The organism is Pseudomonas sp. NDM (assembly GCF_003105095.1).
Lineage (GTDB): Bacteria > Pseudomonadota > Gammaproteobacteria > Pseudomonadales > Pseudomonadaceae > Aquipseudomonas > Aquipseudomonas moraviensis_A.
Genome location: NZ_QETJ01000015.1, coordinates 1 through 57,671, shown reverse-complemented (window position 1 = coordinate 57,671; position 57,671 = coordinate 1). Strand labels below are relative to the sequence as shown.

Annotated in this window: 47 protein-coding genes, 2 tRNA genes, 1 other RNA gene and 1 pseudogene; 33 read left to right on the top strand and 18 right to left on the bottom strand. The window is 58.0% G+C overall.

What is annotated here, in order from left to right; translation table 11 throughout:
- Positions 1 to 333: 333 nt before the first annotated feature.
- Genes DCO47_RS06165 through DCO47_RS06145 form a run of 5 tightly spaced genes read left to right on the top strand, consistent with a single transcriptional unit; the run spans position 334 to position 8,505 of the window.
- Positions 334 to 2,067: a class I SAM-dependent DNA methyltransferase gene (locus tag DCO47_RS06165; protein ID WP_116657729.1), complete on the top strand. Its 1,734-nt coding sequence runs from the start codon at positions 334 to 336 to the stop codon at positions 2,065 to 2,067.
- On the top strand, positions 2,057 to 3,397 hold the full coding sequence (locus tag DCO47_RS06160; protein WP_116657728.1) for a restriction endonuclease subunit S: 1,341 nt from the start codon (positions 2,057 to 2,059) through the stop codon (positions 3,395 to 3,397). The genes DCO47_RS06165 and DCO47_RS06160 overlap by 11 nt, the downstream gene beginning before the upstream one ends.
- Before the next feature lies 1 nt (position 3,398).
- Positions 3,399 to 4,337, top strand: coding sequence for a COG2958 family protein (locus DCO47_RS06155; protein ID WP_116657727.1), 939 nt, complete (start codon positions 3,399 to 3,401; stop codon positions 4,335 to 4,337).
- A complete protein-coding gene (locus DCO47_RS06150) occupies positions 4,334 to 5,386 on the top strand; it encodes a YhcG family protein (protein ID WP_116657726.1) in 1,053 nt (350 codons plus the stop codon). Before DCO47_RS06155 ends, DCO47_RS06150 begins: the two co-directional genes overlap by 4 nt.
- A complete protein-coding gene (locus tag DCO47_RS06145; protein WP_116657725.1) occupies positions 5,383 to 8,505 on the top strand; it encodes a type I restriction endonuclease subunit R in 3,123 nt (1,040 codons plus the stop codon). The genes DCO47_RS06150 and DCO47_RS06145 overlap by 4 nt, the downstream gene beginning before the upstream one ends.
- 61 nt (positions 8,506 to 8,566) lie before the next feature.
- On the opposite strand, the gene DCO47_RS06140 is transcribed toward DCO47_RS06145, so the two are convergent.
- From DCO47_RS06140 to DCO47_RS06080, 14 genes and pseudogenes are all read right to left on the bottom strand, one after another.
- Positions 8,567 to 9,847 carry an adenylate/guanylate cyclase domain-containing protein gene (locus DCO47_RS06140; RefSeq protein ID WP_163011502.1) on the bottom strand — a complete coding sequence of 427 codons (1,281 nt, stop codon included), beginning with the start codon at positions 9,845 to 9,847 and terminating at the stop codon, positions 8,567 to 8,569.
- Complete coding sequence (locus tag DCO47_RS06135) at positions 9,835 to 10,434, bottom strand: Pycsar system effector family protein (protein WP_116657724.1); 600 nt, start codon at positions 10,432 to 10,434, stop codon at positions 9,835 to 9,837. The genes DCO47_RS06140 and DCO47_RS06135 overlap by 13 nt, the downstream gene beginning before the upstream one ends.
- A 66-nt stretch (positions 10,435 to 10,500) precedes the next feature.
- Complete coding sequence (locus DCO47_RS06130) at positions 10,501 to 10,788, bottom strand: hypothetical protein (protein ID WP_116657723.1); 288 nt, start codon at positions 10,786 to 10,788, stop codon at positions 10,501 to 10,503.
- Entirely contained in the window at positions 10,785 to 11,765 is a 981-nt protein-coding gene (locus tag DCO47_RS06125; RefSeq protein ID WP_116657722.1) for an integrase domain-containing protein, read from the bottom strand. Before DCO47_RS06125 ends, DCO47_RS06130 begins: the two co-directional genes overlap by 4 nt.
- Positions 11,743 to 11,889, bottom strand: a complete 147-nt coding sequence (locus DCO47_RS27100; RefSeq protein ID WP_175472324.1) for a hypothetical protein — start codon at positions 11,887 to 11,889, stop codon at positions 11,743 to 11,745. Before DCO47_RS27100 ends, DCO47_RS06125 begins: the two co-directional genes overlap by 23 nt.
- A 196-nt stretch (positions 11,890 to 12,085) precedes the next feature.
- Positions 12,086 to 13,453: a YfjI family protein gene (locus DCO47_RS06120; RefSeq protein WP_116657721.1), complete on the bottom strand. Its 1,368-nt coding sequence runs from the start codon at positions 13,451 to 13,453 to the stop codon at positions 12,086 to 12,088.
- Between the two features lie 905 nt (positions 13,454 to 14,358).
- Positions 14,359 to 15,616: pseudogene (locus DCO47_RS06115) on the bottom strand (integrase domain-containing protein).
- A gap of 186 nt (positions 15,617 to 15,802) precedes the next feature.
- Positions 15,803 to 16,191: a transfer-messenger RNA gene (ssrA, locus tag DCO47_RS06110) on the bottom strand.
- A gap of 98 nt (positions 16,192 to 16,289) precedes the next feature.
- Positions 16,290 to 16,568: a hypothetical protein gene (locus DCO47_RS06105; protein ID WP_064364510.1), complete on the bottom strand. Its 279-nt coding sequence runs from the start codon at positions 16,566 to 16,568 to the stop codon at positions 16,290 to 16,292.
- Between the two features lie 129 nt (positions 16,569 to 16,697).
- Positions 16,698 to 19,508 carry an FAD-binding and (Fe-S)-binding domain-containing protein gene (locus DCO47_RS06100; protein ID WP_116657720.1) on the bottom strand — a complete coding sequence of 937 codons (2,811 nt, stop codon included), beginning with the start codon at positions 19,506 to 19,508 and terminating at the stop codon, positions 16,698 to 16,700.
- On the bottom strand, positions 19,505 to 20,176 hold the full coding sequence (locus DCO47_RS06095) for a lactate utilization protein (protein ID WP_116657719.1): 672 nt from the start codon (positions 20,174 to 20,176) through the stop codon (positions 19,505 to 19,507). The genes DCO47_RS06100 and DCO47_RS06095 overlap by 4 nt, the downstream gene beginning before the upstream one ends.
- Positions 20,173 to 21,630 (bottom strand): LutB/LldF family L-lactate oxidation iron-sulfur protein, encoded by a 1,458-nt coding sequence (locus DCO47_RS06090; protein WP_042608850.1) that lies wholly within the window; start codon positions 21,628 to 21,630, stop codon positions 20,173 to 20,175. Before DCO47_RS06090 ends, DCO47_RS06095 begins: the two co-directional genes overlap by 4 nt.
- On the bottom strand, positions 21,627 to 22,451 hold the full coding sequence (locus tag DCO47_RS06085; RefSeq protein WP_116657718.1) for a (Fe-S)-binding protein: 825 nt from the start codon (positions 22,449 to 22,451) through the stop codon (positions 21,627 to 21,629). The genes DCO47_RS06090 and DCO47_RS06085 overlap by 4 nt, the downstream gene beginning before the upstream one ends.
- A gap of 149 nt (positions 22,452 to 22,600) precedes the next feature.
- Entirely contained in the window at positions 22,601 to 24,295 is a 1,695-nt protein-coding gene (locus DCO47_RS06080; RefSeq protein WP_064364505.1) for a lactate permease LctP family transporter, read from the bottom strand.
- 263 nt (positions 24,296 to 24,558) lie between these two features.
- Between DCO47_RS06080 and DCO47_RS06075 the strand changes: the two genes are divergently transcribed.
- Entirely contained in the window at positions 24,559 to 25,326 is a 768-nt protein-coding gene (locus DCO47_RS06075; protein ID WP_042608853.1) for a GntR family transcriptional regulator, read from the top strand.
- A 149-nt stretch (positions 25,327 to 25,475) separates the two neighbouring features.
- Here DCO47_RS06075 and smpB read toward each other — a convergent pair whose 3' ends face one another.
- Complete coding sequence (gene smpB / locus DCO47_RS06070) at positions 25,476 to 25,958, bottom strand: SsrA-binding protein SmpB (RefSeq protein ID WP_007953781.1); 483 nt, start codon at positions 25,956 to 25,958, stop codon at positions 25,476 to 25,478.
- A 119-nt stretch (positions 25,959 to 26,077) separates the two neighbouring features.
- Here smpB and DCO47_RS06065 point away from each other — a divergent pair, with 119 nt between their 5' ends.
- Genes DCO47_RS06065 through DCO47_RS06055 form a run of 3 tightly spaced genes read left to right on the top strand, consistent with a single transcriptional unit; the run spans position 26,078 to position 28,230 of the window.
- Entirely contained in the window at positions 26,078 to 27,481 is a 1,404-nt protein-coding gene (locus tag DCO47_RS06065; protein WP_042608854.1) for a sodium-dependent transporter, read from the top strand.
- Between the two features lie 7 nt (positions 27,482 to 27,488).
- On the top strand, positions 27,489 to 27,923 hold the full coding sequence (locus tag DCO47_RS06060; protein ID WP_016771773.1) for a type II toxin-antitoxin system RatA family toxin: 435 nt from the start codon (positions 27,489 to 27,491) through the stop codon (positions 27,921 to 27,923).
- Entirely contained in the window at positions 27,886 to 28,230 is a 345-nt protein-coding gene (locus DCO47_RS06055) for an RnfH family protein (protein WP_116657717.1), read from the top strand. Before DCO47_RS06060 ends, DCO47_RS06055 begins: the two co-directional genes overlap by 38 nt.
- A 61-nt stretch (positions 28,231 to 28,291) precedes the next feature.
- Here DCO47_RS06055 and DCO47_RS06050 read toward each other — a convergent pair whose 3' ends face one another.
- Entirely contained in the window at positions 28,292 to 28,819 is a 528-nt protein-coding gene (locus DCO47_RS06050) for an outer membrane protein assembly factor BamE (RefSeq protein WP_042608857.1), read from the bottom strand.
- 97 nt (positions 28,820 to 28,916) lie between these two features.
- On the opposite strand from DCO47_RS06050, the gene fur reads away from it, so the two are divergent.
- A complete protein-coding gene (gene fur / locus DCO47_RS06045; protein WP_016771770.1) occupies positions 28,917 to 29,321 on the top strand; it encodes a ferric iron uptake transcriptional regulator in 405 nt (134 codons plus the stop codon).
- 76 nt (positions 29,322 to 29,397) lie between these two features.
- On the opposite strand, the gene recN is transcribed toward fur, so the two are convergent.
- Positions 29,398 to 31,071 (bottom strand): DNA repair protein RecN, encoded by a 1,674-nt coding sequence (gene recN / locus DCO47_RS06040; protein WP_116657716.1) that lies wholly within the window; start codon positions 31,069 to 31,071, stop codon positions 29,398 to 29,400.
- Between the two features lie 239 nt (positions 31,072 to 31,310).
- Between recN and grpE the strand changes: the two genes are divergently transcribed.
- The 8 genes from grpE (at position 31,311) to DCO47_RS06000 (ending at position 41,784) form a co-directional block, all read left to right on the top strand.
- On the top strand, positions 31,311 to 31,877 hold the full coding sequence (gene grpE, locus DCO47_RS06035; RefSeq protein ID WP_039759570.1) for a nucleotide exchange factor GrpE: 567 nt from the start codon (positions 31,311 to 31,313) through the stop codon (positions 31,875 to 31,877).
- A 102-nt stretch (positions 31,878 to 31,979) separates the two neighbouring features.
- Entirely contained in the window at positions 31,980 to 33,896 is a 1,917-nt protein-coding gene (dnaK, locus tag DCO47_RS06030) for a molecular chaperone DnaK (RefSeq protein WP_042608859.1), read from the top strand.
- 297 nt (positions 33,897 to 34,193) lie between these two features.
- Entirely contained in the window at positions 34,194 to 35,318 is a 1,125-nt protein-coding gene (dnaJ, locus tag DCO47_RS06025) for a molecular chaperone DnaJ (protein WP_039759565.1), read from the top strand.
- 9 nt (positions 35,319 to 35,327) lie between these two features.
- Positions 35,328 to 36,131: a 4-hydroxy-tetrahydrodipicolinate reductase gene (gene dapB, locus DCO47_RS06020; protein ID WP_016771766.1), complete on the top strand. Its 804-nt coding sequence runs from the start codon at positions 35,328 to 35,330 to the stop codon at positions 36,129 to 36,131.
- Positions 36,132 to 36,389: 258 nt separating this feature from the next.
- The gene (carA, locus tag DCO47_RS06015) at positions 36,390 to 37,526 is read left to right on the top strand and encodes a glutamine-hydrolyzing carbamoyl-phosphate synthase small subunit (protein ID WP_016771765.1); all 1,137 of its coding nucleotides are present in this window, start codon (positions 36,390 to 36,392) and stop codon (positions 37,524 to 37,526) included.
- 124 nt (positions 37,527 to 37,650) lie between these two features.
- Positions 37,651 to 40,872 carry a carbamoyl-phosphate synthase large subunit gene (gene carB, locus DCO47_RS06010; protein ID WP_039759558.1) on the top strand — a complete coding sequence of 1,074 codons (3,222 nt, stop codon included), beginning with the start codon at positions 37,651 to 37,653 and terminating at the stop codon, positions 40,870 to 40,872.
- A gap of 2 nt (positions 40,873 to 40,874) precedes the next feature.
- Positions 40,875 to 41,351: a transcription elongation factor GreA gene (gene greA, locus DCO47_RS06005; protein WP_039759729.1), complete on the top strand. Its 477-nt coding sequence runs from the start codon at positions 40,875 to 40,877 to the stop codon at positions 41,349 to 41,351.
- A gap of 28 nt (positions 41,352 to 41,379) precedes the next feature.
- Positions 41,380 to 41,784: an MFS transporter gene (locus DCO47_RS06000; protein WP_116657715.1), complete on the top strand. Its 405-nt coding sequence runs from the start codon at positions 41,380 to 41,382 to the stop codon at positions 41,782 to 41,784.
- A 9-nt stretch (positions 41,785 to 41,793) separates the two neighbouring features.
- Here DCO47_RS06000 and DCO47_RS05995 read toward each other — a convergent pair whose 3' ends face one another.
- Positions 41,794 to 42,102, bottom strand: a complete 309-nt coding sequence (locus tag DCO47_RS05995) for a YhbY family RNA-binding protein (RefSeq protein ID WP_016771761.1) — start codon at positions 42,100 to 42,102, stop codon at positions 41,794 to 41,796.
- Between the two features lie 101 nt (positions 42,103 to 42,203).
- Between DCO47_RS05995 and rlmE the strand changes: the two genes are divergently transcribed.
- The 15 genes from rlmE (at position 42,204) to pnp (ending at position 57,534) form a co-directional block, all read left to right on the top strand.
- On the top strand, positions 42,204 to 42,833 hold the full coding sequence (gene rlmE, locus DCO47_RS05990) for a 23S rRNA (uridine(2552)-2'-O)-methyltransferase RlmE (RefSeq protein ID WP_039759551.1): 630 nt from the start codon (positions 42,204 to 42,206) through the stop codon (positions 42,831 to 42,833).
- Between the two features lie 202 nt (positions 42,834 to 43,035).
- Positions 43,036 to 44,943: an ATP-dependent zinc metalloprotease FtsH gene (ftsH, locus tag DCO47_RS05985; RefSeq protein ID WP_116657714.1), complete on the top strand. Its 1,908-nt coding sequence runs from the start codon at positions 43,036 to 43,038 to the stop codon at positions 44,941 to 44,943.
- Positions 44,944 to 44,951: 8 nt separating this feature from the next.
- Positions 44,952 to 45,803, top strand: coding sequence for a dihydropteroate synthase (gene folP, locus DCO47_RS05980; RefSeq protein ID WP_116657713.1), 852 nt, complete (start codon positions 44,952 to 44,954; stop codon positions 45,801 to 45,803).
- Positions 45,804 to 45,819: 16 nt separating this feature from the next.
- The gene (gene glmM, locus DCO47_RS05975; RefSeq protein WP_042608861.1) at positions 45,820 to 47,157 is read left to right on the top strand and encodes a phosphoglucosamine mutase; all 1,338 of its coding nucleotides are present in this window, start codon (positions 45,820 to 45,822) and stop codon (positions 47,155 to 47,157) included.
- Between the two features lie 65 nt (positions 47,158 to 47,222).
- Positions 47,223 to 47,978 (top strand): triose-phosphate isomerase, encoded by a 756-nt coding sequence (tpiA, locus tag DCO47_RS05970; RefSeq protein WP_042608862.1) that lies wholly within the window; start codon positions 47,223 to 47,225, stop codon positions 47,976 to 47,978.
- 4 nt (positions 47,979 to 47,982) lie between these two features.
- Complete coding sequence (secG, locus tag DCO47_RS05965) at positions 47,983 to 48,366, top strand: preprotein translocase subunit SecG (RefSeq protein WP_016771756.1); 384 nt, start codon at positions 47,983 to 47,985, stop codon at positions 48,364 to 48,366.
- Positions 48,367 to 48,388: 22 nt separating this feature from the next.
- A tRNA-Leu gene (locus DCO47_RS05960) sits at positions 48,389 to 48,474 on the top strand.
- 97 nt (positions 48,475 to 48,571) lie between these two features.
- Positions 48,572 to 48,648 (top strand) — tRNA-Met (locus DCO47_RS05955).
- 139 nt (positions 48,649 to 48,787) lie between these two features.
- Positions 48,788 to 49,246: a ribosome maturation factor RimP gene (rimP, locus tag DCO47_RS05950; protein ID WP_007973115.1), complete on the top strand. Its 459-nt coding sequence runs from the start codon at positions 48,788 to 48,790 to the stop codon at positions 49,244 to 49,246.
- 47 nt (positions 49,247 to 49,293) lie between these two features.
- Positions 49,294 to 50,775, top strand: a complete 1,482-nt coding sequence (nusA, locus tag DCO47_RS05945; protein WP_116657712.1) for a transcription termination factor NusA — start codon at positions 49,294 to 49,296, stop codon at positions 50,773 to 50,775.
- A 27-nt stretch (positions 50,776 to 50,802) separates the two neighbouring features.
- Positions 50,803 to 53,328, top strand: coding sequence for a translation initiation factor IF-2 (gene infB / locus DCO47_RS05940; protein ID WP_041477933.1), 2,526 nt, complete (start codon positions 50,803 to 50,805; stop codon positions 53,326 to 53,328).
- Positions 53,329 to 53,487: 159 nt separating this feature from the next.
- Positions 53,488 to 53,889, top strand: a complete 402-nt coding sequence (gene rbfA / locus DCO47_RS05935) for a 30S ribosome-binding factor RbfA (protein WP_016771753.1) — start codon at positions 53,488 to 53,490, stop codon at positions 53,887 to 53,889.
- Between the two features lie 4 nt (positions 53,890 to 53,893).
- Entirely contained in the window at positions 53,894 to 54,811 is a 918-nt protein-coding gene (gene truB / locus DCO47_RS05930; RefSeq protein ID WP_024011571.1) for a tRNA pseudouridine(55) synthase TruB, read from the top strand.
- A 143-nt stretch (positions 54,812 to 54,954) separates the two neighbouring features.
- Positions 54,955 to 55,224: a 30S ribosomal protein S15 gene (gene rpsO, locus DCO47_RS05925; RefSeq protein WP_016771751.1), complete on the top strand. Its 270-nt coding sequence runs from the start codon at positions 54,955 to 54,957 to the stop codon at positions 55,222 to 55,224.
- A gap of 204 nt (positions 55,225 to 55,428) precedes the next feature.
- On the top strand, positions 55,429 to 57,534 hold the full coding sequence (gene pnp / locus DCO47_RS05915) for a polyribonucleotide nucleotidyltransferase (protein ID WP_116657710.1): 2,106 nt from the start codon (positions 55,429 to 55,431) through the stop codon (positions 57,532 to 57,534).
- Positions 57,535 to 57,671 lie beyond the last annotated feature (137 nt).

The window sequence follows — 57,671 nt, the reverse complement described above, 5'->3', positions numbered from 1 at the left end:
CGTCTTTAGATGTTGAGCCGGGGGAAGCTGAATTGGCTCCGTAGGCTGTTGATTAGCAGGCTAAATTTAGGTTGTTTTTTTTGGTTGGAATACCAGTTGGAATACCGGTCAAATCGCTGTGGTTTTTTTGAGGCCTTGCAAGCTCGCTGGGCTGACACACCTATTCGGGCTAGTCCCTGCCTTGCGAGGTAGATCGCGTTCTCTTCGTCGTTACAACTCAGACGAAACAGGTGGTGACCCGTTATCATGCCGGAAATCTTCGCCTGGACCTCTGTAGTCGGGTTTTCAATTTTTACCACGCAATTTATCTGCGTCGAATGTAGGAAGTAGTCCATGACGGATCAAAAGGGTGCCCAACAGACCGCCAGCAGTCTTGCTGAAGACGCGCTCAATCAGGCACGTGCTCGTTTTTCGTCGAGCGAAAGTCTTGTCACCCCAGAGCCTGAGCCGGTAAAGACGAAGCCTGGGCGTAAGGCCGCGGTCTCTCAAACCAGTAATAACCTGCAGGACCTGCAAAAAACGTTGTGGGCTACCGCTGATAAGATGCGCGCCAACATGGATGCGGCTGAGTACAAGCACATCGTCCTAGGCCTTATTTTCCTTAAATATATCTCTGACAGCTTTGCTGGCCGTCGCGCGGAGCTGGTGCGGCGCTTTGCTGATGGCAGCGACGACTACTACCTGGGCAGTGAGGACTCCGAACTGCTGGCCAGCGAGCTGGAAGAGCGCGACTACTACAAAGAAGTGAATGTGTTCTGGGTACCGGAAGTGGCCCGCTGGGATTCGCTGCGCGCCGCCGCCAAACAGGTAGACATCGGCAAGCGCATCGACGAGGCCCTGGCCGGGATCGAAGCAGAAAACCCGCCCCTGAAAAACATCCTCGACAAGCGTTACGCCCGCGCCCAGCTACCCGACGGTAAGCTCGGTGAACTGGTCGATCTGATCTCGACCATCGGCTTCGGTGGCGACGCCCACCAGGCCCGCGACCTGCTCGGTCAGGTCTACGAATACTTCCTCGGCCAATTCGCCAGTGCCGAAGGCAAGAAAGGCGGTCAGTTCTACACCCCAGCCAGTATCGTCAAAACCCTGGTCGCCGTGCTCAATCCACACCACGGCAAGGTCTACGACCCTTGCTGCGGCTCCGGCGGCATGTTCGTCCAGTCGGAAAAATTCATCGAGGCCCATGGCGGCAAACTCGGTGACGTCTCCATCTACGGCCAGGAGTCAAACCCGACCACCTGGCGCTTGGCCGCGATGAACTTGGCCATTCGCGGCATCGACTTCAACCTTGGCCGTGAGCCGGCTGACACCTTTATCCGCAACCAGCACAGCGATCTGCGCGCCGACTTCGTCCTGGCCAACCCCCCGTTTAATATCAGTGACTGGTGGCACGGTAGCCTCGAAGGCGATCCGCGCTGGGTTTATGGCAGCCCGCCGCAAGGCAATGCCAACTATGCCTGGCTGCAGCACATGCTGTTTCACCTCAAGTCCAGCGGCCGCGCCGGCATCGTCTTGGCCAACGGTTCGATGAGTTCCAGCCAAAACACTGAAGGCGATATTCGCCGCGCCATGGTCGAGGCCGATGTGGTCGAAGTGATGGTCGCGTTGCCCGGCCAACTGTTCTTCAACACCCAGATCCCGGCCTGCCTGTGGTTTTTGGCCAAGCAGAAAGTTGCACGCCCCGGCGAAGTGCTGTTCATCGACGCGCGCAAGCTGGGTAACAACGTTAGCCGGGCGCAAATCGAGCTGCTCGACAGCGACATCGAACGCATTGCCCAGACCGTCGCCAATTGGCGCGGGGTGCCGCTGGATGTCGGCGGCGAGATCGCTGAGTACGCCGATATTCCTGGCTTCTGCCGCAGCGTCAGACTTGCCGAAATCGCCGAGCACGGCCATGTGCTGACGCCGGGGCGCTATGTCGGTGCCGAAGCGATGGAGGATGACGACGAAGCTTTTGCCGACAAGATGCAGAATCTCACCGCCCTGTTGGGCGAACAGCTGGCCAAAGGTACGGAGCTAGACCAGTTGATTCGCCAGAAGTTGGGAGGGATGGGGTATGAGCTTTGACCTTCCCACTCTTCCACAGGGCTGGAGCTACGTTCCTCTTGAACAATTGGCTCAAAAAAATTCCGTAACCTACGGTGTCGTACAACCAGGTACGCACGTTGAGCATGGTGTTCCTATCGTTCGAGTGAACAACTTCAAAGAGGGCCGTGTCGAGCTATCAGATCTCATGCGAATTGATCCTGAGATTGAAAAAAAGTACGGTCGAACTCGATTGCAAGGTGGTGAGGTTCTGCTCACTGTTGTTGGTAGCGTTGGCCAAGTAGCTGTAGTTTCGGAGGCACACAAAGGCTTCAACGTAGCTAGAGCTGTGGCAGTAATCCACCCACAACAACAGGTCGACCCAAATTGGCTTGCCCTTTGTCTTAGATCACCGTTGTCCCAGCATTTGCTTGGTAGCCGAGCGAATACAACCGTTCAGACAACCATCAATCTGAAAGACCTACGGGCGCTTCCGGTTCCCATGGCTCCTGAGTATGAGCGTGGAAAGATAATTGAACTGATTGGCTCCCTCGACGACCGTATCACGCTACTACGCGAAACCAACGCTACCCTGGAAGCCATCGCCCAAGCGCTATTCAAATCCTGGTTCGTCGATTTCGACCCCGTGCGGGCCAAGGCGGAAGGGCTTGAGCCGGAAGGTATGGACGCCGCCACCGCAGCGCTATTCCCGGATAGCTTTGAAGAGTCCGAGCTAGGGTTGGTGCCGATGGGATGGAAAGCTGGCTGTGTGGCTGACATTGCAGTTCAGAAAAAGGGTTCGGTGAACCCTCTGGCATCACCGAATGAATGGTTCGAGCACTACAGCTTGCCTGCCTTTGATAGTGGTCAGTCCCCAGTGCTTGAGCACGGCGAGTCAATCAAGAGCAACAAAACGCCTCTGCCAGAGGAAGTTGTACTGCTATCGAAGTTAAACCCACATATCCTGAGGGTCTGGCTGCCGGTTAAGCATGGGAAAAATGCGGTTTGCTCAACTGAGTTCCTGGCCTATTCACCCAAGGCTGGTGGCAGTAAGGAGCTGATTTACTGCTTGTTCAGCTCGGCTGAATTTCAGCAGCAGTTGTGTCAACTGGTTACGGGAACGTCCAATAGCCACCAGCGAGTCAAGCCCGGTCAAGTATTAAAGCTTCGATTGGCGATTGCAGATGATTCGTTGTTTATTGCCTTTGCTGATATTGCATCTCCCATTTTTGAGCGGGTCTATGCAAACCGTCTGAAAGCCAAAACCCTCACCCAGCTCCGTGACGCCCTGCTCCCGCGCCTGATCTCCGGCCAACTGCGCCTGCCAGAAACGGAAGCCTCCGTCGAAAATATGTTGTCGGTGGCTGTCTGATATGGCTCTGAACCTCCGTCAACATGTCATCGAACGCCTGCAAAGCCTGCCAGATACCCAGCAGACCGCCCGCGAACTGGCGCAATGGATATTCGAGCAGTTTCCTGCAGAATGCGCAGTCAAGAAAGCAGCCAGCGCCAGTTACATTCAGACCAACAACGATCTGATACAGCAACTGGTCGCGGAGATTTCTGGTTCACGCCCACGCTGGCAGCGGATGCATGTTCAGTTGAAAACAACCGAAGGCCGCCCCCGTCATTATTACTGGTCGAATATGGATGCCAATGCTGAGGTGGCGGCGGCGGAAGGGATAGCCCTCGCCACGACGGACCTACCAAGGCCCTCGCCATTGCGTGAGCACGCCCTTTACTCATTGCTGACTGAATACCTGCTGACGGACGATCAGCGTGTATTCACCATGCGAATCAATGAAAAGCGTTCGTCTAACCGCGTTGGCAGCGGCGGCAACGAATGGTTGCATCCCGATTTGGTAGGTCTGGAAAATCTGACAGCCGACTGGACGCTAGACCTACGTGATTGCATTCGTGTATTAGGCGAACGTCGTGCGCGTGTATGGTCCTTCGAAGTCAAACTGCTGCTCAATCGTTCGAATGCCCGCAAGAGCTTTTTCCAGGCAGTATCCAACTCATCCTGGGCACATTTCGGCTACTTGGTCGCGGGTGCCGTAGAGGGGGACGGTACCCTCAAAGAGTTACGCATGCTCGCCGCTGCCCACGGCATTGGCGTTATCCAGCTCGACGTACAGAACCCTGTAGAAAGCCAAATCCTGATCCCCGCTCGCGAACGTAGCGAAATCGACTGGGATATGTGCAATCGACTGACTGAAGAGAATGCTGACTTCGCTGAGTTTATCGGGCGCATACGTCGTTTTCACCAGACTGGTGAAGTGTCGGCGAAGGAGTGGGAGGCCAGTGAGTGACTAACGAAACGATTTCCGCGTTGCCCGAGGGCTACGCCGACTGGCTGACTCAGCTTAAAGTCGATATTGCTCAATCCCGGCAACGTGCTGCACTGGCCGTCAACGCAGAGTTGGTGCAGTTGTATCACCGGATCGGAGCGGAAATCAGGCAGCGCCAGCAGGTTAACGCTTGGGGCGCGAAAGTCATTGAGCGACTGGCGCGCGATCTTTCCGATGCCTTTCCCGATATCCGTGGTTTTTCCAGCCGTAACCTCAAGTACATGGCGTTTTTTGCTCAGCATTGCCCTAATGGTCTATTTGGGCAGCAGCCTGCTGCCCAATTGCCCTGGTTCCATGTGGTGACCCTGCTGACCAAGCTGGCCAGCCCTGCCGAGCGTGAGTGGTACGCGCAGCAAACTGTCTTGCTCGGTTGGTCACGCAGCACGCTCGAGCAGAATATCAAGAACCGCTTGCAGCAACGCCAGGGCGCGGCAGTCACTAACTTTGTTGCACGTTTACCGGCTGCTGAGTCGGCGTTGGCTCACGAAACCCTGAAAGATCCCTACCTGTTCGACTTTCTCGGCTTGGGCGACGATGCTCACGAGCGTGATATTGAAGATGGACTGATCCGTCATATCACTCGTTTTTTGTTGGAACTAGGCGCAGGCTTTGCTTTCGTCGGCCGCCAGTTTCGCCTGGATGTGGGCGGTGATGAATTCTTCATTGATTTGCTGTTCTACCACACCCGCCTCAAGTGTTATGTGGTGGTAGAGCTCAAAGCAACGGCTTTCAAACCCGAACACGCTGGCCAGTTGAATTTCTATCTGGCGGCCGTGGATGCGCAGATTAAAGCTGAGGATGACAAACCCACCATCGGCCTGCTGCTGTGCAAACAGCAAAACCGCTTGGTGGCCGAGTACGCTTTGTCGGGCATCGAAAAACCCATCGGCGTTGCCGAATACCAATTGCTGCGCGACTTGCCCGAAACTCTGGGCCGAAATCTGCCGAGCATTGCCGAGATTGAGGCCGAATTGGCCGGTGATCTGAACACAGGAAGTGAGTTGGAATGACCGAAGACCAATTGGAGCAGGAGACCCTCGGCTGGCTGGCAGAGGTGGGGTACGCCCATTTGTATGGGCCGAATATCGCTCATGATGGTGAGCAACCCGAGCGTGAAAGCTATCGCCAGGTGGTGCTGGCTGAGCGCCTGCGCAATGTCATGGCGAGGCTTAATCCAAAGGTTCCAGTAGCTGCACGTGAAGATGCGTTAAAGCAGGTGCTAGAGTTGGGACCGCCGGTGCAGTTGTCGGCTAACCGCTTGTTCCATCGCCTGCTGGTCGGCGGTGTACCCGTGCAGTATCAAAAAGACGGTGAAACCCGAGGCGACTTCGTTCGCCTGATCGATTGGGCTGATGTGAAAGCCAATGACTGGGTGGCGGTCAATCAGTTCAGTATCCAGGGGCCGAAACACACTCGGCGTCCGGACATCATCTTGTTTGTTAACGGGCTGCCGTTGGTATTGCTCGAACTGAAAAATCCTGCAGATGTGAAGGCTGATCTGGGTAAAGCCTTTGATCAAATCCAGACCTATAAAGAGCAGATTCCGGACCTGTTCCAATACAACGAAGTCCTGGTGATTTCCGACGGTAGTGAGGCCCGTATGGGGTCGTTGTCGGCTGATCTTGAGCGCTTCATGAACTGGCGGACCATCGACGGCCAGGATCTCGACCCATTGGGGCAATTCAACGAGCTGGAGACATTGGTACACGGTGCTCTGGTACCAGAGATGTTGCTCGACTATTTGCGTTACTTCGTGTTGTTCGAAGACGACGGCCGTCTGGTAAAGAAAATTGCCGGTTATCACCAATTTCACGCCGTTCGCGCTGCCATTCAGCAGGTAGTGACGGCATCGCGTCCCGGCGGTAGTCATAAGGGCGGGGTGGTCTGGCATACGCAAGGTTCGGGCAAAAGCATCACCATGACGTGTTTTGCGGCTCGGGTGATGCAGGAAGCGGCGATGGAAAACCCCACCATTGTTGTGATCACTGACCGTAACGATCTGGATGGTCAGTTATTCGGGGTGTTCTCGTTGTCCCAGGATTTGCTGCGTGAGCAACCCGTCCAGGTGGAGTCACGTGGGGACTTGCGTGCGAAACTGGCCAACCGTCCTAGTGGCGGTATTGTGTTCGCGACCATCCAGAAATTTATGCCTGGAGTCGATGAAGACAGCTTCCCGGTATTGTCCTTGCGGCCAAACATTGTTGTTATCGCCGATGAAGCTCATCGCACGCAATATGGTTTTAACGCTGAGCTGAAAGTGCCTACTGGGCTTCAAGTTGCCGAGAGCAAAGCCCGTTATCAGGTTGGTTTTGCTCATCATTTGCGTAACGCGCTGCCGAACGCCACTTTTGTCGCTTTTACTGGTACTCCAGTATCCGGTGAGGACCGCGACACGCGCTCGGTTTTTGGTGAGTACATTCACGTCTATGACATGCAGCAGGCCACTGAAGATGGGGCGACCGTCGCCATCTATTATGAATCGCGCTTGGCCAAACTGTCGCTGAAAGAGAGCGAGCTACCTACGATCGACGATCAGGTCGACGAGTTGGCAGAAGATGAAGAAGACGACCAGCAGTCGCGACTGAAAAGCCGTTGGGCCGCGTTGGAAAAGGTCGTCGGGGCAGAACCACGGATTCGGAGCATTGCGTCGGATCTGATCACGCACTTTGAGGCGCGTAATCTGGGTTTGGTCAGTATGGAGCAGATGCCCGGCAAAGCCATGGTGGTCGCCATGAGTCGCGAGATCTGTGTGCACCTGTACAACGAGATCATCGCTCGACGTCCTGAGTGGCACGACGAAGATCCCGAGAAAGGTGCAATCAAGATCGTGATGACGGGCAGCGCATCGGATAAGGCTTTGCTGCGACCGCATATCTACTCTGGACAGGTCAAAAAACGACTGGAGAAGCGTTTCAAAGATCCATTGGATCCCCTCAAGCTCGTGATCGTCCGCGATATGTGGCTGACCGGGTTTGACGCACCGTGCGTCCATACCTTGTACGTAGACAAACCCATGAAGGGCCACAACCTGATGCAAGCCATTGCCAGGGTTAACCGTGTCTTTAAGGACAAGCAGGGCGGCCTGGTGGTGGACTACATCGGCATTGCCAACGAACTGAAGGCCGCGCTGAAGGAGTACACCGGCAGCAAAGGTAAAGGCCGGCCGACGGTGGATGCCTACGAGGCCTATTCAGTATTAGAGGAGAAACTCGACGTTCTGCGCAGTCTGCTACATGGCTTCGATTACGGTGACTTCCTCACTGGAGGACACAAACTACTGGCCGGCGCAGCTAACCATATCCTGGGAATGGAAGATGGCAAAAAGCGGTTTGCTGATAACGCGTTGGCCATGGGTAAGGCATTTACTTTGTGCTGCACGCTGGATGAGGCCAAAGCTGTTCGCGAAGAGGTGGCGTTCTTTCAGGCTATTAAGGTCATTCTGATCAAGCGTGAAGTCAGTCAGCAGAAAAAAACCGACGAAGAGCGTGAGTTAGCTATTCGACAGATCATCGGCAATGCAGTGGTCTCTGGTGATGTTGTAGATATTTTCGAGGCGGTGGGCTTGGAAAAACCCAACATCGGCTTGCTCGATGACGCGTTTCTCGCAGAGGTGCGCAACCTTCCAGAAAGAAATCTGGCAGTGGAGCTTCTGGAGCGATTGCTCGAAGGCGAAATCAAAAGCCGTTACAGCTCTAATCTGACCCAAGAGAAGAAGTTTTCTGAGTTGCTGGGCAACGTCATCAAGCGCTACCAGAACCGCTCCATCGAAACGGCGCAGGTCATTGAAGAGCTGATTGAAATGGCCAAGAAGTTCGCCCAGGCCAGCAAGCGCGGTGACGTGCTTGGGCTGAACGATGATGAGTTGGCGTTTTACGATGCTTTGGCGACTAACGAAGCTTCTGTGCGGGAGTTGGGCGATGAAATCCTGGCGAAAATTGCCCATGAGCTCACTGCTAGTCTGCGGGCCAATGTCAGTGTCGACTGGAGTAGTCGTGAAAGCGTTAGGGCTAAGCTGCGGATCCTGGTGCGGCGTATTTTGCGTAAATACAAGTATCCACCGGATAAGGCTGAGGATGCAGCGCAGATGATTCTCGACCAGGCAGCAATGCTATGTGAAGGTTGGTTGTAGAAACAGTCCTTTCCTTATCACAGATCAAAGAGCGATAAGGAAAGGGCCGCAGATTGTCAATCTATCCAATGAATACGCTGTATTTTTGCTCAGGATACGTTAAGACCCCGTCCTCAAGCACGGATACAAACATATGATGTAGCCCTAGATAGGAGGCTCCTTCCCAGCGTTTAGCAAAATAGAGGCCGTTATCGCGCTGTATTGCTTTGACGAGCGTTTCATGATTCCCTTTGTCGTTAGCAATCCCGGCCTGTTTTCCATTGTTCTCTACACGAAAATTTACTTCTATATTGTTAGATGAAGTAATTGGCCTGAAGAGCGCTTTGAATTCTATGCCTTGATGCAATGGCACAGACCGCGAGCATTTGTAGTAGTGTTCATCTGATTGTATGCCTTCCTCTCGCTTTATTGTACTGGATATTTTTATCGGGTAATTATCGTCCTCGGGATACGGAAGTAATGCGCTGTATTTGTCCTGAGAAAGAACATACTGGCGGTAGTTCATCGGCCGACCGTCAGCGTCTCTGTAATTCGGGGAGACATAAGGTAATGTTATTTTCTCACCTGCACTTATGGCGCGCCTCACTTCCACGACTTCATCGTGTAGGTCTAGAAGATCAACAACTGATTGGCCAAGCATGACTCGATTTCGAGGAGCACTCTGCTGCAGTTTTGCTGCAACGTCGACATGGAAAGAGGTTGCTGTTACCTCCGATACACCAGCGTAACCATACATTCCCCATAGAACTTGTTCGTGAGTTCCGTAGTCTATGCCGACTCGAATCCCGACATCCTCAGCTAAGCCGCGTTCGCGTAGCTTTGGAACCACTTCCTCGCGGATGTATTGAACAAGGACGGCGCCACAGTTGATAGCATCAATTGCGCTGTTATTCGTATTCCCTTCGCCTCTAAAAAATGCGAGGACGGCATCTCCCATTATGCGATGGACGTGGCCGTCGAATGCAAGCACGCATTCAATAGCACATTTTATAATTTGATTTTTAAAGTAAAAAACCATTTCCGGTGAATAGTATACCCCTAGTCGGGTTGAACCTTGTATGTCAACGAATAGTGATGTTACAAAGCCCTTCTGCCATTCGCCTGATTCGACCAAATGGTCGAAGTCTGGATGTCCGCCAATTACAGCGTTTTTTATACCAGGTTTTCCATAAAGTTTGCGTATATTGTTTTGAATGCCGTAATCATGTATTTGCTCTACTGACTCAAGTGATACTGATTCTGTCACCATTTTCGGTGATTGTGTAGAGTCGAAAGTGCGAGCTGATTTTGTGAGTGTGGGATCCATTTCAAAGGAGCCAAATATTTTATTCATCCGTGACATATATAATATCCTGCGACTTCAAGTGTTTGAATTAAACCAAAGGCAAGCAGAGCCACAAGGTTCCATTTGGTTAGGTTTGCTGCCTTGGAAATTATTTTGAATTTTAAATCAGTTATAACGGCAACTTCATGGACCTGAATTGACAAGTCGCGCTCAAGCTCGTCGGCGCTTTTTATCTTGACGGAGTTCGCAAATTCAGAAGCGGTGAAGTTTTTGGCAATAGAGCCAAAGAAAAATATTGAATGAGGCTCAGTCTCCCCGGGGCCAGTGCTGGCACTTGTTAAATTGGGCCAGATGCTTTTGATTACGTAGTAGATACTTAATAGCGAAAGAAGCGTTATTATTGTTAGGATGAAAATTAATAAGTATAGATAATGGCTTTCCTTTTGAATGAAGCTGTCTGCCTTGAGAACAACGCCGCCGAATATTGCTGCGTTTAGAGTCGTTAATAACCCACTTTTGAAATTCACTGTCCCAATGTATGCGTCAAATCTTTTTAGGCTGTCCCAAAGGCTAGACATCCGAAGCTTTTGCTCATCGCTGACCTTTCCTCGCTCCTCGGAGGCCTTCAACTCAGGGGTATCCATTTCAAAGCATCTCCAATAACGATAGGTGACATCATCCTAGCATCACATCGTGCAAACGATCGCTTCCTAACCGTGTTGCGCGTTAATAACATCCCGCTCAGCACCTAATCGTTTCTCGATTAACAGAGCGGTGAGTCGATAGTGATATCGAGTGGCGTCCGAGCGGTTCTTCAGATGCTGAGTGAAAAACCATCGCATGTGCTTGAGTTGCCAGCGCCAAGGATTGTCTCGCTGCCATCGTTGTTGAATGGCGGCTTGCATGATTCGGGCTTGCCGTAGATGTCGTTGTTGCGTGGCTGTCGAGCCGGTCAATGCGCCGCTCAGGAACAGCGCCATATCGAAGGGCTTGGTCATGTCCGACCTCCTATATAGGTCGAAACCACATCGACCCGGTTATGCCCGAGCTCAGCACTGATCCGTTGTCGTGCCCATCGATCAAGGTCGTGATCCATACGATAACAGTGACCACCATTGACCGGGGCGTCGTGGCCGGTGAGTTGCTCGTAACGTTTACAGGCATAGGCAGCTCGCAACTCATGAAACCCCTTCACCCCCTGCCTCTGTAGTAATTCGCGAGCGGGCCGCACCGTCTGCTGCAGGAAAGTCGCATAGCTTTCGCCTTTGGCCAGCAAGTTGCGGCTGCTGGCCGGTGAGGCGTGACAAGCCATTTGCAATGCCGCCTTCACCTCTTCATCGGCCGCTATCCATCGCTGCGCAGAGGCCCCTGACCGGCCGCCTTTGGTCCCATCCTGAATATTGATGCGGCCTAAGTGTTTAGCCTCCCGTTGCAAACGTGGCAGGTCAGCCAGGATTGCTTCGCGCAAGCGCATGCCGGTTGCGCGGGCCAAGCAGACAATCGCAGCGACGCGGTGGTGTTGCTGTTCGCGAAGCGTTTCAATCACTCGACTCTGTTGTTGGCTGTCTTGGCCATTCGGTGCGCGGGTGCGTACGCTTGATCGCTGCATGCCGAGTGCCTTGCTCGGGCTGGCGATTTTCACGTACTGATCACCGCGTATCGCTGCGAGGGTGCGGTTGACGCTACTCAGGCGGTTCTGCGCGGTGGCGATGCAGATTTCACCTTGTTGGATCTGCTTGCGCAGGTGCGCGGCGTAGCTGTGCAAGGTACTGCGATCTATCTGGCGGGCATCGTTGTAACCGGGGCCGTCCGCTGACCGACACCACTTCACAAAAGCCTGCCAGCGATCACTGTGTGCTTTGACCGTAGCGAAGTGGCCGCCGGCGAACATATCTTTCAGCGCTTGTGGGCCGGCATAGCTGAGCTGACGGCCATAGCCAAAGTTGCGGCCATCACGCCGGCCGACCAGTGCCATCGGCTTCACCGTTTTCCGTGTCTTGCAGAAAGCGCAGCACCGCTTTCCAGTGGGCGCTGATCTTGTCCATCTGGTGCCAATGTGTGGGACGAATAATCAGGGCGTTTTGCTGATGCCGGAGCATTGCGCCCTCTTCGCGCAGTTGGTGGATTAGTTGGCCGATGTCGACAGGCCCTAAGACGGGGGTGGCGACAACGGCGACAGTGGCGACAACCCTTGTAGTCGCTGCTCTGAAGCTTGGCGACAAGGCGGCGACGGAAGTGGGGACACTCCGCAATGCAGGTCGTGTCTGATGCTGTGCCTGGTAACGGCGCACCGCGTCATTGAGGCGGAACATGGCGCACCTCGAAGGTCTTTCCGTCAGGAGAGTCCAGCCAGCTATGTGAGATCAATTCGACCAGCAGCGTAATGGTGTGATGACTGCTCTTGCGGGCAAAGCGGGGGCCATTGCGATTGAGGTCGCGGACGGTAAATTGGGTCCAGCCTTTTTGCGTCAGCCAGCGCAGCAGTCGATCCGCCTCCTCGCGTAACGTGTTGATGGGCTCTTGCTCCGTCAGGCGCTGGATTTCGGCCAGGTAGTAATCCATCAGCGTCGAGGCGCGCTGGATATGGGGTTCGTCCACTACGGGCGCGTCTTCAATCACCGCCAATACCCCGGCGATACGCAGTACATTGGCGGCTGCTTTCCCGGCGACAGATTGAATGCCGGCCAGCTCGCCAAACTCACCAGATTGGCATTCGATGGTGTCGTGAATATCGATCCAGGCACCGCGAGCGCTGGGTGTCAGTTCCAGCCTGTCAGGGTTAAGTGAGCCGTCGTTGTGTAGCGACAGCGGCTTATCCAGCAGAGCAGTAATGCGCGCTTGGTAGCGCTGGATCCTGGCATCTCGCGTAAGGTCGACCGCCTTGTACAAGCGTCGCCCCACTAGACGTTCGGGCCAACTGATCAGGCAACGGCCAAGGATGCCTTGGCCGTTGATCATCCGGTCTGTGAGTAGCTGGGTGGCCAGGTAAGGTTGCAGCATCAGATGTAGACTGAGGCGACGATCATAAGCTCGCAGGCTTTCGCCAGGCATGGAGCGCGCCCGGTCGATGGGGCTGCCGTCCCAGAGTGCTGACAGGGTGGTGATGGCCTTGAGTTGGTTCTCTTTGCTCATGGTGCTGCTGCCCAAAAACTGGCCGCCCTCATCGTTGAATAGCCCCATGCTGGGCAAGCCCTGGCATAGGTTTTTGATCAGCGCCTCAATGGTGGGCTCGGCGATGATCAGCCTGGGCGGTATGGGGTCGGATAACTCACGAGCGTCGTGCTTTCCTCGAATGGCGGCACGATTGGCTTTCAGTTGCTCCAAGTACAGCATCCACTGCCGCCGCTCCCACTCACGCGCAGCCGCCAGCGCCAGATGATCCACTGCGCTTTTCCGATCACCCGACGATGCCACCGTCAGCATGTACAGGGACAACGGATAAACACGGCCATCGAGCTGCACATTGGCATGCGACTGGGTCACCAGGGCGGCAGTGGCCAACATCGATTGCGCAGCCATGGCGCAGGGCACGCCGATCACCTCGGCCATGCGTTCGACGGCTGGTCCTAATATCTGTCCCAACGCTTCGACCGGATACGCCAGCGGCTCGGGCCGGTATTCCAGCAGCGGCTGTGGCAGGTCAAACGCTTCGCACAATTGCATCGTCATTCTCCTGGTGCTTCGAATTTCCCCTCACTCTCCCCGCCACGGTTGTTGAGTGTTATCAGGGATCAAGGCCCCTGCAGCCTGTGAGGGTTGTCCACTTACGCGGGACGGGCGGCTCTTTACGACCGGGAGCTTGGGCATCTCATGATCTGGCCTCCTGAGCACCGATAGCGGTGGGCGGGTGGAGGCTGCGTTGGCTGACGAGACCAGCGCCGCGAGATCCTGAGTCTGTTGCAGGCAGTGATGCGATGACCGGGGCGTGCCTGACTGTCAGTCAGGTGCAGTCCATTCCGCGAGCTGCGGCACCATCATCTGCATTGCTGCTGCGGGTGACATCGGGGTTTGTCACGCCGATTGTCACAGGGATAAATGCTGCAATGTGTTGCCCGGCAAGGGCTGCGGCAGTGATTTCGGCGCCCGTCTCTTTCCTGGAGAAAGAGACGGGCGTGGGCTGCCGCATTTGCACTGTGGATAAGTTGGCTTCGATCACGTTGGGCGTGACTGCGCGCCTAATTGGAAGCGAGCGCGCATGGGCTGGGACCACCACTGTAGGGCGTAGCCTTAAAGGTCCCTGGCTACCTGGGCATTGCTGTCGATGACAGCGCTGTACAGCTCTGGTGTAACGCGTGCTCGGAGGGTGGTCAACCTGGTGTGCGGTGGGGTTTTTAGGCGATGAATGTGTATGGAGGACGGTGGCTTTGAATGGACAATTGGCCGTTCGTCGGTTTTTAAAGTGAGCCCCTGAGGGCGGGAAGGCAAAGCCTTCCTGCCCTCAGGGGCTGGGCCTTAAAAGCTTGTGGGCGATACAGATGGTGGCGACGGTCGCCGCTTTGTCGCCATGCGCAGGACCGCTAAATGCGTGAGTTGTCGCCAGTGTCGCCGCTGTCGCCAGCAGGAACTGATTAACGAAACGGGATGACGTTCCCGTTTGTGTTTTCATGAATGGCCGTCACCGACAAATTGCCGGTGGCGGCTTTTTGAATGTACTCGCTCCACCAAACCATCATCGGACGCCGGCGCTCGATGTAGTCCGCTCGGTTGTACGCGCTTCGGACTTCGTCTTTGTCGACATGGGCGAGTGCGACTTCAATCAACTCCGGGTCCCATCCATGTTCGTTGAGGATGGTACTCGCCATTGATCGCAGGCCGTGGCTGACCAGCCGATCCTGAAAACCCATACGTTTTAACGCCATGTTCGCGGTTTGGCTGTTGGCGTGAGTACGCGGATTTCGGTCTGCCGGAAACACATGTTCCCGGTGGCCACTATAGGGTTTGAGTGTCTCCAGCAGCGCGAGCGTCTGGTCGCTCAGAGGGATGGGGTGCGCACGGCGTTTTTTCATGCGCTCCTTTGGGATGGTCCAGATGCGTTTCTCGAAATCTATTTCTGCCCAGGTCGTCCCGGCAGCCTCGGCAGGGCGGGTCATGGTGTGCAGTTGCCATTCGATGAGGCAGCGGGGTGATGCGTTTAATGCTGGCGTTGGCAATCGCCACCATGAGGTCGGGTAGTTCTTCGGGGGAAAGTGCCGCCATGTTTTGTTTTTGCGGTTTCTTGAAGGCTGCGCGAATGCCACTGAGCGGGTTCGCAAAGATCAGCCCGCAATTGACGCCGTAGGCCATGATTTCGTTGAGACGTTGGGAAAGTCGCTTGACCGTCTCCAGGCTGCCTTTGGCCTCGATCGGGCGTAGGAGCTTGATGATCATGGGGGCGGTAATGTCTGCGAGGGGTGTGGCTTTGAGGCTGGGGAAAACATGCAGCGTGAGTGAGCGCCAGATGTCTTCGGCGTAGGCCGTTGTGACGGAGTGTTTTTTCAGTTCGAACCAGGCGGTGGCCACCTTCTCGAATGTGTGTTCGGTCTTCGCCAGCTTGGCTTGCCTGAGCTCATCGCGGTGAGCCTTGGGATCAATGCCTTGCGCCAGTAGTTCACGTGCTTCTTGAGCTTTCTTTCTGGCGTTCGCCAACGAGAGAGCCGGGTAAGGGCCCAGAGCCATATTGAGGCGGTTTTTGGTTACCGGCTCGCGATAGTTGAAATTCCATATCATCGAGCCACTAGCTCTGACCCTGAGTTGAAGGCCGTCGCCGTCAGTGAGAACGAAGTCTTTCCCTGTTGCCTTGACTGCCTTGAGTTGGCGGTCTGAGAGGCGGGTTGCATTAGTAGGCATGAGAGCTACCTCCGACACCGTTTTGGTATCCCAAAAATAGCACCGGCGGGTCCGGGATACCAAATGGGATACCAAGACGCCTGGAACTCTAAATTCTTCTACGGAAGCCAATGGCCCTGAAGCCCTTGATTTCACTGAATTTCAGGCACAAAAAAAGACGTCCATGGACGTCTTTAGATGTTGAAGTGGTGGAGCCGGGGGGATTTGAACCCCCGTCCGCCAGTACTCCGCTGTCGGTACTACATGCGTAGCCGTGTCTATTAAGTTAACCCTCAGCGACCCGACGGGCAGGGTGCTTTGGGCGAGTTGTGTAAGTTTTAGCCGCTTCGTCCACAACGTACTGCACGGCGATTCTGTTCTATATGACAATCATTTCGGGTTTACAGACATCCCCTGATGATTGCTGGACCCGAAGGTACCAGGAGCATTGTCAGCTGCAATTAAGCAGCGAGAGCAACACCGTATTGGTCGTCATTGGCAACTATAAGTAGTTGCAACAGTGGATTTACGACTTCTGTTACCAAGTCGGCATGCACCTAGAGTTTCGCAACCGGCGTCGAATCCTAAACGGCCCCGAACTCATTGCCCGGTGAATCTGATCGGGCAACAAGCGTGCACAGTGTACGTCAATCTGCCGACGAGGCCAAGCCGCAGGTTGGCCCGTCAGCATGGATCAGTTGTTGGTGCCGGTGGCTTTGCGCAGTTCCACGATGGTTTGCGAGGTTTCCGCGACGCAGTCGTCGATTTTGCCTTCGGCTTTGAGTGCGTGGGCCCTGCTTACGCTTTTTTCGGCCTGCTGGCTCAATTCCGGATTCGCCGACAACTGCCCTTTGGCGTTGTTGATCGTCTGGATATTGGCATCGCACAGATCGGCAGGCTTGTCTGCGGCGAACGAAGTGGACGCCATCATCGAGGCAGTAACGAACAGACCTAACAGTACAGAACGCTTCATGTGTATCTCCTTGAACTGAGGGATCCAGGCTTCGCTGACCGCTGCGCGAGCCACCGAATGGAGGAAAAGCCCCGATTTGTCGGGGCCTGTTCTGTGGATTGCCGTCTCGCTCAAGAGTTCTATTTTTCTTCAGACGACTTTTGCCCGCGTCACCCGATCCACCAGATAAACCAGCCCGTGGTAGTCGATTCCACCGTGCTGGGTCAGGCCGATTTCGCACGTGCGGCTGGTGGAAATCCCCTCGCTGCAGTGCTGCACGGCGTCCTTGAGCGTACGCAGTGAATGGCGGTTCAACTCCGGTGTGGTGAAGCCTTTGTCGCCGGCGAATCCGCAGCAATGTATGCCTTCGGGAATCACCACGGTGTTGCTGCATTTGCGCGCCAGATCGATCAGCGCCTGGCTTTCGCCCAAGTGCTGAGTGCTGCAGGTCACGTGCACGGCAATCGGTGCTTCCTGGGGTGTGAAGTCCAGACGATCCAGCAGATGCGTACGGATGAAGCGCACCGGATCGTACAGATCCAGTCGCGTTTCGCCGATGTCCTGAACGAGCCGCAGCGTACACGGGCTGGTGTCGCAGTAGATTGGATCGAGGCCGCCGCGACTGGCGTGGAGCAGGGCGCTGATCATTTCCTGGCGTTTGTGCTCGGCCTGTTCGGCGTAGCCTTTGGAGGCGAACGGCTGACCGCAGCAGAGGTTGTCCTGGTTGTCGGGGAAGACTACCTGGTAACCGGCTTTTTCCAGCAGGCCACGGGTTTTGTCGTACAGCGACATCTGTTCCTTGTCGCCCGCCGCCGGGCCCATGACCCGCGAGACGCAAGCCGCCAGATAGACCACGCGCGGGCGCTCGTCGGCCACGCTTGGGCTAAAGCGAATGGCTTTTTCCGGTTGTGGCATGGCGTTGGTCCATAGCGGGACCTGGCCTTTGGACAAGCGCGTCAGCGTCGCCGACAACTTCGCCAGACGCGGCGCACCGAGCATCATTCGCGCGCCGTTGGCGACGTGCAGGGTGAAGCGTGCGCCTTGCAGGGTCTTGGCGAAATTTCCTTCAATCCAGTCGGCGGTTTTCTGATGCGTGGCGTGTCGGCCACGGAGCTTTTTCACCAATTCGCCGGTGTTGATGCCTACAGGGCAGCGTTGCGCGCACAGACCTGTGGCGGCGCAGGTGTCGATGCCTTGGTAGTCGAAGGCTTTTTCCAGTTCTGTGGTGTCGACGCCGGCGCGTTTTTTCGCCTGGATATCGCGCCAGATGACGATGCGCTGGCGCGGGCTCAGGGTCAGGCCTTTGGATGGGCAGACCGGTTCGCAAAAGCCGCACTCGATGCACTTATCCACAATCTCGTCCGCCGCCGGCAGTGGTTTCAGGTGCTTGAGGTGGATCTGCGGATCTTCGCTGAGCACCACGTCCGGATTGAGAATACCGTTAGGGTCGAGCAGGCGTTTGAGCTGCCACATCAGTTGATAAGCGTCGCTGCCCCATTCCAGTTCCACGAACGGCGCCATGTTGCGTCCGGTGCCGTGTTCGGCCTTCAGCGAGCCGCCGAATTCCACTGCCACCAGTTGCGCGACGTCGTCCATGAACGCTTGGTAGCGTGCGATTTCTTCCGGGCTGTTGAAGCCTTGGGTGAAGACGAAGTGCAGATTGCCTTCCAGTGCGTGTCCGAAAAGGATCGCTTCGTCGTAGGCATGTTTGTCGAACAGCTCAATCAGGCGATTGACGCCGATCGCCAGTTGTTCGACCGGGAAGGTCACGTCTTCGATGATCACGGTGGTGCCGGTTTTACGCACGGCGCCGACAGCGGGGAAGGTGTCCTTGCGAATGGCCCAGAGTCGGGCGTTTTCCACTGGGTCTTCGGTGAAATCGACCTGCTTCTCTACGGGAAAATCGCGCAGCGACGCCATGATTTGCGCCAGTTGTTCCTGCAGCAATGTCGACGAGGCGGCGCGGGATTCGATGAGCAGCGCGCAGGCATTTTCCGACAGCAGCTGTACGAAAGCCGGCATGCCCTTTTTGTCCTGCACCGAGCGCAGACTGCGTCGGTCGAGCAGTTCCACTGCGGATACCGGTTGGCTTTTCAGCACGGTGACGGCGTTGCAGCAAGTTTCGACATCGGGGAACACGATCAGCGCCGAGGCCTTGTTCGGGTGATCGATGACGGTGTCGTAGGTCACCGCGCTGATAAAGCCGAGGGTGCCCTCGGAGCCGACCAGCAGGTGGCTCAAGATATCCACAGGCTCGTCGAAATCCACCAGGGCATTGAGCGACAGGCCGGTGGTATTTTTCAGACGGTATTTGTGGCGAATTCTCGCGGCCAGTTCGGGATTGGCGCGGGTCTCGCGTCCCAATGTCGCCAGTCGTTCGAGCAGTTCGCCGTGGCTTGAACGAAATGCCGCGACGCTGACGGGGTCTTCGGTGTCGAGGCGCGTGCCGTCGGCGAGCACCAGACGAATCCCGGCCAGGGTGTGATAGGTATTTTGCGCGGTGCCGCAGCACATGCCGCTGGCGTTGTTGGCGACAATGCCGCCGATCTTGCAGGCATTGATCGACGCCGGGTCCGGGCCAATCTTGCGCCCGAACGGCGCCAGCCAGGCGTTGGCCTGTGCGCCGATCACTCCTGGTTGCAGGCGGATCTGCGTGCCTTGCCCACGAATCTCGCGGGCGTTCCAGTTATCCCCAAGCACGATCAGCACGGAATCGCTGATCGCCTGCCCGGACAGGCTGGTGCCGGCGGCGCGGAAGGTCACCGGCACATTGTCGCGTTGGGCCAGTTGCAGCAGCGCCACCACTTCGTCTTCGGATTCGACGCGGATTACCAGTTTCGGGATCAGTCGATAGAAACTGGCGTCGGTGCCAAAGGCCAGGGTCGACAGCGGATCATCGAAGCGCCGCTCTGGCGGTATCAGTTGCTCGGCATCACGCAGGAAAGCGGCAGGAAGACTCATTGATCCTCCAGAATCAGCACGACCAGATCTTTCGGGCCATGGGCGCCATAGGCGAGGACCTGTTCAATATCGGCGGTTTTCGACGGGCCGGAGACCAGCAGCGCGTTGGTCGGCATGCCTTGCGCCCATTCGAACTCCTGTTGCACCTGATAGAAGTTGTCGCGGATTTCGCTGGCCTTGAGCAGGGCGAAATGCACCGGCGGCACCAGGCTCATCAAGCGTGGCTCTTCACGGGTTGGCCAGATGATCAGGCTGCCGGTCGCGGCGATCGCACCGAGGGTGCCGGTGAGGCTGGCCGGGGTGTCGTTGAATAGCTCGGCTTTCCATTCTTCCATCGGCCGGTCGTAGGATTTCAGTGCAGGCAGATCGGGATTATTCGCCCAGTGATGTGTGATGCGTTGCCCGTGGGTTGTTGTCGGAGCGATCAGCAGGCTCGGCAATTGGCGGTCGCGCAGCAGTTGCGCCAGTAATGCCGGCCACTCGGCGCCCGAGGTCAGGTGGATTTCGGTGTGCACCGCTTCCATCAGTTTGCGCAGTTGCGGGATGCGTTGCTCGGCGCTGTAGGTGTAGGGCTGGGTGACCAGATCGACGTCGAAGGTGTCGGCGATTGGCGTGGTGCCGGTCAGACTTTTCCGCAGCTTGCCGAGGATATTTTGCTTGGCGCTCATCGACGCTCTCCCTGTTTGCCCAGATGCTCGCGGGCCATGTCATGCAACGAACGCGTGGCGGGTTTTGGTGCGCTGTGGTTTTGCGTCCACGGGCCGACGTTGCTGGGTGTCAGCCCGCGGAGACGCGTGGCGAAAAAAGCAAAGATTCGGTACAGAGTTGGCGAGCTGTTGAGCCTGGCCCAGGCGTTCCAGATAAAACGCTCCTTGCGTGAATACTTGCTGCCTTGGCCGCGCATCACCTGATTAGGTGCGTCCGGGGCTTTTACGTTTTCCTCGCGCAGACGACGCAGGATGGCGGGGATCGGAATTTTCACCGGGCAGACTTCACCGCAGGCGCCGCACAATGAGGACGCGCTCGGGTGGTCCGGAACCTTGGCCAAGCCGACCATGTGTGGGGTGATGATTTTGCCGATCGGCCCGGGGTAGACCTCGCCATAGGTGTGGCCGCCGACGCGGGTGTACACCGGGCAATGATTCATGCAGGCGCCGCAGCGGATGCAGTTCAGGGTCTGGCGCAATTCACTGTCGGCGAAAGCCTGGCTGCGACCGTTGTCGAGCAACACCAGATGCACTTCCTGCGGGCCGTCGAGTTCATGTTCCTTGCGCGGGCCGGAGATCATGTTGACGTAGGTGGTGATCGGAATGCCCAGCGCCGAGCGCGTCAGCAGTGACAGCAGCGGCACCACGTCGCGCAGGTTTTCCACGACTTTTTCGATGCCGGTCACGGCGATATGCACCGGCGGCACGGTGGTGGTCATGCGGCCGTTGCCTTCGTTTTCCACCAGCAGCAGGGTGCCGGTTTCGGCCACGGCGAAGTTCACGCCGGAGACGCCGATGTCGGCTTCGAAGAATTTCTGCCGCAGGACCCTGCGACCGATCTGAATGAGTTGGTCAACGTCCTTGGTGTATTCCACGCCAAGTTTGTCGTGGAACAAGGACGCGACCTGACCGGCATTCTTGTGGATCGCCGGCATAATGATGTGTGAAGGCTTCTCGTGGTCGAGCTGGACGATGTACTCCCCCATATCGGACTCCAGACATTCAATGTCCCGAGCCTCGAGGAAATGGTTCATCTCCATCTCTTCGCTGACCATCGATTTGCCCTTGATCACTTGCCGCGCCTCGTGAGCGCGGATGATCGACAGGACGATGCCATTGGCCTCGTCCACCGTTTCCGCCCAGTGCACTGTCACACCGTTGCGGGTCAGGTTCTGTTCCAGTTGCTCGAGCAGGTCGGGCAACTTGGACAGCGCGCGGGCCTTGATCGAATTGCCCAGTGCGCGCAAGTGTTCTCTTTCGTGGGCATCGCTGAAAGCCGCTGCCCGCTTGGTCATAAGTGAATCCATGGCAGTGCGGAAGTTGTTCCGCAGCTGCTGATCGCCCAAAGCGTTGTGCGCCCGGGTGCGAAAATCTTCTTCTACGGCGACCGTAGGAATAATCGTCGAGGTGCTCATTGCGCACCTCCGGTTCGCTGCCAGAGGAAGCTCGCCAGATGTTGCCCGCGCAACGCTTCCTGCTGTTTCTCCAGCGCGCCGTTGATGTTCATCAAACAGCCGCAGTCGGCACTCAGTACCTTGTGTGCGCCGGAGTCCTTCAGCGCGCGGGTCTTGTCAGCCACCATCGCGCCGGAAATGTCTGGCATACGGACGCTGAATGTCCCACCAAAGCCACAGCATTCGCTTTCGTGGTCGTGATTGACCCGTTCCACATTGCTCAACTGCGCCAACAACTCGCGGCCGTGCAGGTGGGTGTTCATTTCGCGGCGTGCCGAACACGACGTGTGCAGCGCGACTTTCACCGGTTCGCCGCTGTCCTTGAGCTGCACCTTGCAGACAAACAGCAGAAACTCGGCCAGTTCATAGGTGCGAGCCGCAAGGGCCTGCACCTGTTTCAACGTTTCCGGCTCATCCTTGAACAAGTCCGCGTAATGCTCGCGCAGCATGCCGGCGCAGGAACCCGAGGGCACCACCACCGGATAATTCCCGGCAAACAGCGCCAGTTGCGAGCGCGCTACGGTCCGCGCCTGCTCGGTGTAACCCGAGGTGTAGGCCGGTTGGCCGCAGCAACTCTGCCCTTGCGGATACTCGACCTGGATGCCTTCGCGCTCCAGCAGATGGATCGCGTCCATCCCGGCTTCGGGGTAGAACAGGTCGACTACACACGTGCCGAACAGGTAGACCCGCGACGGTTTTTCGCTGGGGTATTGCCGAGGTTCGGGCAGTGGCGGTGCCACGCGGGTCGCGTTCGGCACAGCGTTGTAGAAAAGCTCGCTCATCAGGCGTGTCTCCGGGTGGGCCCGGTTATCCGTCTGCTGCGGCTGCCGAATATAAAGCGCGTTGCTTTCAGCAGCCTTACAGACCCGGTGGTGAATTGCTGACGCCGGATCACGGGCCGGCGTCGGTTATTTCCATGCTTCTCGTAGTCTTAGTGCACCAACATGCCGGTGAACCAGTAGGCCTGAGCCAGGGTGATCAAACCAACAATCGTTGCAAAGAATAGGCTGTGCTTGAGGGTGAAGCGGAACAGATCCGATTCCTTGCCGACCAGACCGGTCGCGGCGCAAGCCACGGCGATCGATTGCGGCGAGATCATCTTGCCGGTCACGCCGCCGCTGGTATTGGCCGCCACCAGCAGGGTGTCGTTGACGCCGATCTGGTGCGCCGTGGTCGCTTGCAACGAACTGAACAGCGCGTTCGACGACGTATCCGAACCGGTGAGGAACACGCCCAGCCAACCGAGGAACGGCGAGAAGAACGGGAACGCCGCGCCGGTACCGGCCAATACCAGAGCCATGGTCGAGGACATGCCGGAATAGTTGGTCACGAAGGCAAATGCCAGCACCATGCCGATCGACAGGATCGGCCAGCGCAGTTCGTAGAAGGTCTCTTTCAAAGTGGTCAGACCAGTTTTGAAATCGATCTTCAGCACCAGCATCGAAATCAGCGCGGAGAAGAAAATCGCCGTGCCGGTGGCGGAAATCGGGTCGAGTTTGAACACCGCTGGAATGGCAGTCGGATTGGCCACGATCGGCGCAGTCTTGATCACCAGTTGATCAAGGTGCGGAATCGCGAAGTTGAATACCCAGCTGTACATCGAACCACCGGCGGCGAACATCGCTTTGAAAGGCTTCAGTGTCCAGATCGTCACCAGTACGGTGAGGATCAGGAACGGCGACCAAGCCTTGAAAATTTCCCCGAGGCTGTAGGGCGAAGCCACGGTGGTGCGCTTCTGGCCGAAACCGCCGACGCTGGCGCTGACCACCGAAGCCGACACGGCGCCGACGATGTGCTGGCCGGCGGCGCGGCGTGGTTGCCAGACCTTGAGGAACAGGGTCAGGGAAATCAGGCTGGCCAGCGCCGAGGTGATGTCCGGCAGTTCCGGGCCGATGAAGTTCGAAGTGAAGTACTGGGTGATGGCGAAGCTCAAACCTGCCACCAGCGCGGCTGGCCAGGTTTCCCGCACACCGCGCAGGCCGTCCATCATGAACACCAGCCAGAACGGCACGAACAGCGACAGCAGCGGCAGTTGGCGACCAGTCATGGCGCCGATCTTGAAGGCGTCAATGCCAGTGACCTGACCCGCAACGATGATCGGAATCCCCAGCGCGCCGAACGCCACCGGCGCGGTGTTGGCGATCAGGCACAGGCCGGCGGCGTACAGCGGATTGAAGCCCAGTCCTACAAGGAGTGCGGCAGTAATCGCGACCGGCGCGCCGAAACCGGCGGCACCTTCCAGAAATGCGCCGAAGCAGAAACCGATCAGCAGCACCTGCAGGCGCTGGTCATCGGTGATCGACAGGACCGAACTGCGGATCACCTCGAACTGGCCGCTCTTCACTGTCAGTTTGTAAAGGAATACCGCCGCGACAATGATCCAGGCAATCGGCCACAGACCATAAGCGAAACCATAACCGGCGGCGGCGAACGCCATGTCCACCGGCATCTGGAAAGCGAAAATCGCCACGGCAATCGAAAGCGCGAGGGTGATGCTGCCGGCCACATGGCCTTTGAGGCGGAACACCGCCAGGGCGAGGAAGAAGAACACGATGGGAATGACGGCCGCGAGTGCGGAGACGCCAAGACTGCCGAGCGGGCTGTAGAGCTGTTGCCAGGTTTGCATAGTGGGGTGGCCCCTAATTGTTGTTGGTCAGGCACTGTCAGCGTATTTGGATAATTGGTAAGACCAATTTACAAGCGCTGTTGGCTAGGGTAAAAGCCTTAGCGTAGGTGTGTCAATTTGCCGCCCTGAAACTTTCGTCGAAGATACGGTGCAGGGGGCAACTGATCCGGTTTGGCGAAGTGGTGTCTGGCAGGTGTCGGCGGCGCGCGGATAGGCCAGAATAGACAGCCCGGCGAGCGGTCGGGATCGTGGAGAAATGAGTTATGGGCTTTGATCAGATACGTCAGCGCCGTTTGTCTGACGATATTGTCGAGCGCCTCGAAGGGATGATCCTTGAGGGCACGCTGAAGTCAGGCGAGCGGCTGCCGGCCGAGCGCACGCTGGCCGAACAATTCGGCGTATCACGCCCGTCATTGCGCGAGGCGATTCAGAAACTCGCGGCCAAAGGCTTGCTGGTCAGCCGCCAGGGCGGCGGCAATTATGTGGTGGAAGGGCTTGGTTCGACGTTCAGCGATCCGCTGTTGCAATTGCTTGAAAGCAATCCCGAAGCGCAGCGCGATTTGCTCGAGTTTCGGCACACCCTGGAGGCGTCGTGCGCTTATTACGCCGCGTTGCGCGCCACCGATGTCGATCGTGAACGACTGACTACTGCGTTCGAAGAGCTGCAGGATTGCTACTCGCGCCATGAAGAGGTCAGCCGCGCGGAAGAGGGCGCGGCGGATGCGAAATTTCATCTGGCGATTGCCGAGGCCAGCCACAACGCGGTGTTGCTGCATACCATTCGTGGTTTGTTCGATCTGCTCAAGCGCAACGTCGTGACCAACATTGGCGGCATGTACAAACAGCGCACGGAAACCCGCGACATGCTGATCTCGCAGCATCGGGAATTGTATCTGGCGATTATCGAAGGGCGCGCGGAGCAGGCCAGGGAAGTGTCCAGCCGACATATTCTGTATGTGCAGGAAGTGCTGGAAGAGGTGCGTCAGGAGGTGCAGCGCATGGCTCGGGCGGAGCGGCGCAAGGGGATGTGAAGTAGCGCATCAATTGTGGCGAGGGAGCTTGCTCCCGCTCGACTGCGCAGCAGGCGCATTCGACTCCCGCGACCCCAAAAAAAGCGAGAGCCGCTGCGCGCCTCAGCGGGAGCAAGCTCCCTCGCCACAGTTGTGCTTCAGGGCGAGGACTAGTCTTCCTTGCCCTTGTTGCGCACCGCTCGCTGCAATTCACGACCGGCGTCGCGCTCGCGCTCGGTGTCACGCTTGTCGTATTCCTTCTTGCCCTTGCCCAGAGCGATCTCGCACTTGACCATGTGCTTGCTCCAGTACCAGGACAGGCAGACGCAGGCGTAACCCTTTTGCTGCACGGCGGCGGCGAGCTTGTCCAGCTCGCGGCGGTTGAGCAGCAGTTTGCGTGTGCGCACCGGGTCGGCGATGACGTGGGTGCTCGCGGTCATCAGCGGCGTGATGTGGCTGCCGAGCAACCACGCTTCGCCATCCTTGAGCAGGACATAGCTGTCGACCAGCTGCAACTTGCTCGCCCGCAGACTTTTTACTTCCCAGCCGGCCAGGACCAGACCAGCCTCGAACTTGTGCTCGATGAAGTAATCGTGTCGCGCCTTTTTGTTCTGCGCGATGGTCCCTGTTGGGTGTTTCTTCTGTTTAGCCATAGGGGCGGCATTATATGGAGTTGTTCGGCTGTCGGCTACGGTGTTGCTGCGTGCTTGAGCAGGTTGAGTGAATCCCGGACAATGCGGCCTCTTTTTCTAACGCTTGGGCGTGATAAACGATGTCGACAGACAAGGTTTCTGTCCACGGCAGTTGGGCTAGCCGCTGGGTATTCATACTCGCCGCGACCGGTTCGGCCGTGGGACTGGGTAGTATCTGGAAGTTCCCCTACATGGTCGGGGTCTACGGTGGCGGCGCCTTCGTGCTGATGTTCCTGGCGTGCATCGCGCTCATCGGTGTCCCGGTCATGCTCGCGGAAACCCTGATCGGCCGGCGCGCCCGACAGAGTCCGGCGAACGCCTTGAAGGTGCTGGCGCTGGAGGCGGGGCACTCGGCCAAATGGTCGTGGGGCGCGTTTGCCGGGATGATCACGGCTCTGCTGATCCTGTCTTTCTATAGTGTGGTCGGCGGCTGGTCGCTGGACTACATTGTCGACATGGGCCGGGGCGATTTCCAGGGCGCGACGGCCGATCAGGTCGGCGCCTATTTCGGCAATGTCATCTCCAATCCATGGCGCCTGACACTTTGGCACACGATTTTTATGCTGCTGTCGGCCTATGTGATCGCCAAAGGTGTGGTCGCCGGGCTTGAGCGCAGCTTGCGGATCATGATGCCGCTGCTGTTCGTGATGGTGTTGGTGTTGCTGGGGTACAGCATGACCACCGGGCATTTCATGGAAGGCGTGCATTTCATGTTCGACTTCCACCCGGAAAAAGTCCTCGACGGCCTGTTGCCAGCGATGGGCCACGCGTTCTTTTCGCTGAGCGTTGGCGTCGGCTCGATCATGATCTACGGCGCCTACATGCCAAAGAACACCTCGCTGTCGGGCACGGTGGTTGGTGTTGCGCTGCTGGATACTTTCGTATCGCTGGTAGCCGGTCTGGCGTTGTTTCCGATTGTGTTCGCCGCGGGCCTGAACCCGAGCGAAGGCCCGGGCCTGATGTTCGTCAGCCTGCCATTTGCTTTTGGTAACGTATTTCTCGGCCAGTTGATGGGCGTGGTGTTCTTTGTGCTGGTCGCGGTGGCCGCGTGGAGTTCGGCGATTTCCCTGCTCGAACCGATGGTGGCTTACCTCGTTGAGCGCACGAAAATCAGCCGCGCCTGGGTGACTTTCTGGCTGGCGTTCACCTGCTGGTTTGTCGGTCTGGGCACGGTGTTTTCCTTCAATATCTGGAAGGAAGCCAAGTTTTTCGTGAACGAAGGCGGGGTGTTCAGCCTCTACCAATGGGGTGCGCAGAGCGGTCTCGACTTCTTCGGCGTGATCGATTTCTTCACCTCGCGGATCATGTTGCCCCTCGGTGGCTTGTGTTTCGTGCTGTTCGCGGGATGGGTGATGGGGCGTGAAGCGGTGCGGGATGAATTGTCCATCCGTAACCCGGTTCTGTTTGCCCTGTCCCTGTTCTTGATGCGCTACGTGGCGCCTATCGGCATTCTTGTAGTCTTTGCCGCTCAGCTCTGGAAGTAACGCTTACATGACGACACATATCCAACGATCCGCGCTTCTGCCGTACCCGGCGCAATTTCTCTACGACCTGGTCAACGACGTCGCGCGATACCCGGAGTTTCTGCCGTGGTGCTCGGAGGCCGAAGTACTGGAAAGCTCCCCGGAACACATGCGCGCCAGTGTCGGCGTGGCCAAGGGCGGCCTCAGCCAGCATTTCGTCACGCGCAATACGCTGGTGCCGGGGCAGTCGATCGAGATGAACCTTGAAGAAGGCCCGTTCACTCAGTTGCACGGCATCTGGGTGTTCAAGGCGCTGAACGAAAAAGCCTGCAAGATCAGTCTGGATCTGTCGTTCGATTATGCCGGGCCGCTGGTGCGCGCTACGTTGGGCCCGCTGTTCAATCAGGCGGCCAATCAGCTGGTGGATGCTTTCTGCCAGCGCGCCAAGCAGATGCACGGTTGAGCCGGTGATCGACATAGAAGTTGTGTACGCGGCGGTTGATCGGCAGGTTCTGCGTGCGATCAGCGTCGCTGAAGGCGTTAGCGTTCGGGCGGCGGTGCACGAATCGGGCATCGCGGCTGAGTTTCCTGAGCTGAATCTGGGGGAATGTCCGCTGGGGATTTTTGGCAAAGTCGTGACTGACGCGGATGCGCGCGCTGTTCAGGCCGGCGATCGCATCGAAATTTATCGTCCGCTGCTGGCTGATCCTAAAGAAGTTCGACGCTTGCGCGCGGCCAAGGCTGCCGAGGCAAAGGCACGTAATTCCTGATTGAGCCAAACGACAGGCAATAAAAAACCCGGAATGTCCGGGTTTTTTATTGCCTCGCGCATTACTGCGGCGAGGTGTCCAGCGGCTCTGGTGTCGGAACCGGTACGGTTTCCACACCATCGACGTCCTTCTGGATCTGATCCAGCAAGGAGCCTGGCTTGGCTGGTTTCTCAGCTTCTGGCTTCTCGGCGTTTTCAGCAGGCGCGGTCACGTTCGTGCCGCTGTCCTTGCCGAGAATGGCTTCGTCACGGCTCACGCCCGGCATGAAGTCACCGGACAGGCTGACAAGCTGGTCGTTGGAATTGAAGATAACGCTGATTCGTTCCTGCTGGCGTTCACCGCCACCCGGTTGCAGGCTGTACAGATAATCCCAGCGATCGGCATGGAACGTGTCGGCAAGCAGAGGGTTGCCCATGATAAACCGTACTTGCGGCCGGGTCATTCCCGGGCGTAACTGGTCTATCATGTCCTGCGTGACGACATTGCCCTGCTGGATGTCGATTTTGTAAACCCCGGGGAATGAACAACCGGCGAGTGCGAGCAGTCCCACAAAGGTGAAACTGGTTAGCAAGAGCTTGGTGTTTTGCATCGGTGGGCGACTTCCACTATCTTGGCTGGGACAACGTAAACGCCGATCATACCCGCATTAAGAGAAGCTGCGAAGCAGCATCGCGAGAAAGCTGACCATGGTTGAAAATAGCGAACTACGCAAAGCCGGCCTCAAAGTGACCCTGCCACGGGTCAAGATCCTGCAAATGCTCGACTCTACCGAGCAGCGCCACATGAGTGCCGAGGACGTCTACAAGGCGTTGATGGAAGCTGGTGAGGACGTCGGCCTGGCCACGGTTTACCGTGTACTGACCCAGTTCGAAGCGGCCGGCCTCGTGGTCCGCCACAACTTCGACGGCGGCCACGCGGTCTTCGAACTGGCTGACGGTGGCCACCACGACCATATGGTCAACGTGGAGTCGGGTGAAGTCATCGAATTCTTCGACGAAGAAATCGAAAAACTTCAGAAATCGATCGTCGAGAAGCACGGCTTCGAGATGGTTGATCACAATCTCGTACTGTACGTACGCAAGAAAAAGTAAGCATGTCGCGCGAATTTCACATTCGCGAAACGAACGAAGGCGACCCAAGGGTCGCCTTCGTGCTTTCTACCGTTTGTCAGGCTTTGGCGGTCACCACCATTTTTTTCGCGTGAGCCAGGGATTCCTTGGTCAGATCGATGCCGCCGAGCATGCGCGCGACTTCTTCGATGCGCTCGTTCTTTGTCAGCTTCGCGACAGCGGTGTGAGTCGCCTTCTCGTCGCGAACCTTGTGCACGAACAGATGCTGATGACCCTGCGCCGCCACTTGCGGCAAGTGGGTCACGGTCAAGACCTGGCCGCGCTCACCGAGGCGCCGCAGTAGCTGGCCGACGATCTCGGCAGTCGGGCCGCCGATACCCACGTCCACTTCGTCGAATACCAGCGTTGGCACACGGGAGGTCTGGGCGGTGATCACCTGAATCGCCAGACTGATCCGCGACAGCTCACCGCCGGACGCGACTTTTGCCAGCGCCTTGAGCGGTTGGCCGGGGTTGGCGCTGACCAGCAGTTCGACCTGCTCCAGTCCGTTCGGCAGCAACTCGTCGCTGCTGTTGGCTTTCAGTTCAATGGTGAAGCGGCCGCCGGGCATGCCCAGGCGCTGGATTTCCTGCTCCACCGCACTGGCGAGACTGCCGGCTGCCTGATGACGAAGGTCGCTCAGCTCGCGGGCCTTCTCTTGATAGTGACGGGCGTAGGACGCCAGCTCTTCGCCCAGGCGCTCGATGGATTCATCGTTGGCGTTCAGGGTTTCGATTTCATCCAGCAGCTTCTGCTGCATTTCGCCGACTTCGGTCGGTTGAATCCGGTGTTTGCGCGCCAGGGTGTAGATCGCGTCCAGGCGCTCCTCCAGATATTGCAGGCGAGCCGGGTCGGCATCGAAGTTGTCGAGAAAGCGGTTGAGCTCGCCGACCGCTTCTTCTACCTGAATCTGCGCGCTGGTCAGCAGGCTGCTGGCTTCACCCAGCGCACCCACTGAATTATTCACGCTGGACAGGCGATTGAGGCTGGCGGTCAGCGCATTCAGCACATTGCCGGAATCGCTTTCGCTGCACTGCTCGACCACTTGCCGGCAAATGCCCAGCAAGGTTTCGGCGTTGGTCAGGTTCTTGTGTTCCTGCTCCAGCTGTTCGAGTTCGTTTTCGCCGAGCCCGAGGTTTTCCAGTTCTTCGAGCTGGTAGCTGAGCAGTTGATGACGTGCGCGTTGTTCATCACCAGAGTTGGAGAGGCGCTCGAGTTCCTGGCGGGTCTGGCGCCAGCGCTGGGCGGCAAGTTGTACCTGACGCGCCAGATCGGTCGCGCCAGCGTACTCGTCGAGCAGGCGGCGATGGGTGTCGGTTTTCAGCAGTGATTGATGTTCATGCTGGCTGTGGATATCGATCAGCAGCTCGCCAAGGGCTTTGAGGTCGCCAAGCGGGCAGGGCGTGCCGTTGATATAGCCGCGCGAACGACCTTCCGAGGTGATGACCCGACGAAGAATGCACGGCCCGTCGTTTTCCAGGTCGCGCTCGGTCAGCCAGGCGCTGGCTTCAGGGATATCAGCCAGGTCGAACGTGGCGAGAATGTCGGCTTTATCGGCGCCCGGGCGGACCACGCCGCTGTCGGCGCGATCGCCCAGGGTAAGGCCCAGGGCATCGAGCATGATCGATTTGCCAGCGCCGGTTTCCCCTGTGATCACGCTCATCCCGCGATCGAGTTCGAGATCGAGATGTTCGACGATGGCGTAGTTGTGTACGGACAGGTGCACCAGCATAAGGGCCGCTCCCAGGCTTGAGGTCTGGTTATTTATACAGTGTTTTGTTCCGGCCTGACAATGCCCTCGCTTAGCTCGATTTGCTTGATCGAAAAGTTTTCTTAGCGCATTCGAGAATGACTATTCAGCACTTTTTTGTAGGGACATCGATTGCAGCCCTTGAAGCCTGATTTTGCGGCCCCATATATCGGGGCAGAAGCGCGAGTCAGGCTCGCGGACGAAATTGAAAGGAGAATTCTATGGCTGACGAACAGACAGTAGATACGCAAAACCCAGATGCCAATCAGGCGCCCGAAGGTTCGGGTGACGACCTGGCGACCCGTGTGCAAGTGCTCGAAGAGCAATTGGCCGCCGCGCAGGATCAGTCTCTGCGTGTTGCTGCCGATCTGCAGAACGTTCGCCGCCGTGCCGAGCAGGACGTCGAGAAGGCGCACAAGTTTGCCCTGGAGAAATTCGCCAGCGACCTGCTGCCGATCGTCGACAGCCTGGAGCGCGGCCTCGAGCTGTCGAGCCCGGACGACGAAAGCATCCGTCCGATGCGCGAAGGCATCGAGCTGACCCTGAAAATGTTCCACGACACCCTCAAGCGCTACCAGCTTGAAGCGATCGATCCGCATGGCGAACCGTTCAACGCCGTTCACCATCAGGCGATGGCCATGCAGGAAAGCGCCGATGTCGAGCCGAACAGCGTGCTGAAGGTTTTCCAGAAGGGCTACCAGCTCAATGGTCGTCTGCTGCGCCCGGCGATGGTCGTGGTCAGCAAGGCGCCGGCACCGGTTTCGCCTTCGATTGACGAGCAGGCTTGAAATTAGCCGCAAGGCCCCCATTTAGAAGTCAAGCGTTTAAGTGCTACCGCAGTCAGCCACCATTGCTGCGGCAACAAAATCCAAAGTTTCGGGAGAGTGAACATGGGCAAAATTATCGGTATCGACCTGGGGACTACCAACTCCTGCGTCTCCGTGCTGGAAAACGGCAAAGCCAAAGTTATTGAAAACGCTGAAGGCGCGCGTACCACGCCGTCGATCATCGCTTACGCCAACGATGGCGAAATTCTGGTAGGTCAGTCGGCCAAGCGTCAGGCTGTCACCAACCCGCACAACACCCTGTACGCAGTAAAGCGTCTGATCGGTCGTCGTTTCGACGAAGAAGTTGTGCAGAAAGACATCCAGATGGTCCCTTACAAGATCGTCAAGGCTGACAACAATGACGCCTGGGTTGAAGTGAACGGCCAGAAAATGGCTCCGCCACAAATCTCGGCTGAAATTCTGAAGAAGATGAAGAAGACCGCCGAAGACTACCTCGGCGAGGCAGTGACCGAAGCGGTGATCACCGTCCCGGCCTACTTCAACGACAGCCAGCGTCAGGCCACCAAAGACGCCGGCCGCATCGCTGGTCTGGATGTAAAACGTATCATCAACGAACCAACCGCAGCCGCGCTGGCTTACGGTATGGACAAGGCCAAGGGCGATCACACCGTGATCGTTTATGACCTGGGTGGCGGTACTTTCGACGTTTCCGTAATCGAAATCGCTGAAGTTGACGGTGAGCACCAGTTCGAAGTGTTGGCCACCAACGGTGACACCTTCCTCGGCGGTGAAGACTTCGACATTCGTCTGATCGATTACCTCGTTGACGAATTCAAGAAAGAAAGCGGCATGAACCTCAAAGGTGACCCGCTGGCCATGCAGCGCCTGAAAGAAGCCGCTGAGAAAGCCAAGATCGAGCTGTCGTCCGCTCAGTCGACCGACGTCAACCTGCCGTACATCACAGCAGACGCGACCGGTCCTAAGCACCTGAACGTGAAAATCTCGCGTGCCAAGCTCGAAGCACTGGTTGAAGACCTGGTTCAGCGCACCATCGAACCTTGCCGCATTGCCATGAAAGACGCCGGTATCGACGTCAGTGCGATCAACGACGTGATTCTGGTCGGTGGTCAGACTCGTATGCCGCTGGTGCAGAAGCTGGTTACCGATTTCTTCGGTAAAGAAGCGCGTAAAGACGTCAACCCGGACGAAGCGGTTGCCATGGGTGCTGCGATTCAGGGCGCTGTTCTGGCCGGTGACGTTAAAGACGTGCTGCTGCTCGACGTCAGCCCGCTGACCCTGGGTATCGAAACCATGGGTGGCGTGATGACCGCGCTGATCGAGAAAAACACCACGATTCCTACCAAGAAATCGCAAGTGTTCTCGACTGCCGACGACAACCAGGGCGCTGTGACCATTCACGTTCTGCAGGGCGAGCGCAAGCAAGCCGCACAGAACAAATCGTTGGGCAAGTTCGACCTGGCCGACATTCCACCAGCTCCACGTGGCGTGCCGCAGATCGAAGTGACCTTCGACATCGACGCCAACGGCATCCTGCACGTCGGCGCGAAAGACAAGGCTACCGGCAAGACCCAGTCGATCGTGATCAAGGCCAACTCCGGTCTGTCCGACGAAGAAATCGAGCGCATGGTGCGTGACGCCGAGGCGAATGCCGAGGAAGACCGCAAGTTCGAAGAGCTGGCCGCTGCCCGTAACCAGGGTGATGCACTGGTGCACTCGACTCGCAAGATGATCGCTGACGCGGGCGACAAGGTCACCGCCGAAGAGAAGACTGCAATCGAAGCTGCTGTGGTTGCTCTGGAAGCCGCCGTCAAAGGCGACGACAAGGCTGCCATCGAAGCCAAGGTTGAAGAGCTGTCGAAAGTCTCCGCTCCGGTTGCTCAGAAGATGTACGCCGAACAGGCTCAGCCAGCTGATGGCGCAGCCCCGCAAGGCGAATCGGCTGAGAAGGCTGACGACGTTGTCGACGCCGAGTTCGAAGAAGTAAAAGACCACAAGTAAGTTGTTGGTCGCCCGGTTGACTGCCTTGCGGCGGTGACTGGTAGGATGTCGCCGCGCGGGAGCTTGCCTCCCGCGTTGGCGTATCTGGAATACGCGAATTTTTACAGCATGCGACAGCGTTCGGATGCTGGCGGTATGGCCGGGAATGCTCCTGCTTTTCGCGCCGCAGATACCGCATCAATCAAGACCAGGATCGTTGAATTGACGTGAGTTGGGTCCGGGCCTTAATGGGGGCTCAACGAGTTTGGCGAGGCTCAGGAGGGGTTTGCCGAACGTCCTTAAGAGTGCAAAGAACTTATGGCAAAGCGTGACTATTACGAAGTATTGGGTGTCGAGCGGGGCACGAGCGAAGCGGACCTGAAAAAGGCCTATCGCCGTCTGGCCATGAAGCACCACCCCGACCGTAATCCCGGCGACAAAGCTTCGGAAGAAGCATTCAAAGAGGCCAACGAGGCCTATGAAGTGTTGTCCGACGCCAGCAAGCGCGCGGCATACGACCAGTACGGGCATGCCGGCGTCGATCCGAGCATGGGCGGCGGCGGTGCCGGTTTCGGTGGCCAGAACTTCTCGGACATCTTTGGCGATGTCTTCAGTGACTTTTTCGGCGGCGGTCGCGGCGGTTCCCGTGGCGGCGCCCAGCGTGGCAGCGATCTGCGCTACACCCTGGAGCTGAATCTGGAAGAAGCGGTGCGCGGGACGTCGGTGAATATCCGCGTTCCGACACTGGTCAACTGCAAGCCGTGCGATGGTTCCGGCGCCAAGAAAGGCTCCTCGCCGACGACATGCCCGACCTGTGGCGGTATCGGCCAGGTGCGCATGCAGCAGGGCTTCTTCTCGGTGCAGCAGACCTGCCCGCGCTGCCATGGCCAAGGCAAGATCATTTCCGATCCGTGCGACTCCTGTCACGGCGACGGTCGCGTAGAAGAGTACAAAACCCTGTCGGTGAAAGTGCCGGCCGGTGTTGATACCGGCGACCGCATTCGTCTGTCCGGCGAAGGCGAGGCGGGTACCCAGGGGGGGCCGACTGGCGACCTGTATGTTGTGATCAATGTGCGCGAGCACGACATCTTCCAGCGTGACGGCAAGCATCTGTTCTGCGAAGTGCCGATCAGCTTCGTCGACGCAGCGTTGGGCGGCGAGCTGGAGATTCCGACCCTCGACGGTCGCGTCAAACTGAAAATCCCCGAAGGCACGCAGACCGGCAAGCAGTTCCGCGTACGCGGCAAAGGCGTGGCGCCAGTGCGTGGCGGCGGTGCCGGTGACCTGATGTGTCGTGTGGCTGTGGAAACGCCGGTCAACCTCAACCGTCGTCAGCGTGAACTGCTGGAAGAATTCCGCAGCTCCCTGGCTGACGACAACAGCCATTCGCCGAAAACCACCGGTTGGTTCGACGGTGTGAAGCGTTTCTTCGGCGATTTGTAAGGAGTCGGCATGCGACGTATTGCAGTGATGGGCGCCGCCGGGCGCATGGGCAAGACCCTGATCGAAGCGGTGCAGCAGACGCCGGGCGCCGGTCTGACCGCGGCGGTCGATCGTCCCGACAGCACGCTGGTCGGCGCGGATGCCGGTGAGCTGGCAGCGCTGGGCCGTATTGGCGTGCCGCTGTCCGGTGATCTGGATCGTGTGGTTGAAGAGTTCGATGTGTTGATCGACTTCACTCACCCGACCGTGACCCTGAAGAACCTCGCGTTCTGCCGCAAACATGGCAAGGCGATGATCATCGGTACCACCGGTTTCAGTGTTGAAGAGAAGCAGTTGCTGGCCGAGGCGGGCAAGGACATTCCGATTGTTTTCGCTGCCAACTTCAGTGTCGGCGTCAACCTCTGCCTGAAGTTGCTCGACACCGCTGCGCGCGTGCTGGGCGACGATGTCGATATCGAGATCATGGAAGCCCATCATCGGCACAAGGTCGATGCCCCGTCGGGTACCGCCGTGCGCATGGGTGAAGTGATTGCCGATGCGCTGGGGCGAGACCTTAAGAAGGTCGCGGTATACGGTCGCGAAGGTCAGACCGGGGCGCGTGAGCGTGAAACCATTGGTTTCGCCACCGTGCGTGCCGGCGACATCGTCGGTGACCACACCGTTCTGTTCGCTGCCGATGGCGAGCGCGTCGAGATCACCCACAAGGCTTCGAGCCGCATGACCTTCGCCAAGGGCGCGGTGCGTGCGGCGCTGTGGCTGGATGGTCGCGAACCGGGCCTGTACGACATGCAAGACGTGCTCGACCTGCGTTGAGTCGTTGCTGAATCCGGCGCAGACGTCCCGTTTTGCGCCGGTTTTTACCGCTTGGCGACGACCTGTCGCATTCTCCGGCCTTTAAGGCTCTTTAGCGGTGGACCAAAAACGGCCTTTTCTGTAAGCTACAGCTTTAGTGTGTCCACTAAAAGCGCGCAGAATAATTTCAGTGAAGAAGCGGGGTGACGTGTCCATACGTCACTCCGCTTTTTTACAACCTGCGATTGCCCTTTCATGCGTTATTTACGGGAGGTCTTCTTGACTAAGCCAGCCATACTCGCCCTTGCTGATGGCAGCATTTTTCGCGGCGAAGCCATTGGAGCCGACGGTCAGACCGTTGGTGAGGTGGTGTTCAACACCGCAATGACCGGCTATCAGGAAATCCTTACCGATCCTTCCTACGCCCAACAGATCGTTACCCTGACTTACCCGCACATCGGCAACACCGGCACCACGCCGGAAGACGCCGAGTCCGACCGCGTATGGTCCGCTGGCCTGGTCATCCGTGACCTGCCGCTGGTAGCGAGCAACTGGCGTAACACGATGTCCCTGTCCGATTACCTGAAAGCCAACAATGTAGTGGCAATCGCGGGTATCGACACCCGTCGCCTGACCCGCATCCTGCGTGAAAAAGGCGCACAGAACGGCTGCATCATGGCCGGCGACAACATCTCCGAAGAAGCGGCCATCGCCGCTGCGCAAGGCTTCCCGGGCCTGAAGGGCATGGACCTGGCGAAAGTCGTCAGCACCAAGACTCAATACGAATGGCGCTCGACTGTCTGGGATCTGAAAACCGACAGCCACGCGACCATCGAAGCCTCCGAACTGCCATACCACGTGGTCGCCTACGACTACGGCGTCAAGGTCAACATCCTGCGCATGCTGGTCGAGCGCGGCTGCCGCGTCACCGTGGTGCCGGCTCAGACTCCAGCCGCCGATGTGCTGGCGCTCAAGCCGGACGGCGTGTTCCTGTCCAACGGCCCTGGTGACCCGGAGCCATGCGACTACGCGATCCAGGCGATCAAGGAAGTGCTGGAAACCGAGACGCCGGTGTTCGGCATCTGCCTCGGCCACCAGCTGCTGGCTCTGGCCTCCGGCGCCAAGACCCTGAAAATGGGCCACGGCCACCACGGTGCCAACCACCCGGTGCAGGACCTGGACACCGGCGTGGTAATGATCACCAGCCAGAACCACGGTTTTGCGGTAGACGAAGCCACCCTGCCAGCCAACGTGCGCGCGATCCACAAGTCGCTGTTCGACGGCACCCTGCAAGGCATCGAGCGCACCGACAAGAGCGCGTTCAGCTTCCAGGGTCACCCTGAAGCGAGCCCGGGCCCGAACGATGTCGCGCCACTGTTCGACCGCTTCATCAACGAGATGGCCAAGCGACGCTAAGCGTTCGCCTTGAGACTGTAGAGAGAAGCCTTGAGGGCGGCCCCGGCACCCGGCGGCCCCTTCGGGACTTCAGAAATCGATCAAGACGGCTTGCCGACTGACCTGCGGATTTGAGTGACAAACCATGCCAAAACGTACAGACATTAAAAGCATCCTGATTCTCGGCGCTGGCCCGATCGTTATCGGCCAGGCCTGCGAATTCGACTACTCCGGCGCCCAGGCCTGCAAAGCCCTGCGCGAAGAGGGTTACCGCGTCATCCTGGTGAACTCCAACCCGGCCACCATCATGACCGACCCGGACATGGCCGACGCTACCTACATCGAACCGATCAAGTGGCAGACCGTTGCCAAGATCATCGAGAAGGAGCGTCCGGACGCCGTACTGCCAACCATGGGCGGCCAGACTGCACTGAACTGCGCCCTGGACCTGGAGCGCGAAGGCGTTCTGGAGAAGTTCGGCGTAGAGATGATCGGTGCCAACGCCGACACCATCGACAAGGCTGAAGACCGTTCGCGTTTCGACAAGGCGATGAAATCCATCGGCCTGGCGTGCCCGCGTTCCGGGATCGCCCACAGCATGGAAGAGGCCAATGCGGTTCTCGAAACTCTCGGTTTCCCGTGCATCATCCGTCCGTCCTTCACCATGGGCGGCACCGGTGGCGGTATCGCCTACAACCGTGAAGAGTTCGAAGAAATCTGCGCCCGTGGTCTGGACCTGTCGCCGACCAAAGAGCTGCTGATCGACGAATCGCTGATCGGCTGGAAAGAATATGAAATGGAAGTTGTCCGCGACAAAAAGGACAACTGCATCATCGTCTGCTCGATCGAAAACTTCGACCCGATGGGCGTGCACACCGGCGACTCGATCACCGTGGCTCCTGCGCAAACCCTGACCGACAAGGAATACCAGATCCTGCGTAACGCCTCGCTGGCGGTCCTGCGCGAGATCGGCGTCGAGACAGGCGGTTCCAACGTGCAGTTCGGTATCTGCCCGAACACTGGCCGTATGGTCGTGATCGAAATGAACCCGCGGGTATCGCGTTCCTCGGCACTGGCTTCGAAAGCCACCGGTTTCCCGATCGCCAAGGTCGCGGCCAAACTGGCTGTGGGTTACACCCTCGACGAGCTGTCGAACGACATCACCGGCGGCAAGACCCCGGCGTCCTTCGAACCGTCGATCGACTACGTCGTCACCAAGCTGCCACGCTTCGCCTTCGAGAAATTCGCCAAGGCTGACGCGCGCCTGACCACGCAAATGAAGTCGGTCGGTGAAGTCATGGCCATCGGCCGCACCTTCCAGGAATCCCTGCAGAAAGCCCTGCGTGGTCTGGAAGTCGGCGTTTGCGGTCTGGACGAGAAGCTCGATCTGAGCAACCCGGAAAGCATGAGCGTGCTCAAGCGCGAACTGACCGTGCCGGGCGCCGAGCGTATCTGGTACGTGGCGGACGCCTTCCGCGCCGGTCTGTCGGTCGAAGACATCTTCGGCATGAACATGATCGACCCGTGGTTCCTGGTGCAGATCGAAGACCTGATCAAGGACGAAGAGAAGGTCAAGACCCTCGGTCTGTCCTCGATCGACCGCGACCTGATGTTCAAGCTCAAGCGCAAAGGCTTCTCCGATCAGCGTCTGGCCAAGCTGCTGGGCGTCACCGAGAAGAACCTGCGCACCCATCGTCAGAAGCTCGAAGTATTCCCGGTCTACAAGCGCGTTGACACCTGCGCCGCCGAGTTCGCCACCGACACCGCTTACCTCTACTCGACTTACGAGGAAGAGTGCGAAGCCGCGCCGTCGGGTCGCGACAAGATCATGATCCTGGGTGGCGGTCCGAACCGTATCGGCCAGGGCATCGAGTTCGACTACTGCTGCGTTCACGCTGCTCTCGCTCTGCGCGAAGACGGCTACGAAACCATCATGGTCAACTGCAACCCGGAAACCGTGTCCACCGACTACGACACTTCCGACCGTCTGTACTTCGAGCCGGTAACTCTGGAAGACGTGCTGGAAATCTGCCGCGTCGAGAAGCCGAAGGGCGTGATCGTCCAGTATGGCGGCCAGACTCCGCTGAAACTGGCTCGCGCGCTGGAAGCCGCTGGTGTGCCGATCATCGGCACCAGCCCTGACGCCATCGACCGTGCCGAAGACCGCGAGCGCTTCCAGCAAATGGTCGAGCGCCTGAACCTGCGTCAGCCGCCAAACGCCACCGTGCGCAGCGAAGACGAAGCCGTTCGTGCTGCCGCGAAAATCGGTTATCCGTTGGTGGTGCGCCCGTCCTATGTCCTAGGCGGCCGTGCGATGGAAATCGTCTACAAGGAAGACGAGCTCAAGCGTTACCTGCGTGACGCGGTGCAAGTGTCCAACGACAGCCCGGTGCTGCTCGACCACTTCCTCAACTGCGCCATCGAAATGGACGTGGACGCGGTTTGCGACGGCAAGGACGTGGTGATCGGCGCGATCATGCAGCACATCGAACAGGCGGGCGTTCACTCCGGTGACTCCGCATGCTCGCTGCCGCCTTACTCGCTGCCGGCGCACATCCAGGACGAGATGCGCGAACAGGTCAAGAAAATGGCCCTTGAACTGGGCGTTGTCGGCCTGATGAACGTGCAATTGGCTTTGCAGGGCGAAGACATCTACGTCATCGAAGTCAACCCGCGCGCCTCGCGTACCGTACCGTTCGTTTCCAAGTGCATCGGTGTTTCCCTGGCGATGATCGCCGCCCGCGTGATGGCCGGTAAGACCCTGAAGGAAATCGGCTTCACCAAGGAAATCATCCCGAACTTCTACAGCGTGAAAGAGGCGGTGTTCCCGTTCGCCAAGTTTCCTGGCGTTGACCCGATCCTCGGCCCAGAGATGAAGTCGACCGGTGAAGTAATGGGCGTCGGCGACACCTTCGGCGAAGCATTCGCCAAGGCGCAGATGGGCGCCAGCGAAGTGCTGCCGACCGGCGGTACCGCGTTCATCAGCGTGCGCGATGATGACAAGCCGCTGGTTGCAGGCGTGGCCCGTGATCTGATCAACTTGGGCTTCGAAGTGGTCGCCACTGCCGGCACTGCCAAGCTGATCGAAGCGGCAGGCCTGAAAGTGCGCCGCGTGAACAAGGTGACCGAGGGGCGTCCGCACGTGGTCGACATGATCAAGAATGACGAAGTCACGCTGATCATCAACACCACCGAAGGTCGTCAGTCGATCGCCGATTCGTACTCCATTCGTCGCAACGCCCTGCAGCACAAGATCTACTGCACCACTACCATCGCTGCGGGCGAAGCGATCTGCGAAGCGCTGAAGTTCGGTCCGGAAAAAACCGTGCGCCGCTTGCAGGATCTACACGCAGGATTGAAGGCATGAGCATAACCAAGTACCCAATGACTGTTCAGGGCGCCAAAGCCCTGGAAGAAGAACATGCTCACCTGACCAAGGTCGTTCGTCCGAAGCTCAGCCAGGACATCGGTACGGCCCGCGAGTTGGGTGACTTGAAGGAAAACGCTGAATACCATGCCGCTCGCGAACAGCAGGGCATGGTCGAGGCGCGGATTCGTGACATCGAAGGCCGGATCCAGAATCAGGTCATCATCGATGTCACGACCATTCCGCATACCGGCAAAGTGATTTTCGGTACCACCGTGGAAATCGCCAACGTCGAGACTGATGAAAGCGTCACTTACCACATCGTGGGTGAGGATGAGGCTGACTTCAAACTCGGCAAGATTTCCGTCGGTTCGCCGCTGGCCCGCGCCTTGATTGGCAAGGAAGAGGGCGATGTAGTTGCCGTCAAAACGCCAGGCGGCGTGATCGAGTACGAGATTGTCGAAGTTCGTCACATCTGAAAGAAGGCGCCCGCTGCATGCGGGCGCCATGCTTTGGCAACTGACCCAGATGCTTTGGGTCGGTGGTCTATGGTTGATTCACCTTGGTTTGCAGCCGGCGTTAGGCCAGATCGGCCTGGCGCCGCTGTTGATCGACGAAGTAGCCAGTGCATTCGAAGTGCTGGTGGTGGGATTCGCCGCTGTGTGCGTGATCTTTCAGGCTTTAGTGCTGGTACAGGCCGAAGGCCTTGGCAGTCTATGGCGGGATTTTCGCGGGCAGGTGCTGTTGATGGCGTTGTACGCGTGGGCGATGTATGTCGCTGTGTGTGTCGGCTGGCCGGATGCGCAGCGCTGGCAGGTATTCAGTTATCTGGTGCTGGGGTTTTCCGGGCTGGTGCTGGTCATGCAGCCAGTGCCGGGATGGGGTGGCAGGGTGCGCGAAGCACACCCTTGACCCTGCGCATCACTTGAAGCGATGAACGTTCGACAGCTGCTTGTTGGCGCTGAAGTTCTTGCGATAGACCAGAGCCATCTTGCCGATGACCTGAACCAGGTCTGCTTTGCCGACCTTGCACAGTTCGGCGATGTGCGCCAAGCGCGACTCGCGATCGAGGATGTTGAGCTTGATCTTGATCAGCTCGTGATCCGCCAGGGCGCGTTCAAGTTCGGCTAAAACACCTTCAGTCAAACCGTTGTCCGCCACCGTCAACACTGGTTTGAGGTGGTGGCCGATGGATTTGTACTGTTTCTTCTGCTCTGGAGTGAGCGGCATAATCTGACCCTTTCGTCTGGATTCTGTAAAATGGCGGCCATTTTACCCGAGGGTTCGTGGATCCGCCCAACTAATCACGACCCTAATCATCGAGGTGCCCAATGGCGCGTTCCAAGACAAGCCTTGGTTGGCTGAAAAGACATGTCAACGATCCTTATGTGAAGCAGGCGCAGAAGGATGGCTACCGTTCGCGTGCAAGTTACAAGCTTCTGGAGATCCAGGAAAAATACAAATTGATCCGTCCGGGCATGAGCGTGGTCGACCTCGGTGCGGCCCCGGGCGGCTGGTCGCAGGTCACCAGTCGGCTGATCGGTGGTCAGGGGCGTCTGATCGCTTCTGACATCCTTGAGATGGATGGCATTCCGGACGTGACCTTCATTCAAGGTGACTTCACTGAAGACTCGGTGCTTGCCGAAATCCTCGAGGCCGTCGGTAATTCGCAGGTGGACCTTGTGATTTCCGATATGGCCCCCAATATGAGTGGTACACCCGAAGTGGATATGCCCAAGGCCATGTTCCTTTGTGAGCTGGCGCTGGATCTGGCGGAGCGGATACTCAAGCCCGGTGGCAATTTCGTCATCAAGATTTTCCAGGGCGAAGGGTTCGATGTTTATCTGAAGGATGCTCGCAAGAAATTCGACAAGATCCAGATGATCAAGCCAGACTCTTCCCGTGGCAGCTCCCGTGAGCAGTACATGCTGGCCTGGGGTTATCGCGGCGGTGATGCGTAAAACGAGGTTTTTCGGCAGGGCGATAGGTTTTTCATATTTCGCTCTGCGGGCATAAGCGAATATTGTGTAGAAAGTGTTTCACAAAGGGTTACAGACGGCGCCTGCCAGAGTTGTAGGTAATGTAGTAAGTTAGGCCGGTGAATATCATGCGAAGCGCGCGCCAGTAGCGGAGCTTGCTTCAGAGGGTAGTTAATTGAACGATATGGCAAAGAATCTGATCCTGTGGTTGATCATCGCGGCTGTCCTGGTGACGGTGATGAACAACTTCTCCAGCCCTAACGAGCCGCAGACCCTCAACTATTCCGACTTCATCCAGCAGGTCAAGGATGGCAAGGTCGAGCGCGTAGCCGTCGATGGCTATGTGATTACCGGCAAGCGCACCGATGGCGACAGCTTCAGGACCATTCGTCCGGCAATCCAGGACAATGGCCTGATCGGCGATCTGGTCGACAATCACGTTGTGGTTGAAGGCAAGCAGCCTGAACAGCAAAGCATCTGGACCCAGCTTCTGGTGGCCAGCTTCCCGATCCTGGTGATCATCGCGGTGTTCATGTTCTTCATGCGCCAGATGCAGGGCGGTGCCGGTGGCAAGGGCGGGCCGATGAGCTTCGGCAAGAGCAAGGCGCGCCTGCTCTCCGAGGATCAGGTCAAAACCACGTTGGCTGACGTTGCCGGTTGCGACGAAGCCAAGGAAGAAGTCGGCGAACTGGTCGAGTTCTTGCGTGATCCGGGTAAATTCCAGCGTCTGGGCGGCCGTATCCCGCGCGGTGTGCTGATGGTAGGCCCACCGGGTACCGGTAAAACCTTGCTGGCCAAGGCGATTGCCGGCGAAGCGAAAGTGCCGTTCTTCACCATTTCCGGTTCCGACTTTGTCGAAATGTTCGTCGGTGTCGGCGCCAGCCGTGTCCGCGACATGTTCGAGCAGGCCAAGAAGCACGCACCGTGCATCATCTTCATCGACGAAATCGATGCCGTGGGTCGCCATCGTGGCGCCGGTATGGGTGGTGGTCACGATGAGCGTGAGCAGACTCTCAACCAGTTGCTGGTAGAGATGGACGGCTTCGAAATGAACGACGGCATCATCGTGATTGCCGCAACCAACCGTCCCGACGTACTCGACCCTGCGCTGCTGCGTCCGGGCCGTTTCGACCGTCAGGTGGTGGTTGGCTTGCCGGACATTCGTGGTCGCGAGCAGATTCTGAAAGTGCACATGCGCAAAGTGCCAATGGGCGACGACGTTGCTCCGGCGGTAATCGCACGTGGTACTCCGGGCTTCTCCGGTGCTGACCTCGCTAACCTGGTCAACGAGGCGTCGCTGTTCGCTGCCCGTAGCGGCAAGCGTATCGTTGAGATGAAAGAGTTCGAACTGGCCAAAGACAAGATCATGATGGGTGCCGAGCGCAAATCCATGGTCATGTCCGAGAAAGAAAAACAGAACACTGCTTATCACGAAGCTGGCCACGCCATTGTGGGTCGCGTCGTACCTGAGCATGATCCGGTCTACAAGGTATCGATCATCCCGCGCGGTCGTGCGCTGGGTGTGACCATGTTCCTGCCGGAAGAAGATCGCTACAGCCTGTCCAAACGTGCGTTGATCAGTCAGATCTGCTCGTTGTACGGCGGCCGTATCGCTGAAGAAATGACGCTGGGCTTCGATGGTGTGACCACCGGTGCCTCCAACGACATCATGCGTGCAAGTCAGATTGCCCGGAACATGGTGACCAAGTGGGGCTTGTCGGAAAAACTCGGTCCGCTGATGTACGCCGAAGAAGAGGGTGAAGTGTTCCTCGGTCGCGGCGGCGGCGGTCAGGCGGCCAGCTTCTCGGGTGAGACAGCCAAGCTGATCGACTCTGAAGTGCGCAGCATCATCGATCAGTGCTACGGCACCGCCAAGCAGATCCTCACGGATAACCGTGACAAGCTGGATGCCATGGCTGATGCGCTGATGAAGTACGAAACCATCGATGCCGAGCAGATCGACGACATCATGGCCGGTCGCACACCTCGCGAGCCGCGTGACTGGTCCGGTGGCACCGGTACGCCTCCGCCGCCTGTCGTGCAGGACGAGCGTCCGGAAAAACCGATTGGCGGTCCGGCTGCTGACGTTTAAGGTTTGAAATGACTTCTGTTCAGTCCCTGACCCGGTTGCCTTGCGGCAACCGGGTTCTTGATTTGGCCCATACGCATGTCATGGGCATTCTCAATGTCACTCCCGATTCCTTTTCCGACGGTGGTCGTTACAGCCAGCTGGACGCAGCTCTGCGCCACGCCGAAGCCATGGTGCTGGCTGGTGCGACGCTGATCGATGTCGGCGGCGAATCGACCCGGCCGGGTGCTCGAGCGGTTTCTCCTCTGGAGGAGCTTGAGCGCGTCGCACCGATAGTCGAGCTGATCAACCGCGAGCTGGATGTCATCATCTCGGTCGATACTTCCACGCCAGCGGTCATGCGCGAAACCGCACGGCTGGGTGCCGGGTTGATCAACGATGTACGTTCGCTCCGTCGCGATGGCGCGCTGGACGCGGCGGCGGCGACCGGATTGCCGGTGTGTCTGATGCACATGCTCGGCGAGCCGGGCGATATGCAGGACAATCCGCGCTATCAGGATGTCACCCGCGAGGTGGGCGAATTTCTCGCTGAGCGTATGGATCAATGCGCACTCGCGGGCATTCCCGCCGAGCGGATCATTCTCGATCCCGGCTTCGGCTTCGCCAAAACCTTGCAGCACAATCTAAGCTTGTTCAAGCACATGGAGGCCCTGCACGCGCTGGGTCGGCCACTGCTGGTGGGTGTTTCGCGCAAGAGTATGATTGGCCACGCTTTGAACCGTCCCGTGGGTAAGCGTCTGCATGGCGGTCTGGCGCTGGCGGCGCTGGCGTCGGTCAAGGGCGCGCGAATATTGCGCGTCCACGACGTGGCGGAAACTGTCGATGTGGTGCGAATGATCGCGGCCGTAGAATCAGCCGAATAAGAATGATGGAGCACTTATGAGCAAGAAATATTTTGGTACCGACGGCATTCGCGGTCGCGTTGGTGAATACCCGATCACGCCTGATTTCATGCTCAAGCTCGGCTGGGCGGCTGGCATGGCGTTCCGCAAGATGGGTGCGTGCAAGGTGCTGGTCGGCAAGGACACGCGGATCTCCGGCTATATGTTCGAGTCCGCACTCGAGGCCGGGCTGACCTCGGCGGGCGCCGATGTGATGCTGCTCGGCCCGATGCCGACGCCAGCCATTGCCTATCTGTCGCGTACCTTCCAGGCTGAAGCCGGGATCGTGATCAGTGCATCGCACAATCCGCATGACGACAACGGCATCAAGTTCTTCTCCGGCAAAGGCACCAAGCTGCCGGATGAATTGGAGTTGATGATCGAAGAGTTGCTGGATACGCCGATGACCGTCGTCGAATCGAGCAAGATCGGCAAAGTTTCGCGAATCAATGATGCATCCGGTCGCTACATCGAGTTCTGCAAAAGCAGCGTGCCTTCCGGAACCAATTTCTCCGGCCTGAAAATAGTTATCGACTGTGCGCACGGTGCCACCTATAAGGTGGCGCCGAGCGTCTTCCGTGAGCTGGGTGCCGAAGTCGTCGTGCTGTCTGCCCAGCCGAACGGGCTGAACATCAACGATAACTGTGGTTCCACGCACATGGGGCCGTTGCAGGCTGCGGTGCTGGCCGAACACGCCGACCTCGGCATCGCTTTCGATGGTGATGGCGATCGCGTGTTGATGGTTGATCACACCGGTACCATCGTCGACGGCGATGATCTGCTGTTTATCATTGCCCGCGATCTGCATGAGCGCGGCAAGTTGCAGGGTGGAGTGGTCGGTACGCTGATGAGCAACCTCGGCCTCGAACTGGCCCTGGCAGATCTGTCGATCCCGTTCGTTCGTGCCAATGTCGGTGACCGCTATGTCATCGCTGAGCTGCAAGAGCGCAACTGGCTTGTCGGCGGAGAGAATTCCGGGCATGTGGTCTGCTTCAATCACACCACCACGGGCGACGCGATCATCGCGGCCTTGCAGGTGTTGATGGCTCTGAAATCCCGCAATGAAGGTCTCGCCCAAACCCGACAGGCTTTGCGCAAGTGCCCTCAGGTGCTGATCAACGTCCGCTTCGGCGGCGGTGAAAGCCCACTGGAGCATCCGGCTGTCAAGGAAGCCAGCGCCCGTGTAACCCAGGCGATGGCGGGGCGCGGTCGCGTGCTTCTGCGCAAGTCCGGCACAGAGCCTCTGGTGCGCGTAATGGTCGAAGGCGAGGACGAAAACCAGGTTCGCGGCTATGCCGAAGAGCTGGCAAAACTGGTAACCGAAGTTTCTGCCTGATACGGCTTGCAAGCCATGATTGTGTTGGGTAACATCTGCGCCCACTTTGACCGACGAGGTACAGCATGCGTCGCCCTATGGTAGCTGGTAACTGGAAGATGCACGGTACCCGCGCCAGCGTCGCTGAGCTGATCAACGGCCTTCGTCATCTGGCCTTGCCAAGCGGTGTTGATGTCGCGGTGTTCCCGCCTTGCTTGTATATCAATCAAGTGATTGATGGCTTGAAAGGCAAGTCGATTTCGGTCGGCGCGCAGAATTCTGCGGTGGAAGCCATGCAAGGTGCGCTGACCGGTGAGATTGCTCCCAGTCAGTTGGTGGATGCAGGTTGTTCCCTGGTGCTTGTCGGGCACTCCGAACGCCGCCAGATTCTGGGCGAGCGAGACGGGATGCTGAATCGCAAGTTCGCAGCTGCACAGGCATGTGGCTTGATTCCGGTGTTGTGTGTGGGGGAGACCCTTGAGCAACGCGAAGCCGGAAAAACTCTTGAAGTTGTCGGGCGTCAGCTGGGCAGCATCATTGAGGAGCTGGGTGTCGGTGCTTTTGCCAAGGCAGTGATTGCTTACGAGCCGGTCTGGGCCATTGGTACCGGGCTGACTGCAACGCCGCAACAGGCTCAGGATGTGCATAAAGCCATTCGCGAGCAGTTGGCGGCAGAGAATTCTGAAGTCGCACGAAATGTGCGGCTTCTATACGGCGGCAGCGTGAAGGCGGCCAATGCGGTCGAACTGTTCGGCATGCCGGATATCGATGGGGGGCTCATTGGTGGAGCTTCCCTGAATGCAGATGAGTTCGGTGCGATCTGTCGCGCCGCGGGAAACTGAAAAAATGCTGGAAACAGTCGTAGTCGTTTTTCATCTGCTGGGTGCATTGGGCGTAGTTGCTCTGGTTTTGCTGCAGCAGGGTAAGGGTGCGGACGCTGGCGCGTCTTTCGGAGCAGGTGCTTCAAATACTGTGTTCGGAAGCCAAGGTTCCTCTACCTTTCTTAGTAAGTTTACTGCTATACTTGCCGCCGGTTTCTTCATAACCAGCCTGGGGTTAGGTTACTTTGCTAAAGAGAAGGCTCATCAGCTGACTCAAGCAGGTTTGCCAGATCCAGCAGTGTTGGAAGTACCTAAGCAACAACCGGCTTCTGATGATGTCCCGGTGCTTCAAGAGCAAAAGTCGGCTACTCCAGCGACTGACGTGCCTCCAGCTCAAGAGCAGAAGTAAGAAGAGTTTCAAACGTAGTATTGCCGAGGTGGTGGAATTGGTAGACACGCAACCTTGAGGTGGTTGTGCCCATAGGGTGTAGGGGTTCGAGTCCCCTTCTCGGTACCAATTAGTCAGGAGAGCCCGCTGTTGCGGGCTTTCTTGCAGGTGGAAGGTTACATTGACCCTAAAAGGGATCGGTCGTATACTTCCGCCCCAGCTTTGTCGCGGGGTGGAGCAGTCTGGTAGCTCGTCGGGCTCATAACCCGAAGGTCGTCGGTTCAAATCCGGCCCCCGCAACCAGTTTAAGGAGCCCCTTTTAAGGGGCTTTTTGTTAGCTGGATACTTTCAACGCCGCTGTTCGACGGCGTTTCAAGGATGGGCGTTATGCCCATTTTTTTATTTTGCAAAGCATGCACATATCATGCACTAGGGGGTTCAGGTGTCGAGCAAGCTAGAAGAGTTGCAGGCCTTGCTGGCCCCGGTGGTCGTGGCCCTGGGCTATGAATGCTGGGGTATCGAGTTTTCGGCTCAGGGTCGGCACTCGATGTTGCGCGTTTATATCGATAAAGAGGGTGGCGTGCTGGTGGACGACTGCGCCATTGTCAGCCGTCAGATCAGCGGTGTCCTGGATGTTGAAGATCCAATCTCCGTTGAATACACCCTTGAAGTTTCCTCGCCTGGCATGGAGCGCCCGCTGTTCACTCTTGAGCAGTTTGCCAAATTTGCCGGTGAACAAGTGAAGATCAAGCTGCGCTCGCCTTTCGAAGGTCGACGCAACTTTCAGGGCCTTCTGCGCGGTGTAGAAGAGCAGGACGTCGTGGTGCAGGTAGAAGACCACGAGTTCCTGTTGCCGATCGATATGATCGACAAGGCCAACATTATTCCCAGTTTTGACTGAGACGCGGATCCCGCGGATCCAATGGCTTGCGAAAGGCGAGGCGTACGATGAGCAAAGAAGTACTGCTGGTTGTTGAGTCGGTATCCAATGAAAAGGGTGTACCGGCAAGCATAATTTTTGAAGCGCTGGAGCTGGCTCTGGCCACTGCTACCAAAAAGCGTTTTGAAGACGAAGTGGACCTGCGTGTGGAAATCAACCGCCACACCGGTTCCTACGAAACCTTCCGTCGCTGGACGGTCGTCGAAGAGAATGATCTCGACGATCCGGCCATCGAGACCTGGCCTAGCAAGGTTGCCGAAACGCATCCTGGCGCCAAGGTCGGTGACGTCGTCGAAGAGAAAATCGAATCCATCGAGTTCGGCCGCATCGCTGCACAGACTGCCAAGCAGGTCATCGTGCAGAAAGTTCGCGAAGCCGAGCGCGCTCAAGTGGTCGACGCCTATCGCGAGCGCCTGGGGGAAATAATCTCCGGCACCGTGAAAAAAGTCACCCGCGACAACGTGATCGTCGATCTGGGCAACAACGCTGAAGCGTTGCTGGCCCGCGAAGACATCATTTCTCGCGAAACCTTCCGTGTCGGCGTGCGTCTGCGTGCGCTGCTCAAGGAAATCCGCACCGAGAACCGCGGCCCGCAGCTGATCCTGTCGCGTACCGCGCCGGAAATGCTGATCGAGCTGTTCCGTATCGAAGTGCCGGAAATCGCTGAAGGCCTCATCGAGGTCATGGCCGCCTCCCGTGATCCGGGTTCGCGCGCCAAGATCGCCGTCCGTTCCAAGGACAAGCGCATCGATCCGCAAGGTGCCTGCATCGGTATGCGCGGTTCGCGCGTCCAGGCGGTATCGGGTGAGTTGGGCGGCGAGCGTGTTGATATCGTGCTGTGGGACGACAACCCGGCCCAGTTCGTGATCAACGCCATGTCCCCGGCCGAGGTTGCGGCAATTATCGTTGACGAAGATGCCCATGCCATGGACATCGCCGTTGGCGCAGACAATCTGGCTCAGGCCATCGGTCGCGGTGGTCAGAACGTGCGTCTGGCCAGCCAGTTGACTGGCTGGACCCTGAACGTGATGACCGAATCGGACATCCAGGCTAAGCAGCAAGCAGAAACCGGCGACATCCTGCGCAACTTCATCGACGAGCTGGAAGTCGACGAAGAGCTGGCTCAGGTGCTGGTAGATGAAGGCTTCACCAGCCTGGAAGAGATTGCCTACGTACCGGTGGAGGAGATGCTCAACATCGACGGCTTTGACGAGGACATCGTCAACGAGCTTCGTGCTCGCGCCAAGGATCGCTTGTTGACCAAAGCCATCGCTACTGAGGAAAAGCTGGCAGACGCCCATCCGGCCGAAGACCTGCTCTCGCTTGAGGGTATGGACAAGGATTTGGCGATGGAACTGGCGGTGCGCGGCGTAATTACCCGCGAAGACCTGGCCGAGCAGTCTATTGACGACCTGCTCGACATCGACGGCATTGACGATGATCGTGCCGGCAAGTTGATCATGGCCGCCCGAGCCCACTGGTTCGAGTAATTAGGCGCGGCCTGAGGAGAGAAGTGCATGACGCAAGTCACGGTGAAACAACTGGCCGATGAGGTCAAAACACCGGTAGAGCGCCTGTTGCAGCAGATGCGTGAGGCAGGTCTGCCGCACACCGCCGCCGACGAAAATGTGACTGACAGTGAGAAGCAATCCCTGCTGACTCACTTGAAGAGCAGTCACAAGGCGAAAGTGGAAGAACCACGCAAGATCACGCTGCAGCGTAAAACCACCAGCACCCTGCGTGTGGCTGGTAGCAAGAGCATCAGCGTTGAAGTTCGCAAGAAGAAAGTTTTCGTACAGCGTAGCCCGGAAGAAATCGAAGCCGAGCGCAAGCGTGAACTGGATGAGCGCCGCGCAGTAGAAAATGCTGCCCGTCAGAAGGCTGAAGAAGAAGCCAAGCAACGCGCCGAAGAAGAAGCGCGTCGCCAGCCTGCTGCTGCGCAAACCGCTGCCAGCGACGCCGTTGCGGCACCGGCTGCTGCCGAACCTGTTCGCGAAAGCGCACCGGTGGCTGCTGCTCCTGCTCCATCGGCTGACGTTCGCAACAAGCAGAACGAACAGCGCCGTCCGGACAAGCCACGTGCCGACGATAACAATCGTCGCAGCGGTGGCGGTGATGGCGAGCGCAAAAACGCTCCGCATCGCGCATCGGTCAAAGAAAAAGCGCCGGCACCACGTGTGGCGCCACGCACTACCGACGAAGAAAGCGATGGCTTCCGTCGTGGTGGTCGCGGCAAGGCCAAGCTGAAGAAGCGCAACGCCCACGGTTTCCAGAGCCCTACCGGCCCTGTCGTGCGTGATGTGCAGATCGGCGAGACCATCACGGTTGGCGATCTGGCCAACCAGATGTCGGTCAAGGCTGCTGAAATCATCAAGTTCATGTTCAAACTGGGTACCCCAGCGACCATCAACCAGGTGCTTGATCAGGAAACTGCTCAACTGGTAGCCGAAGAACTGGGCCACAAAGTGACCCTGGTCAGCGACACCGCTCTGGAAGATTCCCTGGCCGAGTCCCTGAAGTTTGAAGGTGAGTCGTTCTCCCGTGCTCCAGTCGTGACCGTAATGGGCCACGTTGACCACGGTAAGACTTCCCTGCTCGACTACATCCGTCGTGCCAAGGTAGCTGCTGGCGAAGCCGGCGGTATCACCCAGCACATCGGTGCGTACCACGTTGAGACTGATCGCGGCATGGTCACTTTCCTCGACACCCCGGGTCACGCTGCGTTTACCGCAATGCGTGCCCGTGGTGCCAAGGCGACCGACATCGTGATCCTCGTGGTTGCAGCGGACGACGGCGTGATGCCGCAAACCATCGAAGCGGTTCAGCATGCTCAGGCAGCTGGCGTGCCGCTGGTGGTCGCAGTGAACAAGATCGACAAGCCGGGCGCCGATCTCGATCGCATCCGCAGCGAGCTGTCGGTTCACGGCGTGACTTCCGAAGACTGGGGTGGCGACACACCATTCGTTCCGGTTTCGGCGAAGATGGGTACTGGCGTGGACGAGCTGCTTGAAGCCGTTCTGCTGCAGGCCGAAGTTCTCGAGCTGAAAGCTACTCCATCGGCTCCTGGCCGTGGTGTGGTGGTTGAATCGCGTCTCGACAAGGGCCGTGGCCCGGTGGCAACCGTGCTGGTTCAGGACGGTACGCTGCGTCAAGGCGATATGGTTCTGGTCGGTTCGAACTACGGCCGTGTACGTGCCATGCTCGACGAGAACGGCAAGCCGATCAAGGAAGCCGGCCCTTCCATCCCTGTCGAGATCCTCGGCCTGGACGGTACCCCGGACGCTGGCGACGAGATGAGCGTGGTTGCCGACGAGAAGAAAGCCCGTGAAGTGGCTCTGTTCCGTCAAGGCAAGTTCCGCGAAGTCAAACTGGCTCGCGCTCACGCCGGCAAGCTGGAAAACATCTTCGAAAACATGGGTCAGGCCGAGAAGAAGACGCTCAACATCGTCCTCAAGTCCGACGTCCGTGGTTCGCTGGAAGCGTTGAACGGTGCCTTGAATGGCCTGGGCAACGATGAAGTGCAAGTGCGCGTCGTGGGTGGCGGTGTCGGTGGTATCACCGAATCCGACGCCAACCTGGCACTGGCTTCCAACGCTGTACTGTTCGGCTTCAACGTGCGTGCCGATGCTGGCGCTCGCAAGATTGTCGAGCAGGAAGGTCTGGATATGCGTTACTACAACGTGATCTACGACATCATCGAAGACGTCAAGAAAGCCCTGACCGGTATGCTCGGCAGCGATGTTCGCGAGAACATCCTGGGTGTGGCCGAAGTGCGTGACGTGTTCCGTTCGCCGAAGTTTGGCGCGATCGCCGGTTGCATGGTGATTGAAGGTGTCGTGCACCGTAACCGTCCGATCCGTGTACTGCGTGAAGACATCGTTATCTTCGAAGGCGAGCTGGAATCCCTGCGCCGCTTCAAGGATGACGCTTCCGAAGTACGTGCCGGCATGGAATGCGGTATCGGCGTGAAGAGCTACAACGACGTCAAAGTCGGCGACAAGATCGAAGTCTTCGAGAAGGTTCAGGTTGCTCGCAGCCTCTGACTCGCGCACTTCAAGGGCCACGATGGGCCGTAGCATGGAAATGCACGGCCCAGCGTCCGGACTCTAAACGCAACGCCCGGTCTGGCTTTTGTCAGGCCGGGCGTTTGCCGCTTTCAGACCTTGCGGGTTTCACCGCTGGGCAGTAACAGGTAACAAATCATGGCAAAAGAATACAGCCGTACCCAACGTATCGGCGATCAGATGCAGCGCGAGCTGGCGCAACTGATCCGTCGCGAAGTCAAAGACCCGCGCGTCGGCCTGGTCACCATCACTGCTGTGGAAGTGTCCCGTGACGTCGGTCACGCGAAGATTTTCATCACCGTGATGGGTCAGGACAACGCTGAAGACATCGCGCAAAGCATCAAGGTGCTCAATGCCGCCGCAGGTTTTCTGCGCATGCAACTGGCCCGCGAAATGAAGCTGCGCAGTGTGCCGCAACTGCACTTCCACTACGACGAATCCGTCGTGCGTGGTGCGCACCTGTCGGCACTGATCGAGCGCGCCGTGGCTGAAGACAATCAGCACGTTGCCGCTCCAGCACCTGAAGACACCAAGGAGTAATTCGGTGGCTCAGGTCAAACGTATCCGTCGTAACGTCAGCGGCATCATCCTGCTCGACAAGCCGTTGGGTTTCACTTCCAACGCCGCGTTGCAGAAGGTGCGCTGGCTGCTCAATGCCGAGAAGGCCGGGCACACCGGCAGCCTCGACCCGCTGGCCACCGGCGTGTTGCCGCTGTGCTTCGGCGAGGCGACCAAGTTCTCGCAGTACCTGCTCGATTCCGACAAGGGCTATGAAACCCTGGCGCAACTCGGCAAGACCACCACCACGGCCGATGCCGAAGGCGAAGTTTTGCAGGAGCGTCCGGTGACCGTTGGTCGCGCCGATGTCGAAGCAGTTCTGCCGAAATTTCGCGGGCAAATCAGTCAGATACCGCCGATGTACTCGGCGCTCAAGCGTGATGGCCAGCCGCTGTACAAACTGGCACGTGCAGGCGAAGTAGTGGAGCGCGAACCGCGTTCTGTTACTATTGCGCGCTTGGAATTGCTGGCCTTCGAAGGCGATACTGCGCGGCTTGCGGTGGACTGCAGCAAGGGCACCTATATTCGTACCCTGGTGGAGGATATCGGTGAGCAACTCGGTTGTGGTGCGTACGTCGCAGAATTGCGCCGGACCCAGGCCGGGCCTTTCACCCTCGCGCAGACCGTGACCCTCGAAGAGCTGGAAGCGGTACATGCCGAAGGTGGCAACGAAGCGGTCGACCGTTTCCTGATGCCTTCGGACAGCGGCCTGCAGGATTGGCCGTTGCTGCACTTCTCCGAAGCGAGCGCGTTCTACTGGCTCAACGGCCAGCCGGTGCGTGCCCCGGATGCGCCGAAGTTCGGCATGGTGCGAGTACAGGATCACAATGGTCGCTTCATCGGTATCGGTGAAGTGAGCGAAGACGGGCGCATCGCGCCGCGTCGCTTGATTCGGTCAGAATGACCGGAACCGGTCTGCGTCAAGCGGGCCGGCGAGTGTGGCTGTTAACAGGCATGGTCACTACTCATTTATAGATACAGGGATTTGTCCCTGGCCTGTTGAAGCTGTTTCCCTGAAACAGTTTCCTGATAAGGAAGGATTGCCTCATGGCTCTCGACGTTCAAGAAAAAGCTCAAATCGTTGCTGACTACCAGCAAGCTGTTGGTGACACTGGTTCGCCAGAAGTGCAGGTTGCACTGCTGACCGCCAACATCAACAAACTGCAAGGTCACTTCAAGGCCAACGGTAAAGATCACCACTCCCGTCGTGGTCTGATCCGCATGGTTAACCAGCGTCGCAAGCTGCTGGACTACCTGAAAGGCAAGGACGTGAGCCGGTACGCCGCTCTGATCGCTCGCCTGGGTCTGCGTCGCTAATCAGCGATTGCGCTATGAGGTTGGTGGTCTGTCGGGCGTCAGCGGTTTTCCGCTGGCGCCTTGCAGGCTCCCAGCCTCAAGTTTTATCTGCAGCATGGCTTTACCTGTAACACCCGGACAATTGCCATCGGGCCGATTCCCGAGATTGCCCAAGAATTCGCAAGAAACCGTTTCCCCCAAGAGCCACAAAGAAGGTAGGACACCGTGAACCCGGTAATCAAAAAATTCCAGTTCGGTCAATCGACCGTTACCCTCGAGACAGGCCGTATCGCCCGTCAGGCCTCCGGCGCAGTATTGGTCACCGTTGACGACGACGTCAGCGTGTTGGTGACTGTCGTCGGTGCAAAGCAAGCCGATCCGGGCAAGGGTTTCTTCCCTCTGTCCGTTCACTACCAGGAAAAGACTTACGCTGCCGGTAAGATCCCTGGCGGTTTCTTCAAGCGTGAAGGCCGTCCTTCCGAGAAAGAAACCCTGACTTCCCGACTGATCGACCGTCCGATCCGTCCGCTGTTTCCAGAAGGCTTCATGAACGAAGTGCAGGTTGTCTGCACCGTCGTTTCCACCAGCAAGAAGACCGATCCGGACATCGCTGCGATGATCGGTACCTCGGCTGCCCTGGCCATTTCCGGCATTCCATTCGATGGCCCGATCGGCGCCGCTCGCGTGGCTTTCCACGAAAGCACCGGCTACCTGCTGAACCCGACTTATGAACAGCAAGCCGCTTCGAGCCTGGACATGGTCGTTGCCGGTACTTCCGACGCCGTGCTGATGGTTGAATCGGAAGCCAAAGAGCTGACCGAAGACCAGATGCTGGGCGCGGTACTGTTCGCTCACGACGAATTCCAGGTTGTGATCAACGCAGTCAAGGAACTGGCTGCCGAAGCCGCCAAGCCAACCTGGAACTGGGCTCCACAGCCTGAAGCCACCGAGTTGCTGGGCGCGATCCGTGCCGAGTTCGGCGAAGCGATCTCCCAGGCTTACACCATCACCATCAAGGCCGACCGCTACGCGCGTCTGGGCGAGTTGCGTGACCAGGTGGTTGCCAAGCTGTCCGGTGAAGAAGGCCAGCCTAGCGCTGCTGAAGTCAAAGCAGCCTTTGGCGAAATCGAGTACCGCACCGTTCGCGAAAACATCGTCAACGGCAAGCCACGTATCGACGGCCGCGACACCCGCACCGTACGTCCGCTGAACATCGAAGTCGGCGTTCTGCCGAAGACTCACGGTTCGGCGCTGTTCACCCGTGGTGAAACCCAGGCACTGGTTGTGGCAACACTGGGCACCGCCCGTGACGCGCAACTGCTGGACACCCTGGAAGGCGAAAAGAAAGACCCGTTCATGCTGCACTACAACTTCCCGCCGTTCTCGGTAGGCGAGTGTGGTCGCATGGGTGGCGCCGGTCGTCGCGAAATCGGTCACGGCCGTCTGGCCCGTCGTTCGGTTTCGGCCATGCTGCCAGCCGCTGACGTGTTCCCGTACACCATCCGCGTGGTGTCGGAAATCACCGAATCCAACGGTTCGAGCTCGATGGCTTCCGTGTGCGGCGCTTCCCTCGCGCTGATGGACGCCGGTGTACCGATGAAAGCACCGGTGGCCGGTATCGCCATGGGTCTGGTTAAAGAAGGCGAGAAGTTCGCCGTCCTGACCGACATCCTCGGCGACGAAGATCACCTGGGCGACATGGACTTCAAGGTAGCCGGTACCGCCAAAGGCGTGACCGCGCTGCAGATGGACATCAAGATCAAGGGCATCACCGAAGAGATCATGGAAATCGCTCTGGGCCAGGCCCTTGAAGCGCGCCTGAACATCCTCGGCCAGATGAACCAGATCATTGGTCAGTCGCGTACCGAGCTGTCGGCCAACGCTCCGACCATGATCGCGATGAAGATCGACACCGACAAGATCCGTGACGTTATCGGTAAAGGTGGCGCGACCATCCGTGCGATCTGCGAGGAAACCAAGGCTTCGATCGATATCGAAGACGACGGCTCGATCAAGATCTTCGGCGAAACCAAGGATGCCGCAGAAGCCGCGCGTCAGCGCGTTCTGAGCATCACGGCAGAAGCCGAGATCGGCAAGATCTACGTCGGCAAGGTTGAGCGCATCGTCGACTTCGGCGCATTCGTCAACATCCTGCCGGGCAAGGACGGTCTGGTGCACATCTCGATGCTGAGCGACGCTCGCGTAGAGAAAGTCACCGACATCCTCAAAGAAGGCCAGGAAGTCGAAGTGCTGGTTCTGGACGTGGACAACCGCGGCCGTATCAAGCTGTCCATCAAAGACGTGGCAGCTGCCAAGGCTTCGGGCGTTTAATCACCCCAACGCTTTAGCGCAATGAAGATGCCCCCGCCGTGCAAACGGCGGGGGCATTTTTTTGCCTTGAATAAAGAGCAAAAGATCGCAGCCTGCGGCAGCTCCCACAGAAGCGGTTTGATAATCCAATCATGTGG

Bases quoted from the DNA above. Each gene is read 5' to 3' on its own strand.
- DCO47_RS06165 (WP_116657729.1), top strand. From the start codon at position 334: ATGACGGATCAAAAGGGTGCCCAACAGACCGCCAGCAGTCTTGCTGAA.
- DCO47_RS06160 (WP_116657728.1), top strand. From the start codon at position 2,057: ATGAGCTTTGACCTTCCCACTCTTCCACAGGGCTGGAGCTACGTTCCT.
- DCO47_RS06155 (WP_116657727.1), top strand. From the start codon at position 3,399: ATGGCTCTGAACCTCCGTCAACATGTCATCGAACGCCTGCAAAGCCTG.
- DCO47_RS06145 (WP_116657725.1), top strand. From the start codon at position 5,383: ATGACCGAAGACCAATTGGAGCAGGAGACCCTCGGCTGGCTGGCAGAG.
- DCO47_RS06140 (WP_163011502.1), bottom strand. From the start codon at position 9,847: ATGTCACGGATGAATAAAATATTTGGCTCCTTTGAAATGGATCCCACA.
- DCO47_RS06135 (WP_116657724.1), bottom strand. From the start codon at position 10,434: ATGGATACCCCTGAGTTGAAGGCCTCCGAGGAGCGAGGAAAGGTCAGC.
- DCO47_RS06130 (WP_116657723.1), bottom strand. From the start codon at position 10,788: ATGACCAAGCCCTTCGATATGGCGCTGTTCCTGAGCGGCGCATTGACC.
- DCO47_RS06125 (WP_116657722.1), bottom strand. From the start codon at position 11,765: ATGGCACTGGTCGGCCGGCGTGATGGCCGCAACTTTGGCTATGGCCGT.
- DCO47_RS27100 (WP_175472324.1), bottom strand. From the start codon at position 11,889: ATGCTCCGGCATCAGCAAAACGCCCTGATTATTCGTCCCACACATTGG.
- DCO47_RS06120 (WP_116657721.1), bottom strand. From the start codon at position 13,453: ATGCAATTGTGCGAAGCGTTTGACCTGCCACAGCCGCTGCTGGAATAC.
- DCO47_RS06105 (WP_064364510.1), bottom strand. From the start codon at position 16,568: ATGAAGCGTTCTGTACTGTTAGGTCTGTTCGTTACTGCCTCGATGATG.
- DCO47_RS06100 (WP_116657720.1), bottom strand. From the start codon at position 19,508: ATGAGTCTTCCTGCCGCTTTCCTGCGTGATGCCGAGCAACTGATACCG.
- DCO47_RS06095 (WP_116657719.1), bottom strand. From the start codon at position 20,176: ATGAGCGCCAAGCAAAATATCCTCGGCAAGCTGCGGAAAAGTCTGACC.
- DCO47_RS06090 (WP_042608850.1), bottom strand. From the start codon at position 21,630: ATGAGCACCTCGACGATTATTCCTACGGTCGCCGTAGAAGAAGATTTT.
- DCO47_RS06085 (WP_116657718.1), bottom strand. From the start codon at position 22,451: ATGAGCGAGCTTTTCTACAACGCTGTGCCGAACGCGACCCGCGTGGCA.
- DCO47_RS06080 (WP_064364505.1), bottom strand. From the start codon at position 24,295: ATGCAAACCTGGCAACAGCTCTACAGCCCGCTCGGCAGTCTTGGCGTC.
- DCO47_RS06075 (WP_042608853.1), top strand. From the start codon at position 24,559: ATGGGCTTTGATCAGATACGTCAGCGCCGTTTGTCTGACGATATTGTC.
- smpB (WP_007953781.1), bottom strand. From the start codon at position 25,958: ATGGCTAAACAGAAGAAACACCCAACAGGGACCATCGCGCAGAACAAA.
- DCO47_RS06065 (WP_042608854.1), top strand. From the start codon at position 26,078: ATGTCGACAGACAAGGTTTCTGTCCACGGCAGTTGGGCTAGCCGCTGG.
- DCO47_RS06060 (WP_016771773.1), top strand. From the start codon at position 27,489: ATGACGACACATATCCAACGATCCGCGCTTCTGCCGTACCCGGCGCAA.
- DCO47_RS06055 (WP_116657717.1), top strand. From the start codon at position 27,886: ATGCTTTCTGCCAGCGCGCCAAGCAGATGCACGGTTGAGCCGGTGATC.
- DCO47_RS06050 (WP_042608857.1), bottom strand. From the start codon at position 28,819: ATGCAAAACACCAAGCTCTTGCTAACCAGTTTCACCTTTGTGGGACTG.
- fur (WP_016771770.1), top strand. From the start codon at position 28,917: ATGGTTGAAAATAGCGAACTACGCAAAGCCGGCCTCAAAGTGACCCTG.
- recN (WP_116657716.1), bottom strand. From the start codon at position 31,071: ATGCTGGTGCACCTGTCCGTACACAACTACGCCATCGTCGAACATCTC.
- grpE (WP_039759570.1), top strand. From the start codon at position 31,311: ATGGCTGACGAACAGACAGTAGATACGCAAAACCCAGATGCCAATCAG.
- dnaK (WP_042608859.1), top strand. From the start codon at position 31,980: ATGGGCAAAATTATCGGTATCGACCTGGGGACTACCAACTCCTGCGTC.
- dnaJ (WP_039759565.1), top strand. From the start codon at position 34,194: ATGGCAAAGCGTGACTATTACGAAGTATTGGGTGTCGAGCGGGGCACG.
- dapB (WP_016771766.1), top strand. From the start codon at position 35,328: ATGCGACGTATTGCAGTGATGGGCGCCGCCGGGCGCATGGGCAAGACC.
- carB (WP_039759558.1), top strand. From the start codon at position 37,651: ATGCCAAAACGTACAGACATTAAAAGCATCCTGATTCTCGGCGCTGGC.
- DCO47_RS06000 (WP_116657715.1), top strand. From the start codon at position 41,380: ATGCTTTGGCAACTGACCCAGATGCTTTGGGTCGGTGGTCTATGGTTG.
- DCO47_RS05995 (WP_016771761.1), bottom strand. From the start codon at position 42,102: ATGCCGCTCACTCCAGAGCAGAAGAAACAGTACAAATCCATCGGCCAC.
- rlmE (WP_039759551.1), top strand. From the start codon at position 42,204: ATGGCGCGTTCCAAGACAAGCCTTGGTTGGCTGAAAAGACATGTCAAC.
- ftsH (WP_116657714.1), top strand. From the start codon at position 43,036: ATGGCAAAGAATCTGATCCTGTGGTTGATCATCGCGGCTGTCCTGGTG.
- folP (WP_116657713.1), top strand. From the start codon at position 44,952: ATGACTTCTGTTCAGTCCCTGACCCGGTTGCCTTGCGGCAACCGGGTT.
- glmM (WP_042608861.1), top strand. From the start codon at position 45,820: ATGAGCAAGAAATATTTTGGTACCGACGGCATTCGCGGTCGCGTTGGT.
- tpiA (WP_042608862.1), top strand. From the start codon at position 47,223: ATGCGTCGCCCTATGGTAGCTGGTAACTGGAAGATGCACGGTACCCGC.
- secG (WP_016771756.1), top strand. From the start codon at position 47,983: ATGCTGGAAACAGTCGTAGTCGTTTTTCATCTGCTGGGTGCATTGGGC.
- nusA (WP_116657712.1), top strand. From the start codon at position 49,294: ATGAGCAAAGAAGTACTGCTGGTTGTTGAGTCGGTATCCAATGAAAAG.
- infB (WP_041477933.1), top strand. From the start codon at position 50,803: ATGACGCAAGTCACGGTGAAACAACTGGCCGATGAGGTCAAAACACCG.
- rbfA (WP_016771753.1), top strand. From the start codon at position 53,488: ATGGCAAAAGAATACAGCCGTACCCAACGTATCGGCGATCAGATGCAG.
- rpsO (WP_016771751.1), top strand. From the start codon at position 54,955: ATGGCTCTCGACGTTCAAGAAAAAGCTCAAATCGTTGCTGACTACCAG.